The organism is Neorhizobium galegae bv. orientalis str. HAMBI 540 (genome assembly GCF_000731315.1).
Lineage (GTDB): Bacteria > Pseudomonadota > Alphaproteobacteria > Rhizobiales > Rhizobiaceae > Neorhizobium > Neorhizobium galegae.
This window is the reverse complement of the sequence record NZ_HG938353.1, coordinates 571800-626183: the sequence shown is the minus strand read 5'-3', so window position 1 is coordinate 626183 and position 54384 is coordinate 571800. Positions and strand designations below refer to the sequence as shown.

Genomic DNA, 54384 nt, shown 5'->3' with positions numbered 1-54384 from the left:
TCGAGCGGGTAATTTCACGGCTCTATGCCATCGACGCGCCGCTTCCGGGCTCGAAACCGGCGATGAAGGCGAGGGTTGCCGAACTGACACCGACTGAGCGGCCCGGCGACTTCGCGCAGGCGATGATGGACCTCGGCGCGACTATCTGCACCCCGAAACGGCCGGCCTGCTCGCTCTGTCCCTTCTGCGACGACTGTCTGGCCTTTGCAGAACACGACCCGGAGCGGTTTCCGGTAAAGGCGGCGAAGAAGGAAAAGCCGGTGCGGCTCGGCGCCGTCTTCGTCGCCGTGACGCCGGAGGGCGAAGTGCTGCTCAGGCGGCGGGTCGACAGCGGGTTACTCGGCGGCATGACCGAAGTGCCGACAACCGCCTGGACGTCGCGCATCGATGGCGGGACGACGACGGACCACGCGCCCTTCCCCGCCGCATGGGAAGCATTCGGCACCGTCACCCACGTCTTCACCCATTTCGAACTGAGGCTCTCGGTCTTCCGGGCGAAGACGGCGAGGATCTCTACCGCCGATGGATGGTGGGAACCGGTCACAAATCTCGAGGCCCAGGCCTTGCCGACGGTGATGAAAAAAGCCATCACCCAGGCTATTCCACGGGCCTTCGAAAAATCTCCGAACTGATATTCCCAGGACATATTCATGGCAGCCAAGATCGACCACATCGTCTTCGACATCGGCAAGGTGCTGATCCACTACGATCCGAACCTTCCCTATGCCCGCGTCATTCCGGACGGGAAGGAACGCAGATGGTTCTTTGAGAACGTCTGCACCCATGAATGGAACCTGGAACAGGACCGCGGCCGCAAGTGGGAAGATGCCGAGGCGCTGCTGGTCGAGCAATACCCGGAACGCGAGGAACAGATCCGCGCCTTCCGCAAATACTGGCACGAAATGGTGCCGCATGCCTATGATGGCTCGGTCGCGATCATGGGAGGCCTGATCGACAAGGGCCGCGACGTGACGATGCTGACCAATTTCGCCGCCGACACGTTCGTCCAGGCTAGGCAAATCTTTCCCTTTCTCAACAGACCGCGCGGCGTCACCGTGTCGGGCGAGATCGGCCTGATCAAGCCGGACGTGGCGATCTACGAAAAGCACGCCCGCGACTTCGGCCTGACGCCGGAAGCCTCGATCTTCATCGACGACAGCCAGGCGAATGTCGAAGGTGCCCGTGCGGCCGGCTGGCAGGCGGTGCATTTCAAGGATGCCGAGACGCTGCGGCAGGACCTGATCGCCCACGGCATCGAGGTATAGGGCCTTCCGGTTGCGGGGTCGGTTCCTAAAGGATCCGGCTCGCGGCGCAGACGCGCCCGACGACTTTCAGCTCCGCTAAACCGTCCTTAAGGACGTGCTGCGGGCGATAACGTTCCAGATTGTCCGGCAGCAGTTCGAGGCTGCCATCGGCAAGCCTCTGCACCCGCCGGGCGATCCGTTCCGCGCCGGTATCGAACAGGTAGACCCGGCCGTCCTCCAATTTGCGGTCGCTGGTATCGACGAACATCGGGTCGCCGTCAACGATCGTCGGCGACATGCTGTCGCCCTTGGCGGATACGACCCGCATGTTTTCCGGCTCGACCGAAAGTCTGGCCCAAAAACCTCGCGGTATGGCCGCCCATGTGGTGTCGTGCGGTTCGAGAGGGGGCTGCCTGGTCGCCTCGTTTTCATAAGCCGGGATGACGATACGATCGGCGAGATCCCAGGCCGGGCTCGGCTCGGAAAATCCGGCCGGCTGGTTTTCCAGCGCCGCGAAATGGATGACGCCTTCTTCCACCGACCAGTCGTTGCCGAGATATTCGATCGGCACGTCGGCCAGTTCCGCCATCATGTTGAGCGTGCTGTGGCGCGGCTCGGTCTTGCCGTGGCGGTAGTTGTCGAGGGTGTTGTCGTTCAAGCCCAGCGCACCCACCACCCGCAGGCGGCCGCCGGCGAGCTCGCAAAGGATCAGCATCTTCAGCGCCACGGCCCGGCGCGCAGCATCCCTGCCCTCCCAGCTTGGAGAGAACCGCGCCAACGCACGCTCGATCCGGTGGCGCAGCTCGCCATTGACAGGCATGGACATTCTAAAAAACGCTAAATTGGAAATTCGTTCAACCCGATACAACCTACGATATCAAGCGCAGGTGACGTCGGGAATACCTGAAATTTCGCAAAGTCGAATTTGGCCGAGCGGCAGAAGCGACGAGGGCGCCTGCAAAAGAAATGGCGCCCGGGATCAGCCTTCCCGGGCGCCAATTATCCTCGTCCGGGACTAGAGGTACGAAACCGGACGAGGCATTCGGTCGACGTGGCGGGACCGGTGGATCAGTCTATTTTCGCCATATCGTTTCGGATCACGGATCGCAGTTCGTCGATCGGCTTGAGGGATTTGCCATCGTCGAAATGCCAGAAAGTCCATCCGTTGCATGCATCAAGGCCCTGCACTTTCGCGCCGAGGCGATGAATGGAACCAGCCTCGCCACCTGCCGCGAGCGTGCCGTCGGCGCGGATGATCGCGCTGTGGCGGCGCTTCGCATCGGTCAGGACCTGACCGGGCTTGACGAGACCACTTTCGACCAGAGTGTTGAAGGCGACACGGGGTTCTGCCTTCTTGCCGGTCATGACCGTCAGTTCCGCCTTGCCGAGCGGCTCGACGGAGGCGATGCGCTCGGAAGCCGCATCGATATAATCCTGCTCGCGCTCGATGCCGACAAAATTGCGGCCGAGGCGTTTTGCGACGGCGCCGGTCGTGCCGGTGCCGAAGAAGGGATCGAGAATGATGTCGCCCGGCTTGGTCGAGGCCATGATCACGCGGGCAAGCAGCGCTTCCGGCTTCTGGGTCGGGTGGACCTTCTTGCCGTCGTCGCCCTTCAGGCGTTCGCCGCCGGAGCAGATCGGGAAGAGCCAGTCGGAGCGCATCTGAACGTCGTCGTTGGAGGCCTTCAGCGCATCGTAGTTGAAGGTATAGCCCTTCGACTTGGCGTCGCGGCTCGCCCAGATCATCGTTTCATGGGCGTTCTGGAACCGGCGGCCCTTGAAGTTCGGCATCGGGTTGACCTTGCGCCAGACGATGTCGTTCAGCAGCCAGAAGTTCAGGTCCTGCATGATCGCGCCGACGCGAAAGATATTATGGTAGGAGCCGATGACCCAGATCGTGCCATTCGGCTTGAGGACGCGGCGGCAGGCGAGCAGCCAGGCGCGGGTGAAGGCGTCATAGACTTCGAAGGAGGCGAACTGGTCCCATTCGTCGTCAACGGCATCGACCAGCGACTGATCGGGACGGTGAAGCGTGCCGCCGAGCTGGAGATTATATGGGGGATCGGCAAAGATCGCATCGACGGAATGATCCGGCAGAGCCTCCAGAGCGGCGACGCAATCGCCCTTGATGATGGAGTTTAGCCAAGTGTCCGGACGGACCTGACGCTTCAGGTCGGCCAGCGGAAGAACTGCTGCCATTTGCTACTCGCTACACTCTACTCGATACGAATTTTTACTGCCTGTTATGGTTACCCATTTTGGTTACTAAAGCCTGAAGCGGCTTGGTAAAAAACAAAATAATCCCGCGAGGACCCATTGGGTTTACATTCACAATTCCTGTTGCTGCGCCGCAGGGCCTATGACACCGTGGTCCCATAAACTTTCGGGGGATTTCCATGCGGGTTCTGGCAGTGGCGATGTTTGCAATCTCATGCCTGTTCATGGCTCCGGCGCAGGCGGCCGAACAATCGATCATCGTGCTCGATGCTTCCGGTTCGATGTGGGGCCAGATCGGCGGCAAGGCGAAGATGGAGATCGCCCGCGAAACGCTCAGCGCCGTGCTGCAATCGGTGCCTGCCGACAGCGCGCTCGGACTGATGGTCTACGGCCATCGCGACAAGGGATCGTGCGACGATATCGAACTCGCCATCCCGCCGGCGGTGGGAACCGCCGACAAGATCCGTGCCTTCGTCAAGGGCATCAACCCGAAGGGTAAGACGCCGCTTTCGCAGGCGGTGCGCGAGGCGGCAGAGGCACTGAAATATACCGAGGAGAAGGCGACCGTCATCCTCGTCACCGACGGCCTGGAGACCTGCGAGGCCGATCCCTGCGCGCTTGCCAACGAGCTTGAAAAGAACGGTGTCGACTTCACCGCCCATGTCGTCGGCTTCGGCCTGACCAAGGAGGAAGGCAAGCAGGTGGCCTGCCTTGCGGAAAACACCGGCGGCAAATACCTGCAGGCTTCCGACGCCAAGCAACTGGCCGAGGCGCTGAAGCAGACCGTCGTGGCGGCGCCGAAGCCGGTGGAAAAGCCTGCCCCTGCTCCAGCTCCTGCCGCCGTTCCGCAATTCAACGTCATCGCCACGTCCACGCTTTCCGAAGGCGGGCCGCCACTCGGCAAGGACAATAACGATGTGCAGTGGCTGTTCTACAAGGCCGATGCAAGCGGCCAGGCGGAGGGCGACTATCTCGACAACCAGTATGTCGGGACCTATTCGACGACGCTCGAACCCGGCAGTTACGTCGCGCAGGCAACCCTCAACAACTCGATCAAGAAGCTGGCTCCCTTCGAGGTGAAGCCCGGTGTGATCACCAAGGTAGCCGTCAACTTCGACGCGGCACATCTGACCGTACTGCCCAAGCGGACGCCGCAGGACAAGAAGGCGGATGACAACGCCCGCGTCGATGTCGCCTTCGGCGATTATGCGACGACGTTCTACGGCACCACCAAGGCCTATGTCGCGGCCGGCGACGTCAAACTCACCGGCTCGCTCGGCGCGGTCACGGTGGAGAAGACCGTCGCCGCCAAGGCCGGCGAAAAGATCGAGACGGATCTCGTCATCGGCGCCGGCATGGTCGTCAACAGGGCGACCTATGTGGCGGGCGGGCCGCCGATGGAATCCTCCGAGATCTTCTTCGAAGTGGTCTCGCCGACGATGGACATCAACGGCGCGCGCAAGAGCTTCAACTCCACATACGGCACCGGCACCACGCTCGAAGCGCCGGCCGGCGACCTGATCCTCACCGCCAGGCTGGGCTCGACACGCGCCGAAATTCCGTTCAGCATCAAGGCAGGCGAACGCAAGGACGTGACGATCAACATACAGGCAGGCGTTCTCGCGGTCGCCGCCCCCGACTCCGACCGCATCGTCGTCTTCGATGCGAAAAAGGACATCCAGGGGAATCAGAAGGAGATTTCCTATGGGTTCGGGCCGGAGCACAAGGATACCCTGCCGGCCGGCGACTACGTGGTGAAGCTGACGTTCAAGGGTGACAAGGCACCCGAGGATCGCCCGGTCACCATCAAGGCCGGCGAGCGCAGCGAGATGAAGGTCGACTGATGTGCAACAGCGTGCTTGCCGAGGGCCGCGAATATTCCTGGTGACCGCAGAACCTTGAGATCACGAGGGGCGCGCGTTCACGCCGCATGCACCTCGCGGCTGTCCCTCGGCGCCTCGTCGCGCTCGAACATGCCGTAATCTCTGACGACATGGCCGATGCGCAGGCGGTAATCGGCGAAGACGCCGCCGCGGCCGGCTTTCTGGGCGGCTCGGTGGCTTTCGAGGTTGCGCCATGCCTTGACCGCCTCCTCGTCCCGCCAGAAAGACAGGGAGAGGATTTTTCCGCGCAGGGTCAGACTTTCGAAACGCTCGATCGAGATGAAGCCGTCGATGGTTTCCAGTTCGGAGCGTAGCTCGCCGGCAAGGTCGAGATATTTGTGGCGCTCGCCCATATAGGGGATGACTTCGAAGATGACGGCGATCATGGCTTTACCAAAGCTCCGTGGGGCATGGAGACGTTCTTGAGGAAGATGCGATCCTCCTTCAGGATGAAACGTTCGCGCTTGGAAAACGCATAATTCTCCTGGCCAAGCGGATCGGCCATCAGCCGGGACCGGTAGGTCTCGTAGGCGGCGAGGCTGTCGATGTTGTAGACACCGTAGGCCGTTGTTGCCGAGCCCTCATGCGGGCCGAAATAACCGATCAGGTCGGCGCCGCAGCGCGGGATCGCCTGGCCCCAGTTGCGGGCATATTCGGCGAAGTCGTCCTTCTTGAACGGGTCGATCTCGTAGCGGATGAAACAGGTGATCATGACTTCGTCTCCTTCTGTTGTGGAGGTGTTTTGCCATATTGCCAGACGAAGATGCTTCGGTTACGGTCGAAGTATGAAAGAAGGTCCAGACATTGCCCGCATCGGGATGCTGTTCGGCGATCCCGCCCGCGCCAACATGCTGACCGCCCTAATGGGCGGCCAGGCGCTGACGGCAACCGAGCTTGCGCAGGCCGCCGGCGTGACGGTGCAGACGGCGAGTTCGCATCTCTCCAAGCTCGAGGAAGGCGGTATTCTCGCCCAGCGCAAGCAGGGCCGGCATCGCTATTTCACGCTTGCCGACGCGGCCGCCGGCACGCTGCTCGAAAACATCATGGGGTTTGCGGCAAGCAGGGGCCATCTGCGCCACCGGCCGGGGCCGAAGGACCCGGCACTGCGCAAGGCGCGCGTCTGCTACGATCATCTCGCCGGCGACTATGGGGTCAGGATGCTCGACAGTTTCGTCGCCCGCGGCGCGATCGAGAGCGATGGCGAGAACCTGGCGGTTACCGAGGACGGCCGCGCGGAACTCGGCGCGCTCGGCATCGATGTGGCATCGCTCACATCCAATCGCCGGCCGCTCTGCAAATCCTGCCTCGACTGGAGCGAGCGGCGCTCGCATCTGGCCGGCACGCTCGGCAAGGCGCTGCTTGCCCATTTCCTCGAAAACGGCTGGGCACTGCGCAGTAGCGAGAGCCGCGCGGTGCTGTTCACGCCAGATGGGGAGCGGAAGTTTCTTTCGCTGTTTCCGGCGGGCTGAACGTCATGACCAGCGCGCCTTTGTAATCTTCTCCTGCAATGCGATCGCAAAGGCTGCTCCATTCGCAGCCCGTGCAGGCGTGGCGGGTCACGCCGGCAGAGAAGGCGCGGCGCAGTTGCTCGAACAGCGCCGGATCTGACGCAATCACCGCCCCGATCCGAAGCTCCCGCCCAAGCAGGCGGGCAATATCCGCCAGCGCCGCGGCATCGCGACCGGCAACCGAAGCACCGAAACAATGAGCATCTTCATCCGAGAGAAGCGGGGCGCAGATATCGTCTGGGCCGGAGACGATCTCGATCGGCTCGCCGGCGGAAAGCCGGCCGGCGAGACGACGATAATTGGCGACGAAGGCTGGGCTATAGCCCTCGCCGACAAAGGTCAGCATGCAGAGAAGATGATGCGGCCGCAGCCTCACCGTCACTCTGCCGTGGCGCGCTTGCGGGAGGCGACCGCGGCAAGGACAGCCGCCGCCAGGCCCGATTTCAGTGCCGCACCGAGGATGAACGGACCAACACCTGCCCAAAACGCCTTTTCAGCACCGATCAGTCCCGCAAGCCAGGCCCAGCCGAGCGCAAGGCATAGAAGGTTTGCGATCAGATGTGCCGAGAAGCTGGCGAGGATGCGCCGCCCGGTCCAGCCGCGTTCGGCAAGCCAGCCGACAAGGGCGGCAATCACGGGAAAGGAAAAGAGATAACCGGCTGTCGGCCCCGCGAAGGCGGCAATGCTGCCTGCCCCACCCGCCAGCACGGGCGCTCCAAGTGCTGCTTCTCCAAGCCACGCAAGCACCGTCAAGGCGCCGAGCCGCCAGCCGTAAAGCGCACCGACCATGGTCACGGCGAAGGTCTGCATGGTGATCGGCACCGGAACCATCGGCACGGCGATCCGGGACGCGATCACCAGCACCAGCGTGCCCGCAAGCACGAAAAGGGCTTTGGCTGGCAGGGACCGGCCAACAAGTCGAAAGGGATCGAAAACAAACGGCTGGGGGGAATTAATCAGGGACATCAGGCTCTCCTTCAAATTATAGATAATTTTGATTCCCATCTATTTTATGAGGCGAATTTTCGACGGAGGCAAGGGGCGCAGTGTCGAGCCGACGACCTTACGCAAAACAAATCTGACATCATCTGCGCAAAATAGCCGAATAAGGCCGATTTTTCGGTTGAATAAATTATCTATAATTTTGAGAAATAGTCAGCCGACGATCGCGAAAGTCTCGCGCGCGGCACCGGTCTTGGCCGGTTGCGGGCCGCGGCCGATCCATTGCACGTGCTTCTGCAGGATGGCGGCGGCCTCGTCGATCTTGCCCTGCCGAAGTGCGGCCAGGATGGCGCGATGGTCGTGGTCGGTGCGCTTTTCCCAGCCGGACTGCCAGGCGGAAAACAGGAACCTGGCGCTTGCGGCATGCAGGTCGTCGATCGAGGCGAGCAGGCGCTTCATGCCGCAGGGGGTGAGAATCAGCCGATGAAAGCGGCGGTTCGCCTCTTCCCAGGCATGCACGTCGGCGGCGGCATCGCCTTGCCTCGCCGCCTCCTCCGCCGCGTCGAGAATGGCGGGGGTCAGGTGGCGGGCGGCGTGGCGGAGCGCCAGCACTTCCAGCACCGCGCGCATTTCCGCCACTTCGCGGACTTCAGCCAGATCGAAGGAGGCGACGCGCACGCCGCGGCGCGGCTCGCTGATTGCCAGGCCCTGCGCCTCCAGCCGGCGGAATGCCTCACGCACCGGTACATGGCTGGTCTCGAATTCCTCGGCGATGTGATCCTGGCGGAGACGGGCACCGGGGGCGAGTTCGCCGCGCACGATGCGATCGGCAAGCACCCGGCTGATGCGGCTGGCGATTGTGTCTTCCGGTTCCTTGCCCATCAGCGTTCCTTAGAGCGCCGTTTTCCGCTTGTCGAGAGCCGCCCGCTCCGCTTGTCCCAGCCATGCAAGGCGGTTGGTTGAGGTTTGTCCTGCCATCGTATAAAAGGCCGCCTCACCCTCCATGCAAGGCCCATAAAAGGCATTCCCCCATGAGCAGCTTCGACCTCATCATCTTCGATTGCGACGGCGTGCTCGTCGATTCAGAAATCATCGCGGCGCAGGTGGAATCCAGGCTGCTGACCGAAGCGGGTTATCCGATCAGCGTCGAGGAAATGGGCGAGCGCTTCGCCGGCATGACCTGGAAGAACATCCTGCTGGCCGTGGAAAAGGAAGCCGATATTCCGCTGTCCGCCTCGCTGCTCGACAAGTCCGAGACGCTGCTCGATGCGCGGCTTGCCCGCGACGTGAAGATCATCGACGGCGTGAAGTTCGCGCTGGCAAGGCTGACGACGCAACGCTGCATCTGCTCCAATTCAAGTACCCACCGCCTCGACGTGATGCTCGAAAAGGTCGGCCTGAAACCCTATTTCGCGCCACATATCTATTCGGCCAAGGATCTCGGGCCGGATCGGGTGAAGCCGAAGCCGGATATCTTCCTGCATGCGGCCGAGCAGTTCAAAGTCTCGCCGGAGAAGTGCCTGGTGATCGAGGATTCCACCCATGGCGTCCATGGCGCCAAGGCGGCCGGCATGCGCGTCGTCGGCTTTACCGGCGCATCGCATACCTATCCGAGCCACGCCGACCGGTTGACCGATGCGGGTGCTGAAACGGTGATCTCACGGATGATGGATCTGCCGGCCGTCATCGCCGCGCTCGGCGAATGGGCCGGCGCGTTCTGATCATCCCGATCAGTTCTTTCTAGATTAGTTCCGGCCTCGATTATTTCTGGCGGACCGGCTTCTTCGCCGGGCCGGCGTCGAAGCCGAGGCGGACGCGGGTGAAGCGCGAGGCGCCGCCTTGCGCGTTCGGGATCTGCACATCCGCCTTGTTGAAGATGAACTGGGTGCCGCCGGCCGGCATGTCGACCGGGAAAGCCACCTTCTGCGAATAAATGACGCTGTCGCCGTCCACGACTTCGACAAGGATCGGCAAGGTGACCTTGCCGGGAACGCCGACCGGGCCCTGGACGAGGCGCCCTTGCGCGACGACGTTGATGGTCAGCGTCGTCTCATTGGCGGTGCACTGGCGCGTCGCATCGGCGAGCGACGCCTGGTAGAGCAGTTTTTCCGGCTTGTTCTCGCCACCGCGCGCATAGGCGCGGTGAATAGCGGTCTGTTCCAGCATGACGACTGGCGGGCAGAATGCCTGCACGACGGCAGTTGCTGCCTCAGCGGCGGGGGCGGCAGTAGCGGTCGGGGTCAGCCCCTCTGTCGGCGCCGAGGAATTGCAGCTTGCGAGAACCGCCACGAGCGACACCGCCAGAAGACCACGCGAAATCTTTGCAAACACCGTACTCAACCCTCTTCCATCCCAATATCTGGGCCATTTACCTGGCGAACCGGAGCGTCACTTTCCGGTCTTTCACCGCCCATTTTCCTGGTCTATATCAGCGGCGCGAATAAAAATCGATTGGGGTTGATGGTCGTGGACTATATTTCTACCCGGGGCGAAGCCGCTCCGCTCGGATTCCGGGATGCGCTGATGGCGGGCCTTGCCCGCGACGGCGGCCTTTACGTGCCACGTCAATGGCCTTCGCTCTCCAAAAAGGAGATCCGCGCCCTGCGCGGCAAGACCTATCAGGAGGTCGCCTTCGAGATCCTCAAGCACTTCGTCGGCGACGAGATTCCCGCCGACAAGTTGAAGTCGATGATCGACGAAGCCTATGCCACGTTCCGGCATCCGGCCGTCGTGCCGCTGGTGCAGACGGGACCGAACGATTTCGTGCTCGAACTCTTCCACGGCACGACGCTCGCCTTCAAGGACGTTGCGATGCAGCTGCTCGCCCGGCTGATGGACTATGTGCTCGCCGAGCGCGGCGAGCGGGCGACCATCGTCGGCGCGACGTCGGGCGATACCGGCGGGGCAGCGATCGACGCATTCGCGGGCCGCGAGCGCACCGACATCTTCATCCTTTTCCCGCATGGCAAGGTCTCGTCCGTGCAGCAGCGGCAGATGACGACCTCCAGTGCCGCCAACGTGCATGCGCTGGCGCTGAAGGGCAATTTCGACGACTGCCAGAACATCGTCAAGGAGATGTTCAACGACGTCGCCTTCCGCGACCGGGTCAGGCTTTCGGGCGTCAATTCGATCAACTGGGCACGGATCATGGCGCAGGTGGTCTATTATTTCACCGCCGCGGTTTCGCTCGGCGGGCCGGACCGGAAAATCTCCTTCACCGTGCCGACCGGCAATTTCGGCGATATCTTCGCCGGCTATGTGGCCAAGAAGATGGGCTTGCCGATCGACCGGCTGGTGATCGCCACCAATGACAACGACATCCTCGCTCGGACGCTGAAGACCGGCCGCTACGAGATGCGCGATGTCAAGGCGACCACCTCGCCTTCGATGGACATCCAGATCTCGTCCAATTTCGAGCGGCTGCTGTTCGAGGCCTATGGCCGCGACGCCGCCTCGGTGCGCGCCGCCATGGCTGGCCTCAAGCAATCCGGCAGCTTCGAGATCAAGCCGGAGGCGCTGAAGGCGATCCGCCGCGAATTCCGCGCCGGGCGGGCGACGGAGCGGCAGGTTGCCGCGACGATCCGCGAGACGCTTGCCGAGACCGGTTACCTGCTTGACCCGCATACGGCGACCGGCGTTTTCGTCGCAAAAAAGAACGCAAAGCCGGCGAGCCCGATGGTGACGCTTGCGACCGCCCACCCGGCCAAATTCCCGGCCTCGGTAAAATCCGCTTGCGGAATTGATCCGGCGCTTCCATCATGGCTTGCTGATCTTATGCAAAGGGAGGAGCGCTTCGATATCTTGGAGCCTGAGCTTAAGTCCGTCGAAACTTTCATCGGCGAGCATGCCCGCGCTAAGTAAGTAAGGTATCGGCGGCGCCGGAAAGACGTAAACATGAATGTAGAAATCACCCGGCTCGCCTCCGGGTTGACGGTCGTCACCGAAACCATGCCGCATCTGGAGAGCGTCGCGCTGGGTGTCTGGATCAAGTCCGGATCGCGTAACGAGACCGAGGACGAACACGGCATCGCCCATCTCCTCGAGCACATGGCCTTCAAGGGTACCGCCCGCCGCAGCGCCCGCGACATCGCCGAGGAAATCGAGAATGTCGGCGGCGAGCTCAACGCCGCGACATCCACCGAAACCACCTCCTATTACGCCCGCGTGCTCAGGGACCATGTCCCTCTCGCGGTCGATATCCTTGCCGACATCCTGACGGAATCCGCCTTCGACGAGGAAGAACTGCGTCGCGAAAAGCACGTCATCCTGCAGGAGATCGGCGCTGCCAACGACACGCCCGACGACGTGGTGTTCGACAAGTTTTCCGAGGTCGCCTATCGCGGCCAGACGATCGGCCGGCCGATCCTCGGCACGCCGGATACGGTCAAGGGGTTCACCCCGGGGCAGATCCGCAACTATCTTTCGCGCAACTACACGACGGACCGGATGTTCGTGGTCGCCGCCGGCGCCGTCGATCATGCGACGTTCACCAAGCAGGTGGAGGAGCGCTTCGCCAGCCTGCCTATGACCCCGAGTTCGCCGCCCGTGCTCGAAACCGCCCGCTATATCGGCGGCGACGTGCGCGAAACACGCGACCTGATGGACGCGCAGGTTCTGCTCGGTTTCGAGGGCAAGGCCTATCACATGCGCGACTTCTATTGTTCGCAGATTCTGGCGAACATCCTCGGCGGCGGCATGTCCTCGCGCCTGTTCCAGGAAGTGCGCGAGCACCGCGGCCTCTGCTACTCGGTCTATGCCTTCCACTGGGGTTTTTCCGATACCGGCATCTTCGGCATCCACGCGGCAACCGGCGGCAACGAGCTGCCGACGCTGGTACCTGTCATCATCGACGAGCTGCGCAAGTCTTCGGAAACCATTCATCAGCAGGAAATCGACCGCGCCCGCGCCCAGATCCGCGCCCAGTTGCTGATGGGCCAGGAAAGCCCGGCGGCACGCGCCGGCCAGATCGCCCGCCAGATGATGCTCTACGGACGCCCGATCCCGAACCCGGAAATGATGGAACGGCTGGAAGGGATCACGACCGAGCGGCTCACCGATCTTGCCGGACGGCTGTTTTTCGATACAGTTCCGACATTGTCGGCGGTCGGCCCGATCGAACAGCTTGCACCGTTGAGCGACATCACCACGGCGCTTGCCACGCCGGGGATCCAGACCAAGAAGGCTGCCGGTTAAACCGGCCGCCCTGCCCGGAGCAGCACTAGCATGACCAAGTCGGTGTTTCGGTTCCTGTCGCGACAGCCGGACACACCAGAGCTTTATGGCGAAAACCACCTGCTCCGGCTCCCCCGTTATTCCGACTACAAGCAGTGGCAGCGGCTGCGCTCGGAAAGTCGTCCCTTTTTACAGCCCTGGGAGCCGGTCTGGCGGCCGGACGAACTGACCGAAGGATCGTTCCGCCTGCGTGTCGTCAGAAGCGGCCAGGAATATGCCTCGGGCCTTGCCGTGCCGCTACTTCTCTTCCGCCGCGACGACCAGGTGCTGCTCGGCGGCCTGACCATCGGCTATATCCGCCGGGGTGCGGCGCAGAGTTGCATGGTCGGCTACTGGATGGGCGAGAAACATTCCGGCCAAGGCCATATGTTGGCCGCATTGAAGGTGGCTATCCCGTATATCTACGGCGGACTTCAGTTGCACCGGATCGAGGCAGCCTGTATTCCGGAGAACTGGAAGAGTGTCCGGCTTTTGGAAAAGGCCGGTTTCGAGCAGGAAGGTCTTTTGCGCAAGTATCTCAAAATCAATGGCGAATGGCGCGACCACCTGATGTTTTCCCGGCTGCCGGAAGACGGTGAGTTCGGGAAGATGCTGAAGCCATGAGTGCCTCGTTCTTGCGTCTTGCGCCTTTGATCCGATTTATTCCGGCGATCATCGCCCTCCTTGCTGCCGCCATATTGCTGACGGCGGCGCCGACTGCGCGCGCCGCTGAGCCGGTCAAGATCTCGCGAGACGACACAGCGCTCGACCTTACGAGAACCACGGATATCTACGTCAACCAGGGCGAAGCCTTCCAGGTGTCGACGGCCGCCGGCTCGGACGGCATCCGTCGCCGCATCGAGGTGCGCGCCAGTTCCCCCGGCCACCAGGGCGACTGGGCTGTTTTTGCACTTTCCAACGTCTCCGAAGAACAGCTCGAACGGGTGATCGTCGCGCCGCATTTCCGGCTCGCCAATTCGAAAATGTTCTGGCCGGATCTCGGCTCGCAGCGCATCATCTCGATCACGCCTTCGGAAGGTTTTGCGCTCGACAGGATACCGAGCCCGGATGCCGACGTTTTCCGGATTACTCTGAACCCCGGCTCGACCATCACCTTCGTCGCGGAACTGGCGACGCCGTCGCTGCCGCAGATCTATCTCTGGCAGCCGGACGCCTACAAGGACACGGTCAACTCGTTCACCCTCTATCGCGGCATCGTGCTCGGCATTGCCGGCCTGCTGGCGGTGTTCCTGACCATTCTCTTCGTCGTCAAGGGCACGTCGATGTTGCCGGCGGCGGCAGCCCTTGCCTGGGCGGTGCTCGCCTATATCTGCGTCGATTTCGGCTTCCTCGACAAGTTGATCACCGTCACGTCGGGCGACCAGCGCATCTGGCGCGCGGCCGCGGAAGTGGCGCTCGCCTCCTCGCTCGTGATCTTCCTGTTCACCTATCTCAACCTCAACCGCTGGCACGTGCATCTCGGCTACGCGACGCTTGCCTGGGTGGTCGGCCTGGTGCTGCTCGGCGGCGTGGCGATTTACGATCCGTCAGTCGCGGCAGGTATCGCCCGCCTTTCCTTCGCGCTGACCGGCACCGTCGGCATCCTGTTGATCATCTATCTCGGCTTCAACCGCTACGACCGGGCGATCCTGCTGGTGCCGACCTGGGCGCTGATCCTCGTCTGGCTGTTCGGCGGCTGGCTGACGGTGACCGGCAAGCTCGACAACGACATTATCCAGCCGGCACTCGGCGGCGGCCTCGTGCTGATCGTTCTGTTGATCGGCTTCACGGTCATGCAGCACGCCTTTGCCGGCGGCGCCTATCAGCAGGGCCTGTTCTCCGACCTCGAGCGGCAATCGCTGGCGCTGACCGGCAGCGGCGACACCGTCTGGGACTGGGACGTGGCCCGCGACCGCGTCGTCACCACGCCCGACATATCGACCCGCCTCGGGCTCGATTCCGGCGCCATGCACGGGCCGGTGCGCAACTGGGTGCCGCGGCTGCATCCCGATGATCGCGACCGTTTTCGCGCGACACTGGACGTCTTGCTGGAACACCGCCGCGGCCGGCTGAACCACGAATTCCGCATCCGCGCCGAGGACGGGCATTTCCACTGGTTGCAAATCCGCGCCCGGCCGGTGCTGGGCTCGAACGGCGAAATCATCCGCTGCGTCGGCACGATCATCGACGTCACCGAACAGAAGAACTCCGTCGAGCGGCTGCTGCAGGACGCGATGCACGACAACCTGACCGGCCTGCCAAACCGCCAGGTCTTCCTCGACCGGCTGCAATCGGTGCTGACGCTGGCGCCCGGCGGCGACACCGTGCGTCCGACTGTGATGGCGATCGACATCGACCGTTACAAGCAGGTCAATGACTCACTCGGCATCGCGGCCGGCGACAATATCCTGATCGCGCTGACCCGGCGCCTGCGCCGCCTGCTGAAGCCGCAGGATACGCTGGCGCGGCTTGCCGGCGACCAGTTCGGACTGATCCTGGTTTCGGAGCGAGATCCCGCCAAGGTGGCGGATTTTGCCGATGCGGTTTCCAAGGCGATCATGGTGCCGATCAACTTCGCCAACCGCGAGATCATCCTCACCGCCTCGATCGGCCTCTCCTCCTGGGTCGACCAGCAGGAAAGCGCTTCGGGCATGCTGGCCGACGCGGAACTTGCCATGTATCGGGCGAAACGCGCCGGCGGCAACCGCGTCGAGCCATTCCGCCCGGCGTTCCGGGCCGCCGGCGCAGACAAGCTACAGATCGAAACAGACCTTCGCCGGGCCATCGAACGCAAGGAGCTGTTTCTTGCCTATCAGCCGATCATCCGTCTGAAGGACGGCGAGATTGCCGGGTTCGAAGCGCTGATGCGCTGGGATCATCCCAAGCGTGGTAGTATTCCGCCGTCGGAATTCATTCCGATTGCCGAGATGTCGGACCTGATCGGCCCGCTCGGCCTGTTCGCCATCGACCGTGCCGCCTCGGACCTGATGGTCTGGCAGCAGCAGACAGGCAACCTGCCGGTGTTCGTATCGGTCAACCTGTCGAGCGCGCAGCTACTCAACGCAGACCTTTATAACGACGTGCGGGCACTGCTGCAGAAGACCCAGGTCAACCCGGGCCAGCTGAAGCTCGAGCTTACCGAATCGCTGATGATGGAGAACCCGGAACAGGCGCGGCTGGTGCTCGGCAAGCTCAAGGAGACGGGCCTCAGCCTGGCGCTCGACGATTTCGGCACCGGCTATTCGTCGCTCGCCTACCTCACGCAATTCCCCTTTGACACGATCAAGCTCGACAAGGCGCTGGTCCGCAACGCAACGGAAAAGCGGGCCGTGCTGCTGCGCTCCGTGATCGCCATGGCCCGCGCGCTGGAGATGACCGTGGTGGCGGAAGGCGTGGAGACCGACGAGGATGCGGCGGAACTCGCCAAGATGGGCTGCCATTTCGGCCAGAGCTATCTGTTCGGTCCGCCTGCCCCAGCAGACGCCGTGCTCCGGCTTCTGAAAGAGCGCTTTCCGCTGACCAAGCGGGCCTAAAGCGTACTGCGCCGGGGTCCATCGCCCCTCGCGGACCGGTATCGGCATCATACGATGCATAGCCCCCAGGGCATGAGAAATCCACACGCAGCCACTCCGGGTCCAGCGAAACCGCTTTGAGGCCTCCTGTTCCCGCTTGACTTATTCATAGCTCCCTGGCTATACGTTAATCCATAGCCAACGAGGTATGAATTTAGTGTCGGACGCTCACGATGTGCTCTTCAGAACGCTCGCCGACCCCACGCGCCGAGCCATTTTCGAACGGCTGTGCCGGGAAGGCGAGAAGACGGTCGGGGTGCTCACGGCGCAGGCCGGGGTTTCGCAGCCGGTCGTCTCGAAACATCTCGGCTTGCTGAAGCGCGCCGGGCTGGTGCGCGATCGTCATGAAGGCCGCCAGACGCATTACAGCGCGCAGCTCGGCGCACTCGCCCCGCTGGTAGACTGGACAAGCGAGATGGCCGGATTCTGGCAAAACCGCTTCGACAAGCTCGAAGACCTACTCAAAAGGATGGACCAATGAACGAGACCTCGACCGAAACGCGCACCGTCGTCGTCGAACGCGATATTCCTCACCCGGCGGAAAAGGTCTGGCGCGCGCTCACGCAGCAGCACCTGATCGAGGAATGGCTGATGAAGAACGATTTCCAGCCGGCCGTCGGGCACCGCTTCAAGCTTCGCGGCGAATGGGGCGGCGTGCTGGACTGCGAAGTGCTGGCTGTGGAGGTTCATAAAAAGCTCTCCTACACCTGGGACCATGCACACGACGATGCGGCCTATAATCTGAAAAGCGTAGTGACCCTGACGCTCACCCCGACCCGCACCGGAACCCATCTGCGCATGGAGCAATCCGGCTTCAGGCCCGAGCAGAAACTCGCCTACAACGGTGCCCGCCATGGATGGCAGGGATTCCTCGGAGCGCTGGAGACGGTTTTGGCGGGGATCGACTGAGGTCTGGCGACAGGCCACGGCCGGATTTTTTTACAGGGCGGCAGGGCCGCTTGTTTTCAGAGGAGGTATTACCGTTGAACTGGAACACGCTTACTCGGCAGGTCCACCGCTGGCTGTCGATCGTCTTCACGATCACCGTGGTGGCCAATTTCGTCGCCATGGGCTTTGGGGAACCGCCCCTGTGGGTGGTCTATTCTCCCCTGCTCCCGCTCTTCCTGCTATTGTTCAGCGGCCTATATCTGTTTGCGCTGCCTTATGCCCGCCGTGGCGGGCAAGATGTTCGTGGATAGGAGTGAAGCGAATGGCCGGCAAGCCGTCCAAAACGCCCGTGAATATTGCCAAGGCATCCGCCGGTGATGTCGGTGCGGGGCCGGTGCTGCTCTCGGGCGGCAATCCGCAGATCGCCAAGGGTTATGGCGACGCCCCGGTGCAGGCCTATATCGCGGCCATGCCGGGCTGGAAAAGCGATGTCGGGCGCCGCCTCGACGCGCTCGTCACCAGCACCGTCCCCAACGTTTACAAGGCGGTCAAATGGAACTCGCCGCTCTATGGCATCGAGGGCGACGGCTGGTTCCTCGGCGTCCATTGCTTCGCGAAATACATCAAGCTGGCCTTCTTCCGCGGCGCCTCGCTCAGTCCAATCCCTCCCGGCACCTCCAAGACGCCGCAGATGCGCTACGTCCATATCCATGAGGGAGACGAACTCGACGAAGCGCAGCTAGCCGATTGGGTGAAGCAGGCCAGTCAGTTGCCCGGCGAACGAATGTAGCAACGGGCGAAACGCAACAGCATGAAGGAAGCGACGGCAACCATGGAAACGATAAAAAGCAGTTCGACGGACAAGCAAGCCTCTCCGGCACAGCTGATCGACGCGCGGATCAGCGAGCTTGGCGATTGGCGGGGCGAGACGCTCGCTCGTGTCCGGTCTCTGATCAAGCAGGCAGAGCCCGGCGTGGTCGAGGAATGGAAGTGGCGAGGGGTTCCGGTCTGGGAGCTCGGCGGGATCATCTGCACCGGCGAGACCTACAAGAATGCAGTGAAACTGACCTTTGCCAAAGGGGCTTCGCTGGAGGATCCGTCAGGCCTCTTCAACTCCAGCCTCGACGGCAATACCCGGCGCGCCATCGATCTCCACGAGAGCGACAAGATCGATGAAGAGGCGTTGAAGGCACTTATCCGCGCCGCCGTGGCATTGAATGCCGCCCGGTCCCAAAAGAAGCCGAAGAGCGCCTGATCAGGGGCTTAACTGTTAGACCAGCCCCGATCATTTCCCACGCCGCAGCCTTCTATCGGGACAGCACGTTCAAGAGCTATCGAGGGACAAAAAACTAGAGATAATAACGGGTAATAAATAATATACATCGTCGTTTGTCAGGAATGAGAGGCGAAAAGCGCTGTTTCAATACGGTGCAGCCTCCCCAAAAATATGAAAATGCATATTTCGAGTTGACGAAATCGTGATCTTGCCCCCTAATTCCCAGGGGTCTCTGAATGCGCCCCACAAACTACACCCCGCCTTTCGATCCACCGAAAGGCGGGTTTTCTTTTTTTCGCCTGAGTTCCCTACCCTCTCCGGGAATGGATCAGCCGGTGAATATATTCCAGTTTCACCATGACGGCCTGCGACAGCACGAACGGATAGAGATCCGGCTGGCCCATCGAGCGGTGGATGCTGTTGAGTGCCATGCTGAATGGCACCCAGGCGGAGACAAGCTGCTCCGCATCACGCGCCGCATAGGGGTTGAAGGCCACTTCCGCCGCCATTTCCGCATGGCCGCGCGGCTCGATCACCATGCCATAGGCACGGGCGGTCTCCAGCGTGTCGACGATGTGCAGATAGTGGGCGAAGCACTCGGCGAAATCCTCCCAGGGGTGGGTGCTGGCATAGGTGCTGATGTAGAAATCCTGCCAGCCGGACGGCGGGCCCTGCTCATAATTTCTCTGCAGCGCAGCGCCGTAGTCGAGGTTCTCGTCACCGAAGATGGCGCGGAATTCCCCCAGCCTGCCGCCGTCGCGCACCAGCTTGTCCCAGATATAATGACCGGTCTCATGGCGGAAATGTCCGAGCATGGTGCGATAGGGTTCGTTCATCGAGACGCGCACCTGCTCACGGGTCGCATCGTCGGCCTCGGCGGCGCGGATGGCGATCAGTCCGTCCTCGTGACCGGTCATGGCCGGCACGACGGTGCCGTCAGGCTGCACCGCGTCGATCAGGAAATCGAAGACGAGGCCACCCTGGGGATCCTCGTCGCGATTGGTGTGCGGCAGGTTCCAGCGCAGAAGCGAATAGAAGAGATGCCGTTGCGCCTGGCTGATGCGCCGCCACTGGCTGAGGCCGACCTCGGTCGAGGCATCCGGAACCAGTCGGTTATGCCGGCATGCGGGGCAGAACGGATGCGGATCGTCAGCGCTGACCGTCCAGTTGCAGATGTCCATCGCCGCATTGGCGCAGTGTCGCACCTTGTAGTCCGGCCGGGCGACAAGATGCCATGTTTCCTCCCCTTCATCCTGTACGAGAGCATGCATGGCCAGGTGCTCCGGGACGAAAGCCAGCCGGTGGCCGCAGTTGACGCAGGAGCGATTGTCGAAATGGATGGTCTGGCCGCAATGATCGCAGTCGTAGAGGCGCATGGAATGTCCGTCGGTTTCAAGGGGGCGGATACAGAAAACCTGCTCCGGCCGGAGCCGGAACAGGTTCGCATTCTAACCTTGTAGCGTAACCGTTACATGCGGTCGACAACGCCCTTTGCGGCATCCTTGACCTTGCCCTTGGCCTGCTGCGCATGGCCCTTGGCTTCCTGGCCAGCACCCTTTGCCTTGAGCTTCGGATTGTCGGTCATATCGCCGGCCGCCTGCTTGGCCTTGCCTGCCATTTCATTGGCCTTGCCGGCCATCTTGTCACTGGTGCTGCCCATCATGCTTCTCCTTCACGAGGACGTCCATCGTCCTGCTGGGAAAAGAACTCCGGGCTGGAGGCTTCGTTCCGCAAATCTTTTCAAATTGAACGATCAGGCGTGGCCGGCTTCGCTGGAGAGCATTTCCGGGCTGACACCGAGCAGCGCCAGGGCACGTTCGTATTTGCCCTCCAGCGCCCGGTCGAAGATCAGTTCGTCGCTGGCGGGGCAATTCAGCCAGCCGTTATTGGCAATCTCGAGTTCCAGCTGGCCGGCGCCCCAGCCGGCATAACCGAGCAGCATCGTGGCGCGCGCCGGTCCCCGCCCGTCGCAGATGGCGCGGATGATATCGAGCGTGGCGGTCAGCGAGATGTCGTCACTGACGGGAATGGAGGATTCGCTGACAAAGTCGTCCGAATGCAGCACGAAGCCGCGGCCGGTCTCGACCGGACCGCCTGACAGGATCGGGAAATCGCGGGTCTGCAGCGGCAGCATGATCGTGTCGGCCTGATCCATGATCTTCAGGTGGTGGAGGACGTCCGTGAAGGAAATCTGCTGGGCGCGATTGATGATGAAACCCATCGCGCCGGCCTGCGAATGGGCACATATATAAACGACGGCACGGGTGAAATTGCTGTCCTGCATGCTTGGCATGGCAATCAGGAACTGTCCGTCCAGGAAGCCCCGTTCGCTCTTGTCCCCGAGGGTCGAGAAAGACATGATGCCTCCAGCCTGCCTTCCGGCGCAGCCAACGGGCAGGAGAGCGTCGATTGCAATTCCATCAAGATGGGGCAGTCGGGCCGATCAATCAACCGAAAATGATCGGCTCGTGACTGGTTCGGACAGGGCCAATCAGTTAAACGCTTGGTCGATGAAGAGAATTTCGCTGAGCAGCATGCCCTCTCGCGCGCCGACCGTGGTCGCCGCGTGCATCACTGTGGGCGCTGTCCTGGGCATTGCCTCGATGAGCTGCGCCGAGACCACGCCATGGGCGAGCAACGAGGGCGGCCGCATGCGGATCGTGGCGATGCCGCCGGAGCCCGACGGCACGGTGCGCGGCGCGCTGCAGATCGAACCGAAAGCCGGCTGGATCACCTATTGGAAGGAGCCGGGCGATGCCGGCATTCCGCCGCAGATGGTGTTTTCCAAGGCAAGCGGCGTGACGCTGAGCAGCATGAGCTATCCCGTGCCGAAGCGGATCGACAATGGCAAACTGCGCGACATAGGCTACGACCATGCGGTCGCCCTGCCCTTCGAGCTGAAGATGGAAGATCCCGGCAAGCCCCTGAACCTCGGCGCCTCCGCCTTCGTCGGTCTTTGCCGCAATATCTGTATTCCCTTTCAGGCGGAATTCTCGTTGCAGCTCGGGGCCGTCAAAGGCACGCCGGTCGAAGAGGCGATGATCCTCAATGCCGCGACGTCAGAGCTCCCGGAAGCACCATCGGATGATTTCGCCGTCACCCATTATGCGATGACGCAGGGGCGCGACAACCTGAGCCTGAAGCTGAAGCTGCCGCCCGGCAGCGTGGTGCCGCCGCAGGTGATCGTCACCGGTCCGCAAGGCCATGTGCTCTTCGACGGCGTCAACGGCCGGCGCGACGGCGACGCCTACGCGCTCGACATGCCGGTCGGCAAGCTGCCGAAGAATTACGACATCAGGGGCAAGCGCTGGGGCATTCTCGTGATCGCCGGCAACCGGGCCATGGAAACCTCGCTCGCCTTCGAGTGACGTCACTTCCTGTTGATCGGATCTGCCGCCGGAGACCTGTTGCGTGCGGCCCTCTCCCTTGTCTTGACGCAAGTCCGCTCTATAGTGCGCCGCGAATGGCGGGCCTGAGACAGGCGCTCGCCCAACCGAGGAGAGCCCCATGACGATTGCCATCGGCGACAAACTTCCCACAGCCAAGTTCAAGGAAAAGACCGCGGACGGCCCGGTGGAGATCACCACCGAACAGCTTTTTGACGGCAAGAAGGTCGTGCTTTTCGCGGTGCCTGGCGCATTCACCCCCACCTGCACGCTGAACCACCTGCCGGGCTATCTCGAAAACCGCGACACGATCCTTTCCAAGGGCGTGGACGACATCGCCGTTCTCTCGGTCAACGACTGGCATGTGATGGGCGCCTGGGCGACCCAGACGGGCGGTCTCGGCAAGATCCACTTCCTGGCCGACTGGGACGGCGCATTCACCAAGGCGCTCGGCCTCGACGCCGACCTTTCCGCCGGCGGCCTCGGCGTGCGCTCCAAGCGTTATTCGATGCTGGTCGAAAACGGCGTCGTGAAGTCGCTCAACGTCGAGGAAAGCCCCGGCCAGGCCACCGTCTCCGGCGCTGCCGCGATGCTGGAACAGATCTAAGCCTGGGTTTGTATTTCGTTTGAGGAGGGCGCCTGCGGGCGTCCTTTTTGTTTTCGAGAGGGAGAGGATGGGGCCGGGCCCATCTTCATTCCTGTGCTTGTCACAGGAACCCCGCAGCGCAATGTCCGCGGGACGCACTTCCTCCTTCGCCATCCTTCCGCCACATTTGTTATAACATAACACGTAATGTTATTACATCAATGGCAACTGCAATGGCACGATTTTCTCCCTCCTCCAGCCTTATCGGCAGTTCCGCTCTCGGTCGCCTCGTCTATGTCGCGCTGCTCCTCGGCCTGCTCTGGCTGGCGATCGAGTGGGCTGTGATGCTGCCGTGAGCGCCCTCCTCACGCTCGATAATCTCACGGTCACCTACGACCGTCATCCCGCCGTCCATCACGTATCGGGTTTCTTCCGGGCCGGCAGCCTGACTGCGATTGCCGGGCCGAACGGCGCCGGCAAATCGACGTTGATGAAGGCGATCATGGGCGAGTTGAGGCCGGCGGAAGGGCGGCTGCGGCATCAGCTTGCGCGCAGCGATTTCGGCTATCTGCCGCAAGCGGCGGATATCAACCGGCGTTTTCCGATCTCGGTCCTCGATACGGTGCTGCTCGGCGCGTGGCGGCATACCGGGGCGTTCAAGGCGAACGGACCGAAGGAATACACCCAAGCGGCGGAGGCGCTCGCGGCCGTCGGCCTTAGCGGTTTCGACCGGCGGCCGATCGGCTCGCTCTCGGCCGGGCAATTCCAGCGGGTGTTGTTTGCGCGCCTCCTGCTTCAGGATGCCAAAGTCATCCTGCTCGACGAGCCTTTTACGGCGATCGATGCGCGCACGACCCAGGATCTGCTCGACATTGTCGCGCACTGGCATGGCGAGGGCCGCACCGTGATCGCCGTGCTGCACGACCTCGAGCAGGTGCGGACCCATTTTCCCGAGACCCTGCTGCTGGCGCGCGAATGCATCGCCTGGGGGCCGACGGCGGAGGTGATGTCGGCCGGCAATCTTCTGAAGGCGCGGATGATGGCCGAGCGATGGGACGACGGCGCCGGTATCTGCGAACCGCCGGTCGGTGGCGCTTCGACCAACGGGGTTGTCGCATGAGCACCTATGATCTGCTGATCGCGCCGTTTGCCGATTACGGCTTCATGCGCCGGGCGCTGGTCGCCTGCCTCTGCCTGGCGCTCGGCTCAGGACCTATCGGCGTTTTCCTGATGCTGCGGCGCATGAGCCTGATGGGTGATGCAATGAGCCATGCGGTGCTGCCGGGTGCGGCGATCGGCTACCTCGTCGCCGGTTCGCTGTCGCTGACCGCGATGGGGATCGGCGGACTTGTGGCGGGGCTTTCCGTGGCGCTGCTTTCCGGCTTGGTCAGCCGCGTCACGGTGCTGCAGGAAGACGCGAGTTTTGCGAGCTTCTACCTGACTTCGCTGGCCTTGGGCGTGCTGATCGTCTCGCTGCGCGGCTCCAACGTTGATCTCCTGCACGTGCTGTTCGGCACCATTCTCGCCATCGACGGCCCCGCGCTCGTCCTCATCGGCTCGATCACATCGGTGACGCTGGTCACCCTGGCGATCGTCTACCGGCCGCTGGTGGCGGAATGTTTCGATCCGGGTTTCCTGCGCACCGTTGGCGGCCGCGGGCCGGTCTATCACGCGCTGTTCCTGCTGCTCGTCGTGCTCAACATGGTGGCGAGCTTCCAGGCGCTCGGCACGCTGATGGCGGTCGGGCTGATGATGCTGCCGGCAGCGATCGCGCAGCTTTGGGCCCGCAGCCTGACCGCGATGATGGCGCTTGCCGCCGCCGCGGCCGCTGTCTCCGGTTATGTCGGGCTGATCGCCTCCTACCATCTCGAACTCGCCTCCGGCCCCACGATCATCATGACGGCAGCGGTGATCTACGGCTTTTCCATCCTCTTCGCACCGTCCGGCCTTGCTCGGCGGCTCTTTCCCCGCCCGCATCTCGCAGGCTGACTTCAAGGAGACTTCGATGATATCCCGCAGACTGCTTCTCTCCGCCGCCATTCCCGCCCTCATGGCCTTTTCCGCGGTGCCTGCCTTCGCTGACACGCTGAAAGTCGTCGCCTCCTTCACGGTGCTCGGCGATGTCGTCTCCCAGGTGGGTGGCAAACACGTGAAGGTGACGAACCTCGTCGGCCCGAACGGCGATCCCCATGAATTCGAGCCGTCGCCGGCGGATGCCAAGAACCTCAAGGCGGCGCAGGTGGCCTTTGTCAGCGGCGAAGGCCTGGAAGGCTGGATGGACCGGCTGATCACGGCATCGGGCTATAGGGGCAAGCCCATCGTCGTCTCGCAAGGCGTCAACACCCGCACCATGGACGAAGACGGCAAGACAGTGACCGATCCGCATGTCTGGAACAGCCCCGTCAACGTGAAGGTCTGGGTCGCCAATATCGAAAAGGCGCTGTCGGAGGCAGATCCGGCCGATGCGAGCGCCTTCAAGGCGAATGCCGAGGCCTATCTCCAGAAGCTCGACGCCATGAATGCCTACGCGCATTCCAAGTTCGACGCGGTACCGGCCGACCGCCGCAAGGTGCTGACCAGCCACGACGCCTTCGGTTATTTCGGCCGCGAATACAATGTGAGTTTTTTGGCGCCGCTCGGCCTCTCGACCGAAACGGAAGCCTCAGCCGCCGACGTCGCCAAGCTGATCGAGCAGATCAAGGCCGAGGGGGTGAAAACCTATTTCCTCGAAAACTCCAACGATCCGCGGCTGGTGAAGCAGATCGCCAAGGCGACCGCTGCCCAGCCGGGCGGCGAGCTTTATGTCGAATCGCTCTCGGATGCCAAAGGGCCAGCACCGACCTATGAAAAGATGTTCCGCTACAATGTCGACCAGATCGCCGCGGCGATGGCGAAATCGAGCTGATCCCACAAGGGGAGGCTGCGGACAAACGCCCGCGGCCTTTCTTCAGACTGCCATATCGAAGACCAGAAGCCCGGACAGACCGCCGTCCGCAGAACCGATGATCCGGTCGCCGACAGCTACGTGGTCCGGATGGACGAGATAGGCGTCGCGCGCCTCGGGGTTCTCGAAAGTCACGATGAACCCATCGAGGAAGCCGCCGTTCAGGCCTTCCGGGGAAACGTTCTGGCCGAATCTGACGTCGACAATTCCGGGCGTGACGTTCTTGAGCGCTGCAACAGCATCAAAGATCGACTGTTTTTCGGCCTGCTGGATGGCCGCCTTGAAGCGGATGAATACGCAATGCAGGATCATGGACCGGCCTCCCCGAGTTGTCTGCGGCAGAATAGTGACTGATGCTTCGAGCGCAACAGCGGCTCAGACGATTTCCAGAAGAAGGGCACGATGGTCGGAAACTTCCGGCTCCTCGACCACATCGAAATTCTCGACCTTCACATCCGGCGTCACCAGCAGATAGTCCGCATATCGCCCATCCTTCGGATACCAGGAGGTGCGGGTATCGGTGAAGCCGCGGGTGGTGACGAGATCGGTGAGGCCGAGTTTTCCGAGAATGGCGAAGGTCTCGCTGCCGGGCAGCAGATTGAAATCGCCGCAGACGACAAGCGGTTCACCCGGCTGCCAGACCTTTTCGATCAGCGCGACGAGAGCATGCGCCTGTGCCAATCGTGCCGGCGTATCGCCCTTGCCGGCAAGATCCCGCAGCCCGTGCATCTGCACGATCGTCACGCCCGAGCCAGTATCGTAGCGGTGGATGCGGACGGCATGGGCGTTGCGGGGACGCGGATGGTCGCCGAAGCCGGAAAGCGGGAAGTCACCGTGGATGAAACCCTGCACCTGGTCGATCACCGACAGGTCCTGTCGGACAAAGGTGGCCAGCCCCCATTCGGATATCACTTGGCGATCGCCATCGTAAAGCGGGCCACGCGCGGCAGGGGCGAAAAACGCGCGGTGCCCGGGCAGGATCTCCGTCACGTCCTCCAGCAGGCTGGCACGCTGGGGCAGCTCGAAATCGCCTTCGCGAAAGGTCAGCCAGCCGCCGTCATATGACGCGACATGGGTGACTTCCTGCAGGCAGAGCACATCCGGATCGGTGTCCTTGAGATATTGCATCAGCGGCGCATGGACGCGGCCGCCCCAGGCGTTGAGAGAGATCAGGCGCAAGGTCATTGTTCAGCGCTCCGCGGAGACCATGAGGATCATCGGGCGGTCCATCTCCTCGGCAAGTGCCGGATTGGCGGCAATCTGATCCGGCGAGGGATGCCATTCGATGACCCGGCGAATGGCAAAACCGCCATCGATCAGCGTATTCAGCGTCGTGCCGATGGTGCGGTGATACTTGACGACGCCCTTGGCGAGCCAGTCGGTCGCGCGCCGGCCCTCGACCGAATAACCATCCACCGGCCAGAATTTTTTGCCCGCCTCATCCGTCCGCCAGCCGGGATTCCGGGAGGCCATGTAGATCGGGTGCTCGATGGTGAAAACGAACTTTCCACCCGGCACGAGGGCGGAATGAACCTCAGCCACCAGCCGGCCGAAATCCTCCAGGTAATGGAAGGCGAGCGAACTGTAGGCGAGATCGAAAGCCCCTGCCGACAGTTCGACCCGCTCCAGATTGGCGATTTCATAAGTGATGGCCGGATGAGCGTTTTCCGTCCGAGCCTTGGCGATCATGTTTTCCGAGAGATCGAGGCCGAGCACGGAGGCGGCGCCCTCCGCCGCCGCAAAACGCGAGAACCAGCCGAAACCGCAACCGAGATCGACGACGCGCCGGCCGGTCATCTCAGGCAGCAGCGTCCTGATTGCCGGCCATTCGGCGGCGCCGGCCAGCCCATGGACCGAGCGCCCGAGCTGGCTGTAGCCTTCGAAGAATTCCGGCGTGTCATAGACGTTCTGGGCCATCGATCCTCTCCGAGGCTTTGGCAGGCTATCTCTTCTTGAACGGTGCCATGCCGAGGCGAGCAAGCTCGTCGGCGCGCTCGTTTTCCGGATGGCCGGCATGGCCCTTCACCCAGTGCAGCGTCACCTTGTGCTTGTTCCGCGCTTCCTCAAGCTGCTGCCAGAGTTCGGCGTTCTTCACCGGCTTCTTGTCGGCAGTCTTCCAGCCGTTCTTCTTCCAGCCGAAGATCCACTTGGAAATGCCGTCCATCACATATTTGCTGTCGGTGTGAAGGTTGACTTCGCACGGGGTTTTCAGCGCGTTCAGCGCGGAGATCGCCGCCATCAGTTCCATGCGGTTGTTGGTCGTATCGGCCTCGCCGCCGAACAGTTCCTTTTGCGTGTCGCCGTGACGCAGGATGGCGCCCCAGCCGCCCGGGCCGGGATTGCCGGAACAGGCGCCGTCGGTGAAAATCTCTACCTGCTTCATGATGCGGACAGTCTTTCCTCGACCAACCCGTATTCGGTGGCCGATGTGATTTGGCGGTGGAAGCGCAGCTTGCGCAGATATTCGAGCGGATCCTTCTTGACCACCAGCGCGCCGGCCGGCGTCGTCAGCCAGTCGTAGAGCCTCGTCAGGAAGAAGCGCAGCGCCGAACCGCGGGCCAGGATCGGCAGGGCTTCGATCTCGGCTTTATCAAGCGGGCGGACGCTCTGGTAACCCTCGATCAGCGCCTGGCCCTTGGTGAGGTTGTAGGCGCCGTCCTTTTCGAAACACCAGGCGTTCAGGCAGATCGAGACATCATAGGCGAGCAGGTCGTTGCAGGCGAAATAGAAGTCGATCAGGCCGGACAGCTCGTCGCCGAGAAAGAAGACATTGTCCTGGAAGAGATCCGCATGGATGACGCCGGCGGCCAGGTCCTTCGGCCAGTTCCTGCCCAGGTGATCGAGCTCCGATGAGATCTCCTCCTGCAGGCCGGTTTCGACCTCGTCGGCGCGCGCTGCGGACTTTTCCCAAAGCGTCTTCCAGCCCTCGACGGAGAGCGAGTTCGGACGCGTCAGCTCGAAATCCTGACCGGAGAGGTGCATCCGGGCGAGCGCCTTGCCGACCTCGCGGCAATGTTTCGCCTCGGGTTTACGCAGCCACATGCCTTCGAGGAAGGAGATGAGCGCAGCCGGCCGGCCGGACAGGGTGCCGTAGAGGCCCCCGTCATTGCGCGGCAGGGGCAGCGGGCAGGACAGGCCGCCGGCTGCCAGATGCTGCATCAGGCCGAGGAAAAACGGAAGATCGCGCTCATCCGTCCGCTTTTCGTAGAGCGTCAGGATCAGCGGATCACGGGTCGTGTGTAGCAGGAAATTCGAATTCTCGACGCCTTCTGCAATCCCCTTGTAGGAGGTCAGTTCGCCGACATCGTATTCGGTCAGGAACTGCTTCAGGTCGTCTTCGGTGATATCGGTATAAACGGCCAAGGTGGTCTCACGGTGCGTGGGAAAACGGAGTATTCAGTTCAAGGGCACACCCCCCTCTGTCACTTCGTGACATCTCCCCCTCAAGGGGGGAGAGATGCCCGGCCCTTGAGGGAGAGATGCCCGGCAGGGCAGAGGGGGGTGCTCCAGGCCACACTCGCTCACGCCCGCGCTCCATTCACCCAGGCCATATCGTCGACCGTCAAAGGCACGTTGCGCAGCTCGCGGTTGACGAGGAAGTTTTCGGTTTCTTCCGCGGTGATCGCCAGCTCGATCTCGGCGTCGAAACGATCCTTGAAGGCAGCGATGATCTCGTCGACGATGACTTCCGGAGCAGAGGCACCGGCGGAAAGGCCGAGCGTGCCGATGCGGCCGATTTCGTCCCAGTTCAGTTCGGAGGCGCGTTGCACCAGGAGGGACCGCTTGGCCCCTGCCCTTAGCGCCACTTCGACAAGCCGCTTGGAGTTCGACGAGTTCGGTGCGCCGACGACGATGAAGAGGTCACAGCCGGGGGCTGCTTCCTTCACCGCTTCCTGGCGGTTGGTGGTGGCGTAGCAGATGCTGTCGGCGGAAGGCGCGGTGAGGTTCGGGAAACGCTCCTGCAGCTTGGCGATGACGCCTGCGGTATCGTCGACCGAGAGCGTCGTCTGGGTGACATAGCCGAGATTGTCGGGGTCCTCGGGGACATAAGCTTCCGCATCGGCGATCGTATCGATCAGCGACACCGTGCCCGGCGGCAGCTGGCCCATCGTGCCGATCACTTCCGGGTGGCCGGCATGGCCGATCAGCACCACATGGCGGCCCAGGCGCTGGTGGCGCATCGCCTGCTTGTGGACTTTCGAAACCAAAGGGCAAGTGGCATCGAGATAAAAGAGATTGCGGGCCTCCGCATCCTCCGGCACCGATTTCGGCACGCCGTGGGCGGAGAAGACGACCGGCTGCTTGCGGTGTTCGACGGGGATCTCGTCCAGCTCCTCGACGAAAATTGCGCCCTTGGCTTCCAGCCCTTCGACCACATAACGATTGTGGACGATCTCGTGGCGGACATAGACCGGGGCGCCATACTCCTTCAGCGCCAGCACAACGATCTGGATCGCCCGATCGACGCCGGCGCAGAAACCGCGCGGGCCGCAGAGGCGGATCTTGAGCGGGCTTTTTTCTAGAATGGATGATGCCATCAAATCAGGACGCCAGGACTGTCAACACGAGAGCGAGAATGGCCGGGCCGCCCTGGATGAGCAGGATGCGCGGCTTGACCGACCACGCGCCATATATAGCGGCAATGATGACGCACACAAGAAAGAAGAGCTTCAATTGGAAGGCGAAGGCGGGATCGGCCTGTAGCAGCGACCAGAAAAGGCCGGCCGCCAGGAAGCCGTTGTAGAGCCCTTGATTGGCGGCGAGAACCTTCGTCGTCGCGGCCTGTTCCGGCGACATGCGGAACACTTTTCGGCCGGTCGGGCCGGTCCAGAGGAACATTTCGAGGACGAGAAACCCGACATGCAGAAGCGCGGTCAGCGCTACAAAAATATTCGCCAGAAGTGTCATAACGTCGCCCCGATTCCCTCGACCCTTCGACAAGGCTATCCCAATTGCGGATCTCAGGCCATGCGAGCTCAGACGCGCTTGCGGCGAAAAACCATGCCGATAACGACCGCGACCAGGGCCGCCGCCAAACCGTACCAGGTGACGGCATATTGCAGGTGGCTGTTCGGCAGGTCGAACTGAGTGACGCCGCCCTTCGGCCAGCCGCCGGGATTGGCGACCGACGCGTCGGCATCCACGAAGAACTGGAGGACCTTGCCCGCATCGATGCCGGTGGTCGAGGCCATCGCATCGAGATCCTTCCAGTAGAAGATGTTCTTGGCGAGATCGTTGTCCGGGACGATCGAGGACGGCTTTTCGCCGAGCCGCACGCGGGCGTAACCGGTGACGGTCTGCTGGCCGGCAACCTCTCCGGCGGGGCGGGTCTTCTGGTCCTTCATCTCGTAAGGCACGAAACCGCGGTTGGCGAACAGGACGCGGCCATCGGCAAGCGTCATCGGCGTATAGACATAGAACCCGGTCTGACCGTTGAAGGTCGCGAAGAAATGCCGTTCCTTCGGGTGATCGAACGTGCCGGTAACCGAGACGCGGCGATATTCGATATCGCCGCCGGATTTCCCGATTGCTTCGATATCGGAGAGCTGGACGGGTGCAGCCGCCCGCCGCTCGGCGATATCGGCGAGCAGCCCTTCCTTCCAATGCAGCCGCTCCACCTGCCAGGTGCCGAGCGACAAAAGGATGACCAACGCCGCCAGCACCGCGATCACAGTCGCGATCATCCGGCCGCGGGCCGGCGTGTCAGGCCTAGTCTTCGTCTGAATGTTCATGGATCAAACCAGTTCGATGCGAAGCGTTCTTCCGACAGCCGCGGCGGCGCGGCGAAGCGTGAGCAACGTGACGGACGGATAATGCGGATCGAGCAGCCGATCGAGTTGCTGGCGGCTGGAATGCATGCGTTCCGCCATGGCCTTCTTCGTCAGCCCCTTCTCAGCCATCGCCGCCCGAACCTGATCGGCGATCACCTGTTTCAGGGCAACCGCCTCGGTTTCCTCCAAGAGACCGTCGGCATCGAGGAAGTCATCGAAGCTTTCGGTTCTGTCGACATAGCCTTTCGCGTCGTTCATGCGTCTATCTCTCTTTTTCGTTTCAAGGCCAGATCGATGTCCTGCGCCGGCGTCTTTTGCGTTTTCTTTTCGAACCCGTGCGGCAGGATCATTTCTTCCTCATGAATGAAGAAGATCACTCTTACGATGCGGCCCGAAGACAGGTTGCTTCGAACTTCCCACAGACCATGACCGAGCGACCGGCAATAGGGCATTCCGAGCGGCCATCCGAATTCGACGCGCTGGATATCGATGCCGATCTGCCGTCGGTCTTCGCGGGAAAGCTCCATTAGCCAATCGCGGACGGGCTTACGGCCGCTTCCGGTCGCATAAAACCGCCCGATAATCTTCTTCAGCGCCCCAGCCATCCAACACCAATGTAACAAATTTGGGACATTCCGTAAACGAAAAAGGGCGGCTCGTCGCCGCCCTCTCCGAATTCATATCAACCCGATCAGTGGGCCAGCGGCGCGCCCCAGCCACCCCAGACGTAGATGGCGAAGAACAGGAACAGCCAGACCACGTCGACGAAGTGCCAGTACCAGGCGGCGGCTTCGAAGCCGAAATGCTTGGTGGGCGTGAAGCCGCCGGCAATCGCGCGCAGCAGGCAGACCAGCAGGAAGATCGTGCCGATCAGCACGTGGAACCCATGGAAGCCGGTCGCCATGAAGAAAGTTGCACCGTAGATCGAGTTCGAGAACGCGAACGGAGCGTGCATGTACTCGTAAGCCTGGACGCTGGAGAACAGGATGCCGAGCGCAACGGTGAGCGCCAGGCCGGTGACCAGGCCCTTGCGGTCGCCGTGCAGCAGCGCATGGTGAGCCCAGGTGACGCAGGTGCCCGACAAAAGCAGGATGACGGTGTTGTAGATCGGCAGGTGCCAGGGATCGAGAACCTCGACGCCCTTCGGCGGCCACTGACCGCCGAGGAATTCGACGCGGGTCGCCTGAATCGCCTCGTTGGCATAGAGGCTCGCATCGAAGAAGGCCCAGAACCAGGCGACGAAGAACATCACTTCGGAAGCGATGAACATGATCATGCCGTAGCGCAGGTGCAGCGAGACCACGCGGGTATGGGCGCCGGCATCGCCTTCCTTGATCGTGTCCGACCACCAGCCGATCATCGTATAGAGGATGATCGCAAGACCGACGAAGAAGAGCCACGGCGTGGCAAGATCCAGACCAAAGATGTGGAACTGGCCGCCATGCAGGTAGCGCATGTAACCGACACCACCAAAGGTGATGATAAAGGCGCCGATCGAAGCCAGGATCGGCCACGGGCTCGGATCGATGATGTGGTAGTCGTGATTTTTCTGATGCGCGTCGGCCATGTCAGAATCCCCGGATGAATGCCTGCTTCGCCGGAAAACCGGCGAACCCTCTTAAAGTTTCCCCACGCCTGTGTTCTGGGTGCCCGTCTTCTGGGCGCCCGCCTTCTGGCCTTCCGGCAGAGCGGCGACCGGTTTGCTCGGCTCGCTCGGATAGAAGGTGTAGGACAGTGTGATCGTCTTGATGTTCTTGGTCTCTGGCGCCGTGGCGAGCTCCGGGTCAACGAAGAACACCACCGGCATCTGGACCGACTGACCGGGCTGCAGCGTCTGCTCGGTGAAGCAGAAGCACTCGACCTTGTTGAAATAGGCGCCCGCTTCCATCGGCGTGACGTTGAAGACGGCGCTGCCTGTCGTCGGCTTCGACGATCGGTTGGTGGCGCTATATTCGATCTGCACGGTCTCGCCGATCTTCGGGCTGACTGCCTTGGCGGGCTTGAACTCCCAGTTCAGGCCCGGCGAAATGTTGGCGTCAAACGTCACCTGGATCGACTTGTTCAGGATCTTGTCGGAATACTGCTCGACGCGCTGGGTGGTGCCGTTATAGCCGGTGACCTGGCAGAACAGCCGGTAGAGCGGCACGGATGCATAGGCGGCGCCGACCATGCCGGCCACGAAAACAGCGCAGCCGGCGAAGATCGCGGCGTTGCTGACCCGTTTTGCCTGACCGTTCTGAATTCCGTCCGCCATCGGTTCCATCCTAGTTCCCGACCCCGCCGATTTTCACCAGCGTCATGATGTAGAAGAGGACCACGAGCCCGGCGAGAACCAGGCCGAGCGCGATATTGCGGTTGCGGCGCGACTTCTTCTGGGCTTCGCTGAGCTTGACTGTCTCGATCACAGCAAGCCTCCCAGGAGGTGCGGCACCCCCGCCAGCAGCCGGTCGGCCAGCAGGCCCGAGAAGATCGCAAAGAGATAGATGATCGAATAGGCGAACATCTTCTTCGCCGGCATCATCTTTTCGTCGCCGTCTGGCATGCGCCGGACGGCGATGGAACAGATGATGAAGATCGCGCCAAGCACGGCGGCGAAGATGCCGTAACCGAGGCCGGCAAGACCGGTGAAGGTGGGAGCGACCGCAATGACAGCGGTCAGCACAGCATAGACGATCATCTGGTTCTTGGTGGAGGCTTCGCCTGCAACATTCGGCATCATCGGCACGCCGACCGAGCCGTAGTCGCGCATCTTGAAGAGCGCGAGCGCCCAGAAATGCGCCGGCGTCCACAGGAAGATGATCAGGAACAGAAGAATGCTGTCGAGCGACACGCCGCCCGTCACGCAGGCCCAGCCGATCATCGGCGGGAAGGCGCCGGAAGCGCCGCCGATGACGATGTTCTGCGGCGTCGAGCGTTTCAGCCACATCGTGTAGACGACGGCGTAAAAGAAGATCGTGAAGGCGAGCAGGCCGGCTGAAAACCAGTTGACCGCGAGGCCAAGGATGACCACCGAGAAAACTGATAGCGTCAGGCCGAAGGCGAGCGCTTCCTGCGGCAGGATGCGGCCAGCGGGGATCGGGCGCTTGGCGGTGCGGGTCATAATGGCGTCGATATCGGCGTCATACCACATGTTGAGCGCGCCTGAGGCGCCGGCGCCGACCGCGATGCAGAGAATGGAAATCACGCCGAGGACCGGATTGATGTGGCCTGGCGCCAGAATGAGGCCGGCGAATGCGGTGAAGACCACGAGCGACATCACCCGGGGCTTCAGGAGCTCGAAGAAATCGCGCGCACTCGCTTCCGAGAGGCGTGAGCCTCCATCGGAGCCGAGAGCGTCGTGATTGTCCATAACCGTCATTGAACCGTCCTGTTTGGTATTTCAAGGCATCGCGCTGCCGCGATGCCCTTCTTCAAAGATGAACCGCTTACTTGACGCGCGGCAGCTGTTCCCACTGGTGGTACGGCGGCGGCGAAGAAAGCTGCCATTCCAGCGTGGTCGCACCTTCGCCCCACGGATTGTCGCCGGCAATGCGCTTCTTTGCGAAGGCTTCCCAGACGCCGAAGAGGAAGATCAGCACGCCGACGAAGGAGATGTAAGAGCCGACGGAGGAAACGTAGTTCCAACCGGCGAATGCATCCGGATAGTCGATGTAGCGGCGTGGCATGCCGGCAAGGCCGAGGAAGTGCTGCGGGAAGAACACCAGGTTCACGCCGATGAACATGATCCAGAAATGCGCTTTGCCGATCTTCTCGTTGTACATGTACCCGAACATCTTCGGGAACCAGTAATACCAGGCCGCGAAGATGGCGAAAACTGCGCCGAGCGACAGAACGTAGTGGAAGTGGGCCACGACGTAATAGGTATCATGCAGCGAACGGTCGAGGCCGGCATTGGCGAGCTGGACGCCCGTGACGCCGCCGACGGTGAACAGGAAGATGAAGCCGATCGCCCAGATCATCGGGGTGGAGAAGGTCAGCGAGCCGCCCCACATCGTTGCGATCCAGGAGAAGATCTTGATGCCGGTCGGAACCGCGATGACCATCGTCGCGAAGACGAAGTAACGCTGAGCATCGAGCGACATGCCAACCGTGTACATGTGGTGGGCCCAGACGATGAAGCCGACGGCGCCGATCGCGACCATGGCGTAGGCCATGCCGAGATAACCGAAGACGGGCTTCTTCGAGAAGGTCGAAACGATATGGCTGATGATGCCGAAGCCGGGCAGGATCAGGATGTAGACTTCCGGGTGACCGAAGAACCAGAACAGGTGCTGGAACAGGATCGGGTCGCCGCCGCCTTCCGGAGAAAAGAAGGTGGTGCCGAAGTTGCGGTCGGTCAGAAGCATGGTGATGGCGCCCGCCAGGACCGGCAGCGACAGCAGCAGCAGGAAGGCGGTGACCAGAACCGACCAGGCGAAGAGCGGCATCTTGTGCAGCGTCATGCCCGGAGCGCGCATGTTGAGGATCGTGGTGATGAAGTTGATCGCACCGAGGATCGAGGACGCGCCGGCGACATGCAGCGCGAAGATCGCCAGGTCGACTGCCGGGCCAGGGTTGCCCGTGGTCGAGAGCGGCGGATACATGGTCCAGCCGCCGCCGACGCCATAGGCGCCTGCCGGGCCTTCGACGAACATCGACAGTAGCAGCAGCAGGAAGGCCGGAACGATCAGCCAGAAGGAGATGTTGTTCAGGCGCGGGAAAGCCATGTCCGGCGCGCCGATCATGATCGGCACCATCCAGTTGGCGAAACCGCCGATCATCGCCGGCATGACCATGAAGAAGATCATGATCAGTGCGTGAGCGGTGGTGAACATGTTGAACATCTGCTTGCCGCCGTCGATCGCGGCGTCGCCTTCGTAGCCGTAGACTATCGCGGCCAGGCCGTGGAAGATCTGGATGCCAGGCTCCTGCAACTCCATGCGCATGGCAACAGAGAGAAGGCCGCCAATGATGCCCGCGATGATCGCGAAAATCAGATAGAGCGTGCCAATGTCCTTGTGGTTGGTCGAAAACAGCCAGCGGGCAGCAAAGCCCGGCTTATGCGAATGATCATGATGATCGTCGTGAGCATGCGCATCGTGAGAGGTGCGAGCCTGAGCGTGATCGTCGTGAGCGGAATGTCCAGCCATTGTCCTCACTCCCCTTGATTACTTGGATTCGTTTGCGGCGACGGCGAAGTTGCCGGCCGGCTTGTCGACGGCTGCCATCAGGCCCTTGTAGGCGCCCGGCAGGTCGGTCGCAGCAGCAGCGAGCCAAGCCTTGTACTTGTCTTCAGACACGACGCGGATGGCGATCGGCATGAAGGCATGGTCCTTGCCGCAAAGCTCGGAGCACTGGCCATAATAGAGGCCTTCATTCTCGGCCTTGAACCAGGTTTCGTTGAGGCGACCCGGAACGGCGTCGATCTTGATCCCGAAAGCCGGCATTGCGAAGGCATGGATAACGTCGGACGGAGCGGCCGTCACCAGCATGCGCACGGTCTTGTTGACCGGGATGATCAGTTCGTTATCGACAGCCAGCAGCTTCGGATAGACGGCGAGATCGGTCTTGCCGGCGCTCGCGCGATCGGGATCCTTCAGCAGGTACGAATCGAAGGCGACCGGGGTCTGCATACCTTCATATTCATAGTTCCACTGCCACTGGGTGGCAGTGGCCTTGACCGTCATGTCCGAGTCCGGAATTTCGAGCTGGGCATTCAACAGGTTGAAGGAGGGGATTGCGAGGAAGAAGAGAATGAGAACCGGGCCAAGCGTCCAGATGATCTCGATCGCCGTATTGTGGCTGACGCGCGACGGCACCGGATTGGCGCTCGCACGGAACTTCACCGCGACGACGACCAACAGCGCCAGGACCAGCAGCGTCACCGGCACGATGAACCACAAGGTGTAATGGTTGAACCAGCGGATCTGGTGCATGATCGGCGTTGCGGCCGCCTGGAAATCAATCTGCCACGGATGCGGCTGGTCCGCAAAACCTGCGGAAGCAAAGAGCAGACAGATGAGCGCCGTCATCACTGCAAAAGCCCTGTTCATCACTACATATCTCCCCATGCGTCTGATCTCGATCAAACCGAACGCAGAATCCAAGCTATATGGTCTGCTTCAATCACAGTTTGCCTGCCGCCGCAATATCTGGCGGGAAAAGCCCGTGCGGCATTTTTGCGCCTCCCGGAGAAGCCCGAAATCGTGCCATAATGATAGGCTATAGAGCTCCTTTTTTGGGGCGTTCGGCCCGTATTCCATAGGCCTTCCACACTTTCGGCGGCCTTACTATAGCCCCTGTGCCGACCAAAATCCGGCGATTTCTTTATAATAATGTCGGTGGCGCCACTGGCCCGGGCCGAGTCCCATTTTCGCCGTACTCCACTGGAAAGAGGTCAGGGCTTTTCATTTCGCCCGGCGAACGCCAAGAATAGCCGCACTGATTCGTCTTCCAGAGGTTTACATGGGTCGTCCCTCCCTGATCTGCGCCGGTCTAGCCGTGATGCTTGCAGCCGCCGTTTCGCTTCCCGCGTTCGCGCAGCAGCCGCAGCCCGGCCCGCGCCCCGCCGCGCCCCAGCCGGCCCCCCTGCCGGCTCAGGGCGCCAAACCGGGGCCGCAGGCGCCCCGGCCGGCGCCGAACGGCGCGCAGACCCAGCAGCCCCCGGGGCAGCAGGCGCAACCGCCCGGCAATGTGCGCGAGAACCACGGCGCATGGTCGATCATCTGCGACCGCCCGGCCGGCGCTTCCGCCGACCAATGCGCGCTGATGCAGAACGTCATCGCCGAGGACCGGCCGGAAGTCGGCCTGTCGGTGGTGGTGCTGAAGACCGCCGACCGCAAGGCGCGCATCCTGCGCATCCTCGCGCCGCTCGGCGTGCTCCTGAAGGACGGCATGGAACTCTATGTCGACAACAACAATATCGGCCGCGCCTATTTCACCCGCTGCTTCTCCGAGGGCTGCTATGTGGAAGTGGAGATCGACGAGGAACTGATGCGCATCCTGCGGGCCGGCAAGGCTGCCGTCTTTGCACTGCGCGAATCCGCCGATCAGGACCGGGTCGGCATTCCGATCGAGCTGACCGGCTTCGGCGAAGGTTACGACGCGCTTCCGTGATCACGTTATAATAAAGAAACGATCGTTCATGGAGCTTCGCGGCAACCATACCTTCCCCGTTCGCTTCGACGACGAGGTCGTGCGCGATGCAGTGCGCGTGTTTGTCATAGAGCGCACGATGCGCGAGCAGAAGGGGAAGTGGGCGGCGGCGGGACTGGTGGTCGTCGCCGGCGCCGTACTCCTGTTCCAGGCCAACTTCACCCTCGCGCTGCTGGCGTTCCTCGTCGCCTGTTTCCCGGCGATTTTCAGCGCCGTGGTCTGGCGCGCGCATTCCGCCAGCGCCTTTGGCCGCTACAGGCGCATGACCGATCGCAGCGCCGAAGTGACCATCGATCCGGAAGGGTTCGGCATCGCCTCCAACCTCGGCGACGGCCGGCTCAACTGGACCAATGTCACCGAGATCTGGGAACGGCCGCTTTCGTTCATGCTGTTCAGCGGCACATCGGCCTTCAATATCCTGCCGCGAAATGCCATGCCGCAGGAGGTGCAGGCCTTCCTCAGCGCAAAAGCCATCTGAAAGCAGGCTTGCTTCGGTCCCTCCCCGGACCTACATCGGTTGGAACAGAGCGCGTCTTCCAGTGGCAGCGCAGAAGGAGCATCCCATGAATACCGACCTTCTCAACCTTTTCGACTGCGACGAGACCAAGCTGCGCTCGATGCTTTCCGAGGCGCTTACCGGCGCCGATGACGGCGAGCTTTTCGTGGAACATGCCCAGGCGGAATCGCTGACCTTCGACAACGGCCGCCTGAAGGGCGGTTCGTTCAACACAGACCAGGGTTTCGGGCTGCGCTCCGTCGCCGGCGAAGCGGTCGGTTATGCCCATGCAGGCGAGCTTTCGGCGGCAGCGCTGTCCCGCGCCTCGGATGCGGTGCGGGCCGTCACCGCCGGTTATTCCGGCTCCTACGCCGCCGCCCCCCAGCGCACCAACAAGAAATATTACGGTGACGAGAACCCGATCGGCAGCCCCAGCTTCGAAGAGAAGGTCAAGCTGCTCACCGAGATCGACGCCTATCTGCGCTCCAAGGACGACAAGGTGCGGCAGGTGACGGCGACCGTTTCGGCAAGCTGGCAGGTGGTCGACATCCTGCGCGCCGACGGCCACCGGGTGCAGGACATCCGCCCGATGACCCGCATCAACATTTCCGTCGTCGTCGGTGACGGCGACCGGCAGGAATCGGGCTCGTTCGGCACCGGCGGTCGCATCGGCTTCGGCGATTTCGTCACGGAAGGCAACTGGCAGACCGGCGCCGACGAGGCGCTGCGCCAGGCGCTCGTCAACCTTTCCGCAATCGACGCGCCGGCCGGCACGATGGATGTCGTACTCGGCTCCGGCTGGCCGGGCGTGATGCTGCACGAAGCGGTCGGGCACGGGCTGGAAGGCGATTTCAACCGCAAGAAGACCTCGGCCTTTGCCGGTCTTTTGGGTGAGATGGTCGCGGCTCCTGGCGTCACCGTCGTCGACGACGGCACGATCGACAACCGCCGCGGCTCGATCACCATAGACGACGAAGGCACGCCATCGGCCTACAACGTGCTGATCGAGAACGGCAAGCTCGTCGGTTACATGCAGGATCGCCAGAACGCCCGGCTGATGGGCGTCGCGCCGACCGGCAATGGCCGCCGGCAGGGTTATGCCTATACGCCGATGCCTCGGATGACCAATACCTATATGCTCGGCGGCGACAAATCGCCCGAAGAGATCATCGCCTCGGTGAAGAAAGGCATCTACGCCGTCTCCTTCGGCGGCGGCCAGGTGGACATCACCTCCGGCAAGTTCGTGTTCGGCTGCACCGAGGCCTACATGATCGAAAACGGCAAAATCGGCCCGGCCATCAAGGGCGCCATGCTGATCGGCAACGGCCCGGATGCGATGCGCCGCGTCTCGATGGTCGGCAACGACATGAAGCTCGACACCGGCATCGGCAATTGTGGCAAGGGCGGCCAGTGGGTCCCCGTCGGCGTCGGCCAGCCGCATCTGCGGATGGACCAGGTGACGGTGGGCGGGACGAAGGCGTAAAGCGGAGCAGTTTGCCTGGCGATAGAAACGCTGAGGTTTCTATCGCCAAATCCCAATGCTGGCGTACGAGCCTCAAATTCAGCCCTCATCCGGCCTGAACAGCCATTTCCGCTCGATCGCCGATGCAAGATCGATCCGGTTGTTGCTGGCAAACAGCAGGATATGGCCGAGAAGATCGGCCGTCTCGTCGGCAAGGTCGCGGGCGAGATCCTCGTCGCTCCTGCCCTTTTTCCGTCCGCGGCCGGTAGCGCGGTTCCAGGCCTGGGTCAGCTCGCCCATCTCCTCCTGCAGCTTCAGGAGAAACCAATCGGCATCGCGGACCATTCCGTGGGTTTCGGCGTAATCCGCGGATGCAGCCTCGAATTGTTCGGTAAGTTTGCCCAGCATAATGTTCTCCTTTTGTATCCACAGGAGAATGCTGATTCCAGCGCCGTGTCCAGAGGGTTTGCTTGACACCCTCATCCAAATCCCGGCAGGTGCGGACCATCCGAAGCCCTTCATCACGGCATTTTTCATGGCATCCTCAAACCCGATTTCCGCCTTCCTGGATGCATGGATTCCGGGTCATGGGGCGGCGCAGCTCGTCTTTCTTTTCCTCTCGGCGCTGATCGCCGGACTGGCACGCGGGTTTTCCGGGTTCGGCGGAGCGCTGATCTTCGTTCCGCTTGCAGGTGCTGCCGTCGGCCCGAAGATCGCCCCTGCCCTGCTCCTGGTCATCGACGGCGTGACGACGCTCGGCATGCTGCCGGACGGCTGGAGGCGGGCGAACCGGCGAGAAGTGGGCACGATGCTGATCGGTACGCTGGTCGGCGTACCGGCGGGCACGACGCTGCTGGCGGTGATCGATCCAACAGCGCTCCGGTGGCTGATCTCGGTCGTGGTGCTCTGCCTGCTGATCTTCCTGATTTCCGGCTGGCGTTACCACGGCAAGCCAAAAACTCCGCTGACCATCGGCGTCGGGGCGCTTGCCGGCCTGTTCGGCGGCGCGGCGCAGCTTTCCGGTCCTCCGGTCGTCGCCTACTGGCTCGGCGGCGCCATTCCGCCGCTCACCGTGCGCGCCAATCTCATCCTTTATTTCGCGCTTTCGACGGTGATCTCGGCCACCGCCTATGTCATCGGCCACCTTTTGACCCTCGACGTCCTTGCCCTCGCACTGATCGCCGGCCCGGGTTACGGCCTCGGGGTGACTGCCGGTTCGAAACTGTTCGGATTTGCCTCCGAAGGCACCTTTCGGCGTATCTGCTTCCTGCTGATCGCCATGGCGGCGATCGTCAGCCTGCCGCTTTTCGATGCGCTGCGGCCCTGAGCAGGATTCAGCACGGCGTTATTCAGCAAGACTTAACCCGTCCGAGAGTAGGGTCGGCCTCACCGAAGTAACGTGGGCGTGATCGCGGTGGGGAACACGAAGGAGAGGTTTCAGGCGCTTTGGCGCCGGGATGTCAAACGCCGGCTTGTCGCCGGTGGCCTCGACATGGCTGCCGCACTTGCGCGTGCCGGGATGATGCCCAATGCCCGTGGCCACGGCGCCATCTTCACACTTCATCATGTGCGGCCGAAACAGAGCCGCCCGTTGCAGCCGAGCGGTCATCTCGAAGTCACACCGGATTTCCTCGGCGAAGCGATCGAACGGCTTTCGGCGGAGGGTTACGAGTTCATCCCCTTGAGCGACGTGCCGGCACGGCTTGCCGCGCCGACCAAACAGCCGTTCGCCGCCTTCACGCTGGATGACGGCTACCGAAACAATGCCGAATACGCCTTGCCGGTGTTTGCCCGCTACGGCGTGCCCTTCACCATTTTCGTCACCCGCGGATTTGCCGAGCGGACCCATTCGCTGTGGTGGGAAACGGTTGCCGAGCTGCTCGGTCGCGAACGCGAGGTGACGTTCGACTTCGGCGGCGGGTCCGACATCCTCGACCTCACCTCCGAGGCCCGAAAATTCGATGCCTTCGACCGGTTCTCCAGCTATGTCCTCGAAGTCGAGGAATCCACCGCCGTCTCGCGGGTCGATGCGCTGGCGAGAAAACATGGCATCGACCCTCTAAAAATCACTGCCGACCTGACCATGAATGCCGAGGAGCTCCGCTCGGTCGCCGTCCATCCGCTGGCCTCGCTCGGGGCCCATACAGTAAGCCACCGCGCCGTCGCCCGGCTTTCGGCGGAAGACGCCCGTGCGGAGATGAAGCAGTCATCCGACTGGATCGAGGCTTTGACCGGCGAACGGCCGCAAACAATCGCCTATCCCTATGGCAGCCGCGCCGCGGTTTCCGAACGCGACTACGCGATTGCCAAGGAGATCGGCTTTTCAGTCGCGGTGACGACGCAGCCCGGCACGCTCTGCGCCAAATACGTGAACAGGCTCACCGGCCTGCCGCGCATCTCGCTCAACGGCTATTACCAGCAGCCGCGCTACGTCTCGGCCCTCGCCTCGGGCATCCCCTTCGTGATCGGGCGCTGAAAGCCGCCCTTCCCTTTACGGATACATCCGCACCTTTTCCCACGGACCGTCGGCGACGGGGCGGCGGAATTCGATGCGGTCGTGCAGGCGGAACTGGCGGTCGTGCCAGAACTCGATCGATACCGGCTTGATGCGGAAACCGGACCAGTAGGGCGGGCGCGGAATGTCGCCGATCGCGTATCTCGCGGTGTATTCGGCAACCGATTTTTCGAGCGCGAAACGGGTTTCGAGCGGGCGGGACTGTTTCGACGCCCAGGCGCCGATGCGGCTGCCGCGGGCGCGAGAGGCATAATAGGCATCCGCCTCCGCATCGCTCACCACTTCCACCTCGCCGCGCAGGCGAACCTGGCGGCGCAGCGATTTCCAGTGGAAACACATCGCGGCCTTCTTCTGGCCGAGGATCTCGCGGCCCTTCTGGCTTTCGAAATTTGTGTAGAAAACGAAACCGTTCTCGTCATACCCCTTCAACAGGACCATGCGAACGTTCGGCATGCCGTTTTCGTCGACGGTCGCAACCGCAACGGCATTCGGATCGTTGGGTTCAGAGCTCTCGGCATCCTTCAGCCAAGCGCCAAAAAGCGCGAAAGGCTCGTTCTCGGCGGTGAAGTCACCAGTTGTTAACCCGCTGTCAGACATATTGACTAAAATACTCCCAATCTCATGAAAAATGCCCGAGTTTTTCAGTCGGACAGGACGCACGGTGGTAGTGATAGCAAAGTCGAAGAGCCGCACAAAGAGGTCGTTTCTCCTCGGCAGACGGGCAGCCGCCCTCTGCCTAGCCGGGTTTTCGCTTGCCGGTTGTACGAGCAGCCTCGATCTCTTCGGAAGTTCCCCGAAGGTCGACCGCTCGATCGCGACTGGCACCGTGCCGGGCACGCCGCCGCATACCGGCGCCACGCTTTCCGACGAAGCGACTGTGCGCAATGCGGTCTCCTCGGCCGATCTTGCAAAGGTCGGCGCAGCCTCGGTTCCGTGGGCGAATACCGCGACCGGCAGCGCCGGCGTCGTCTCGCAGATCCACGAGGCCCGCAACGGCGAGCAGATCTGCCGCGCCTTCACCACCACGCGGCATTCCTACGAGGGTATCGCGATGTTCTCCGGCCAGACCTGCCTCACCGGCAGCGGCGACTGGATGCTGACGGCTTTCGACCGCCAGTAGTCGCAGTCATCACTGCCCCACACCCGATGCGGCTGCAAGGAAACGGTTTTCGCGCGTTTCCGTAATTCGTGCTGGAAACGCTTCGTTTACCTTAACGAGTGCTGCCGGCGGCTGTGTAACCACTGATTCACAAGTCCTAACATAGGCTCTCCCGACGTAAGCAGTAATCTGTCCGGGACATGAGGAACCGGCGGACGACTGTCGGAGTTGTGACGAATAATGGGGGTCCAAGGATCAAGCGGGGACCCGCCGTTTCAGGTAACCGGTGGTCCCACAATGCGTGATCCCTATTCTCTTCTCGGCGTGCAGCGCAATGCCGAGCCCGACGAAATCAAGGCAGCCTGGCGCGCCAAGGCCAAGACCGTTCATCCCGACCAGAACCAGGACGATCCGTCTGCGACGAGCCGTTTCGCAGAGATCGGCCAGGCCTACGAGGTCCTGAAGGATCCCGAGCGCCGCAAGCGATACGACAGGGCCGCCGAGATGCACCAGACCATCATGCAGCAGCGCAATGCCGCCCGCGAAGCCGCCGAACGCGCCAAGGTCGCAAAGGCCAACGCCGAAAAGGTCATGGAAGAACTCGCCAAGACCAATGCGCAAAACGCCAAATCCCAGGCGCAACCGCAGGCACAGGCTCGCGGCCAATCACAGGCCCAGTCTCAGGCCCATCCCCAGAATCAGTCCGGCCCGGCAGGCGAAACGCCGGAGGACATGATCGAGCGCATATTCGGCGCCGCGGCGGCCGATCAGGCAAAAGCTCAGGCGGGCGGTTCGGCGCAACCAAACGGCGATACGGTCGAAACGGCCAAGGCAGATCCATCGGGGGGCGAACGACCGCCGCTGCCAGCCCTTGCCATCGACTTGATCGCCTCCATCGTGCGCCGTTTCCGCGGCACGACGCCGGCACCGGAAAAGGCGCCGGATATCTCCGTCGAAGCCACGGTCACCGTCGAGGATCTCCTGAAGCTCAACACGATCACGCTGAAAATGGCCGACGACCGCGAAGTGCGCCTTGCCCTGGAAAGGGGCATGACCGAAGGCCATGTGGCGCGCCTCAAGGGCCAGGGCCTCAAGCTCACCGGCATGAAATCCGGCGACCTGCTCGCCTCGATCAAGATTGCCCGCGACAGCCATTTCCGGGTCGAAGGTTTCGATCTCCACACGACCTTGTCGATCTCGCTCGAGGATGCGGTGCTCGGCGGCGACGCGTCGGTCGAGACGCCGGAAGGCAACCGCAGCATCAGCATTCCGGCCTGGTCCGGTTCCGACCAGACGATCCGGTTGGAGGGCCTCGGCCTCCATGACGATGCCGGCGGCCGTGGCGATCTCGTCGTCGAGCTGCGCGTCGTCCTGTGGGAAAAGCCGAACGAAAAGGTCACCGACCTGATGCGGCACATGCGCCACGGACTGTATGTCTGACAGGCCTTGCCCAGTATGACAGTTTTGCGTCGGTATTCACCGCTGCGCACCCTTTGTTACGGCCACTAACACGAGATGATCCAAGTCAGCTTGAACCCTTGAGCCGCCTATGTCATAGGCAGCGTTCATCTAGAGTATCAGGGGACTATGAATGGTTCAGGCTTCCGGCCTCATGGCAGGCAAACGCGGTCTCATCATGGGCGTTGCCAACAATCGTTCGATCGCGTGGGGCATTGCCAAGGCCATCCACCAGCATGGCGGGGAAGTTGCATTCACCTACCAGGGCGACGCACTCAAGAAGCGGGTTGAGCCGCTGGCCGCAGAACTGGGCGCCTACATGGCCGGCCATTGCGACGTCGGCGACGAATCGACCATCGACGAAGTCTTCGCCAATCTCGAAAAGCACTGGGGCAAGATCGACTTCCTCGTGCATGCGATTGGCTTTTCCGACAAGGACGAGTTGACCGGCCGTTACGTCGATACCTCGGCTGACAATTTCGCCAAGACGATGCAGATCTCGGTCTATTCCTTTACGTCGGTCGCAAGGCGGGCGGAAAAGCTGATGACCGACGGCGGCTCGATGCTGACCCTCACCTATTATGGTGCCGAAAAGGTCATGCCGAACTACAACGTCATGGGCGTCGCCAAGGCCGCGCTCGAAGCCAGCGTCAAATATCTCGCCGTCGATCTCGGCCCGAAGAACATCCGCGTCAACGCGATCTCGGCCGGGCCGATCAAGACGCTTGCCGCTTCCGGCATCGGCGACTTCCGCTACATCCTCAAGTGGAACGAGTACAATGCGCCGCTGCGCCGTACCGTCACCATCGAGGAAGTGGGCGATGTCGGTCTCTACATGCTGTCCGACCTCTCGCGCTCCGTCACCGGCGAAACCCATCACGCCGACAGCGGCTACCATGTCGTCGGCATGAAGGCCGTCGATGCGCCGGACATTTCGGTCATCAAGGACTGATGCTCTTCCAGGGACGTCTGCCGTGCTCATCTACATGATCCGCCACGGGCAGACGGACTGGAATGCCGAAGGCCGGCTCCAGGGCCAGCAGGATATTCCGCTCAATGCTCTCGGCCGCTCTCAGGCAACGCGGAACGGCGAGCGGCTGCGCGAGATGATCGGCGCGGCCGAAGGTTTCTCCTTCGTTGCCAGCCCGCTGTCGCGGACCCGCGAAACAATGGAACGGCTGCGCACCGCCATGGGGCTGGATCCCCTCGCCTACCGGACGGACGAACGGCTGGTCGAAGTTTCCTTCGGCGACTGGGAAGGCCATACGCTCGAGGAGATCCGCCGGATTTCTCCGGACCGCCTCGCCGCCCGGGCCGAGCAGAAGTGGAGCTTCATTCCGCCCGGCATCTCTGCCGAGAGCTATGAGATCCTTTGCTGGCGGATCGGCGCCTGGCTGCAGTCCGTTGATGGCCCGACCGTCTGCGTCAGCCACGGCGGGGTGATCCGCTCGCTCTTCCGGCTGATCGGTAACCTCGACGAAGACGAAGCGGCCACCGTTCCGACCCCGCAGGACCGCATCCTGATGATCGATACCGACCTCAACCGGATAACATGGCTCTGATTGAAATATACGCGGGGCAGCGGATATTCTAAATTATACTTCGCTAATTCTGCGATATTACTGAACGATCTGGAGATCGTCGACAACGCGGTTGCCATCGACGACCGTGTAGAAGACCAGCACTTTCACGCCGGCCTTCAAGCCCTCGAAATTGAATTCCTCGGGCACTTTATAGGTCTTTCCGTCGTCGAGCGTTAAGTTGAGCGCCTTCGCATCCACGGCCTTGATCGTGGCTTCGACGTCGGCACTTTGAGCCCAGCTGTTGAGGGGCGAAAAGATGCTGGCAGTGGCAAGCAGAGCAGCAATCAGGATGCGCATGGTCGGAAGCCTTGATGAGGTCGATGATGTCTTGTTCCGACGCACAGATAGCCTCCCGATTGTGGCGAAAATCGCCCCTTACCGTGACATTTTCCGTATAAGTAATGACCTGATTGTTAACGCTTTTCAAGGGCGGGATGCCTCCCTATGACGGGGTCTGGCAGCGTTTGCGAAACCAATCCCAAGTATTCCCTTACAATAAATTGGACCAAAGTTTGTAGGGTGCCGTGAAAGCGTAAATTAACCCCCGCCCCATAGGCTGACCCTTCGTGCCACAGGGGTTAATGAGAAGGTTCTCGCGCGTGAAATTCTGGCCGTCGTCCGGTTCCAAATCACTGCGCTTCGCACGCAGCACCAAGACCCCGACAACAATCGCGCTCGTTATCACCCTTGCGGTCATCTCGATCGGGGTCATCATCGACCAACGTTATACCGAAAGCTTTCGCAGCGACCTGCGGGCGACGACGGAGAAAGTTGCCGGCCTGTTGGCCCGGCGCCTCATCGTACGCGTAGAGACCGACATCGCCGCCACGGACCATCTGGTTCACGCGCTGAGGGACGATTTGAGCGGCTCGGCAGACACGTTCAAGCGCCACGTTGATAAGGAACTTGGCGAAGTCGCGCATTTTTCGGGCGTCGCGGTCGCACCCAATTTCGAGCTTGCCCAGGTCATCACGCGCGACGGCATTGTCGGCGGCGGGTCGGGCAAGATCGGCAAAATCGATCTGCTGCGCCTTGCAAACGACCTGAAGTCCGTGAGCGGCCGCAACCGCGTATCTCTGCTGAGCGGCACTCAGGAAGGACATCTGACTCTCGTCGTACCGGTATCGAAGGAAGAGGACGGTGGTGACCTTTGGGGGGCGCTCGCGGTGCTGATCGACAAGCAGGGCCTGATGGAGGCATCCGGCGTCACCTTCTCCCCCGCCACGGCGACGAAACCGAACCTGATCAATCTCGAGTGGCTGAACGTCGTTCTGCGGGACGTCGACAGGCCGCAATATTTCGCCTTCTTCGGCAATGATTCCATCGAAGACCAGTCTCCCATGAAATGGACGGTGCCCATCAACGGCGCCAACTGGACGCTGCTCGCCGCTCCTCGTTCCGGCTGGGACATCGTGCCGCCCAACCAGCTCGGGTTCCGCCTGGCCCTCGTGCTTGCGGCACTCGCGGTGATCGTGCCGATCTTCATCGCTACCTCACTGATTTCCGAACGCAACCGCAATATCGATGCACTGAAGGCCCGTGAGCTCAATCTCATCGAGCTGTCACAACGCTTCAACCTCGCCATGGAAGCCTCCAATATCGGCATCTGGGAGGTGACGGGCAACGGCAACAGTCTGTTCTGGGACAAGCGGGCAGCGGGGCTGCACGACAAGCCGGCGGCCAGCGAGGGCAACCGTCTCTACGACTGGCTCGGATCGATCTATCCGCCGGACCGGACGGCGGCGGAGACACATTTCGTCGACTGCGCCTCTAGCAACACACCCTGCAGCGAAACCTACCGCGTGCAATTGCCGGACGGCACGTTGCGATACCTGAAATCGGCAGGTGCGAACTACCGCAATGCCGACGGCACCCTGCGCACCACCGGCATTGTCTGGGACGTCACCGGCGACGTGGTGATGACGCAGACGCTGCGTAACGCCAAGGAAAATACCGACATCAAGAATGCCGAACTGGAACTGGCGCTCGATGAACTGTCGAACCGCGAACAGGACCTGGAAGAGCTGTCGAGCCGCCTCGATCTGGCGCTTGATTCCTACAATTGCGGCATATGGGAATCCAATCCGGTCACGCATATCGAGACCTGGGACGCCCGCATGTGCCAGTTGCACGGCGTTCCGTTCACCGACGGCCGCATCCTGGCCGCTGACTGGATCGAGCTCATCCATCCGGACGACCGGGAGCACGCCAAGCTCAGTTCCTACCATTTCACGGAAAACTTCCTGCCGGATCCGCTGGTCGTGCGCGTGCCCCAGCCGGATGGCTCGATCCGCTATATCCGCTCCATCGGCAAGGTGCATACGATGCGCGACGGATCCAAGAAGGTGGTGGGCATTGCCTTCGACGTCACCCAGGACGCTATCCTGACCCGGGAACTGAAGGCCGCCAAGGACGAGGCCGATGCGAAGAACGCCGAACTCGAACTCGCCAAGAGCCGCATCGAGCACAATTCGCTGCATGACCCGCTGACCCTGCTCGCCAACCGCCGCAAGCTCGACGTGGAACTCGACCGGCTGTCGCGCTCCAGCCACAACGAGCGCCAGAAGTTCTCGATCCTGCATCTCGATCTCGACCGCTTCAAGCAGATCAACGACACGCTCGGACATGCGGCGGGCGACGCGATGCTCGTGCACGCCTCACGCATCCTCTCGCGCAACGTCCGCAGCGGCGATATCGTCGCACGCATCGGCGGCGACGAATTCGTCATCCTCGCCACCGACAATTCGAGCGCCGAGGAGATAAGCCAGCTCGCTCAGCGCATCATCGCGGAATTCCACCAGCCGATCGACTTTGAAGGTTTCGCCTGCCGCTGCGGCGTATCCATCGGCATCGCCCAGGCAAGCGGCATGAATGTCGATGCACGTCGCACGCTCGTCAATGCCGATATCGCGCTCTACCGGGCGAAGGGCATGGGCCGCAACCGATACGAATTCTTCACGCAGAACCTGCAGGCCGAGATCGTCAGCCACAAGCGCACCGCCGACGAGGTCCTTACCGGTATCGACAATGACGAATTCATCGCCTTCTACCAGCCGCAATTCGATGCCCGCACCAACCAGCTGACCGGCGTCGAGGCGCTGATCCGCTGGAACCATCCGCATCACGGAATTCTTGCGCCCGACCGGTTCCTGAAGATTGCAGAGGATTTGAACGTGTCGGCAGCACTCGACCACATCGTGCTCCAGACGGTGCTGAAGGACAAGATGCGCTGGGCTGCACTCGGCGTCCGGGTGCCGAAGGTTTCCGTCAACGTCTCCTCAAAACGCCTCAATGACGAAGCCCTGATCGACACGCTGCAGACGCTGGCGATCGTGCCCGGCGAGATTTCCTTCGAACTGGTGGAATCGATCTTCCTCGACGAGAGCGAAGCGGCTGCGACCAGCAATCTCGAACGCATCAAGGAACTCGGCATCGACATCGAGATCGACGATTTCGGCACCGGCCATACCTCGATCGTCAGCCTTTTGAAGCTGAAGCCGAAACGGCTGAAGATCGACCGGCAGCTCGTCATGCCGATCCTGACCTCGCCGCAGGAGCGTGCGCTGGTGCGCTCCATCATCGACATTGCCCGTTCGCTCGGCGTCGAAACGGTGGCGGAAGGCGTCGAGACCATGCAGCATGCGAGCCTCCTGCGCGAACTCGGCTGCGACCTGCTGCAGGGTTATGCCTTCGCCAGGCCGCTTTCGTTCGACGATTTCACCGCAGCCGCGCATGCAGGCTGGCGCAGGGCCGCCGCCTAGAACCATCATTGTTCACCATTTCCGGCGCGACAGTTCTGCCAAGAAAGACTTGTCGCCCGGCAACCTTTTCCATATGACAACCGCGTCAGAAGTTGGCGAAAGGCCAGCTCCGCCACAGCTGGTCCTGTAACGCCATGTCGCACAACACTTTCGGTCACCTTTTCCGTGTCACCACCTGGGGCGAAAGCCATGGCCCGGCGCTCGGCTGCGTGGTCGACGGTTGCCCGCCCGGCATCCGCTTCACACTGGCGGAAATCCAGGCCTGGATGGACAAGCGCAAGCCCGGCCAGTCGCGCTTCGTGACGCAGCGGCGCGAGGACGACATCGTCAAGGTGCTCTCCGGCGTGATGCTGGACGCCGACGGCGAGACGATGATCTCGACCGGCACGCCGATCTCGATGCTGATCGAGAATACTGACCAGCGCTCCAAGGATTACGGCGAGATCGCCCGCCGCTACCGCCCCGGCCATGCGGACTATACCTATGACGTCAAATACGGCATCCGCGACTATCGCGGTGGCGGCCGTTCCTCCGCCCGCGAGACGGCTGCCCGCGTCGCCGCCGGGGCGCTTGCCCGCAAGGTCGTACCGAGCCTCAATGTCCGCGCCGCGCTGATCCAGATCGGCAAGCATAAAATAGACCGCGCCAACTGGGATTGGGACCAGGTCGGCCAGAACCCGTTCTTCTGCCCCGATGCGGCGATGGTGCCCGTCTGGGAAGAGTATCTCGACGACATCCGCAAGGCCGGTTCCTCGATCGGTGCCGTGGTCGAAGTTATCGCCGAAGGCGTGCCCGCCGGCCTCGGTGCACCGGTCTATGGCAAGCTCGATCAGGATATCGCCAGCCTTCTGATGTCGATCAATGCCGTCAAGGGCGTCGAGATCGGCGACGGTTTCGGCGTTGCAGAACTGTCCGGCGAGGAAGACGCCGACGAGATGCGCATGGGCAATGACGGCAAGCCCATCTTCCTCTCCAACCATGCAGGCGGCATTCTCGGCGGCATCTCGACCGGCGAGGCGGTGGTCGCCCGCTTCGCGATCAAGCCAACCTCCTCCATTCTTACCGAGCAGCGCTCGATCGACGTCGACGGCAACAATGTCGAGGTGCGCACCAAGGGCCGCCACGACCCCTGCGTCGGCATCCGCGCCGTGCCGATCGGCGAGGCGATGGTTGCATGCGCAATTGCCGATCACTATCTCCGCGACCGGGCCCAGACGGGGCGAAATCTCTAGGAAACGACATCCATGGCCTATGATCAGAAGCGCGTCGTCGACGCCCTCCGCGCCTTCGAGGCCGGCGAAATCGTCGTCGTCACCGATGACGACGACCGTGAGAACGAAGGCGACCTGATCGTCGCCGCTGTCCACTGTACGCCGGACAAAATGGCCTTCATCGTGCGCCACACGTCCGGCATCGTCTGCGCCCCGATGCCGCGCGAGGAGGCCAAGCGGCTAAACCTCAACGCCATGGTGGCGGAAAACGACAGTGCTCACACGACGGCCTTCACCGTCACCGTCGATTTCAAGCACGGCACGACGACCGGCATTTCCGCCGAGGACCGGACGCTCACCGTCCGCAACCTCGCCAATCCGAATGTCGGCCCAAGCGATTTTGTGCGGCCCGGCCATATCTTCCCGCTGATCGCCCGCGAAGGCGGCGTGCTGATGCGCTCCGGCCATACGGAAGCGGCCGTCGATCTCTGCAGGCTCGCCGGCCTTCCGCCGATCGGCGTCATCTGCGAACTCGTCAACGACGACGGCACCGTGACGCGCGGCCAGCAGGTCACCGACTTTGCCGCCAAACACGGATTGAAGCAGGTTTCCGTCGCCGACCTGATCGCCTATCGCCAGCGCAAGGAAACGCTGATCGAGCTGCAGACGGCGTTCGACGTCGAGACGCCGCACGGCAAGGCGAAGGCGCATGCCTATTCGCTGCCCTGGGACCCGATGCAGCACGTGGCGGTGATCTTCGGCGACATCCGCGACGGCGTCGACATTCCGGTCCGCCTGCATCTCGAAAACGTCACCCGTGACGTGTTCGGCACACAGCGCTCGGTCGATCGTTACATGGCGAAAATCGAGGAAGAGGGTCGCGGCGTGATCATCTACCTGCGCGAAGGCTCGGTCGGGGTCGGCCAGAAGGATCATGGCCGCAAGCTGCGTCAGGACCAGGAGGGCCATGCCGAAGCCCAGGCCCGCGAGAGCGAATGGCTGGAAATCGGCCTCGGCGCGCAGATCCTCAAGGATCTCGGCGTCACCTCGATCAAGCTGCTGACCCGCAGCGAGCGCCACTATGTCGGCCTCGAAGGTTTCGGCATCAAGATCGCCGAAACGGTGATCTGCTGATCGCCCTCAATCCTTAGGGTTGCAAAAGGTTTCGGACCGTTCCATCGTCGCTCGTTGTCGGGCGGCGATTTTTCGTGTACGGATAATAGTTGAAGATCATTTGGGACGAGACGAAGCGGATTGTGAATCTCGAGAAGCATGGTCTCGATTTCGCTGATCTTTATTTCGAATTCTTCGCAACGGCAGTGACCACACCCGCCAAGAAGGCGAGATCCAAAGCTGTCGGCCGCCTGAAGGATGGAACGATCGTCGTGATATTCCTGGTGCTCGGCTCGGAAGCAATCTCTGTCATTTCGATGCGCCCTGCCCGAAAAGATGAGAGGAGCATGATCGAATGAACATCAAGCACGAAAAACAGAAAGAATTTCGCCCTGGTCGCGGATATACCAAAGAGGATTGGGACGCGGTCGACAGCCCACCATTGACCGCCGAAGAGATGGCGAGCATGCGGCCGTTCCGGGAAGTCTTTCCCGAGATGGCCGCGAAGATGGAACAGGCCATCGCCGCCCGGGGCCGGCCGAAACTTGAGGCACCCAAGGTAGCTGTCACGCTCAGGCTCGATCCGGACGTGCTCGAAAAATTCAAGGCGTCCGGCAAGGACTGGCGGGCCAAAATGGCCGAGGAGCTGCGCAAGGCAGCCGGCCTCTGAGACGGTCTACCGGCCGGCAGCCAGGATTTCCGCGATGAAGCGGTGAGCCTTGAGCGCATCTTCGCCGGTGACGCGCAGCGGTGCACCGGTTCGAACCGCATCGATGAAATTCCCGATCAGGGCGCGGTGCATTTCATGGCCGAAGGCCATCGGGTTGGCCCCTGTCCCGCTGCCCGTTTTCTCGCCGCCTTCCGTGATGCTGGTGCCGTCCATGAATGCGGCTTTCAGCGTATCGCCGGTCAAGACTGCCGTACCGTGGGTGCCGAGCAGCTCGATGCGCTCCGGCAGGCCGGGATAGGCGCAGGTGGTGGCGTTGAGCGTCCCTATCGCCCCGTTTTCGAACGCGAAGGTCGCCGTCACCAGATCCTCGGTTTCCATCGCATGGATAGGGCTGGTGCGGACGAAGGAGCAGACGTCTTTCGGGGTACCGGCATAACTCAGCAGCAAGTCGATC

At 62.1% G+C, this 54384-nt stretch carries 65 protein-coding genes (2 of these 65 running past the window's edge); 34 read left to right on the top strand and 31 right to left on the bottom strand.

Annotated elements, in window-relative coordinates:
* Positions 1–632: the 3' portion of an A/G-specific adenine glycosylase gene (gene mutY / locus RG540_RS03005; protein WP_038584354.1), read on the top strand. Its footprint begins 454 nt before the window's first position; only the last 632 of its 1086 coding nucleotides appear in the window; its start codon lies off the left edge, out of view; it ends in the stop codon at positions 630–632.
* 18 nt (positions 633–650) lie between these two features.
* Positions 651–1265: an HAD family hydrolase gene (locus RG540_RS03000; protein ID WP_038584351.1), complete on the top strand. Its 615-nt coding sequence runs from the start codon at positions 651–653 to the stop codon at positions 1263–1265.
* Between the two features lie 25 nt (positions 1266–1290).
* Here RG540_RS03000 and RG540_RS31040 read toward each other — a convergent pair whose 3' ends face one another.
* Positions 1291–2070: a S24 family peptidase gene (locus RG540_RS31040; RefSeq protein WP_051909227.1), complete on the bottom strand. Its 780-nt coding sequence runs from the start codon at positions 2068–2070 to the stop codon at positions 1291–1293.
* A 242-nt stretch (positions 2071–2312) separates the two neighbouring features.
* Positions 2313–3443 carry a site-specific DNA-methyltransferase gene (locus RG540_RS02990; RefSeq protein WP_038584349.1) on the bottom strand — a complete coding sequence of 377 codons (1131 nt, stop codon included), beginning with the start codon at positions 3441–3443 and terminating at the stop codon, positions 2313–2315.
* A 197-nt stretch (positions 3444–3640) separates the two neighbouring features.
* Here RG540_RS02990 and RG540_RS02985 point away from each other — a divergent pair, with 197 nt between their 5' ends.
* Complete coding sequence (locus tag RG540_RS02985) at positions 3641–5305, top strand: vWA domain-containing protein (RefSeq protein WP_038584346.1); 1665 nt, start codon at positions 3641–3643, stop codon at positions 5303–5305.
* A 77-nt stretch (positions 5306–5382) separates the two neighbouring features.
* On the opposite strand, the gene RG540_RS02980 is transcribed toward RG540_RS02985, so the two are convergent.
* A complete protein-coding gene (locus RG540_RS02980; RefSeq protein ID WP_038584345.1) occupies positions 5383–5730 on the bottom strand; it encodes an antibiotic biosynthesis monooxygenase family protein in 348 nt (115 codons plus the stop codon).
* Positions 5727–6056: an NIPSNAP family protein gene (locus tag RG540_RS02975; RefSeq protein WP_038584343.1), complete on the bottom strand. Its 330-nt coding sequence runs from the start codon at positions 6054–6056 to the stop codon at positions 5727–5729. Before RG540_RS02975 ends, RG540_RS02980 begins: the two co-directional genes overlap by 4 nt.
* Before the next feature lie 73 nt (positions 6057–6129).
* Between RG540_RS02975 and RG540_RS02970 the strand changes: the two genes are divergently transcribed.
* Complete coding sequence (locus RG540_RS02970) at positions 6130–6813, top strand: ArsR/SmtB family transcription factor (protein WP_038584341.1); 684 nt, start codon at positions 6130–6132, stop codon at positions 6811–6813.
* On the opposite strand, the gene RG540_RS02965 is transcribed toward RG540_RS02970, so the two are convergent.
* From RG540_RS02965 to RG540_RS02955, 3 genes are all read right to left on the bottom strand, one after another.
* On the bottom strand, positions 6764–7234 hold the full coding sequence (locus RG540_RS02965) for a DUF1284 domain-containing protein (protein ID WP_244446613.1): 471 nt from the start codon (positions 7232–7234) through the stop codon (positions 6764–6766). The two genes, RG540_RS02970 and RG540_RS02965, sit on opposite strands and share 50 nt — an antisense overlap.
* Complete coding sequence (locus tag RG540_RS02960; protein ID WP_038592957.1) at positions 7231–7818, bottom strand: biotin transporter BioY; 588 nt, start codon at positions 7816–7818, stop codon at positions 7231–7233. Before RG540_RS02960 ends, RG540_RS02965 begins: the two co-directional genes overlap by 4 nt.
* Before the next feature lie 189 nt (positions 7819–8007).
* Complete coding sequence (locus tag RG540_RS02955) at positions 8008–8676, bottom strand: GntR family transcriptional regulator (protein WP_038540709.1); 669 nt, start codon at positions 8674–8676, stop codon at positions 8008–8010.
* A 149-nt stretch (positions 8677–8825) separates the two neighbouring features.
* Between RG540_RS02955 and RG540_RS02950 the strand changes: the two genes are divergently transcribed.
* Entirely contained in the window at positions 8826–9515 is a 690-nt protein-coding gene (locus RG540_RS02950) for an HAD family hydrolase (protein WP_038584338.1), read from the top strand.
* 40 nt (positions 9516–9555) lie between these two features.
* Here the strand turns inward: RG540_RS02950 and RG540_RS02945 are convergent, their stop codons facing one another.
* Complete coding sequence (locus tag RG540_RS02945) at positions 9556–10125, bottom strand: PilZ domain-containing protein (RefSeq protein ID WP_080724861.1); 570 nt, start codon at positions 10123–10125, stop codon at positions 9556–9558.
* A 126-nt stretch (positions 10126–10251) separates the two neighbouring features.
* On the opposite strand from RG540_RS02945, the gene thrC reads away from it, so the two are divergent.
* The 9 genes from thrC (at position 10252) to RG540_RS02900 (ending at position 18720) form a co-directional block, all read left to right on the top strand.
* A complete protein-coding gene (thrC, locus tag RG540_RS02940) occupies positions 10252–11655 on the top strand; it encodes a threonine synthase (RefSeq protein ID WP_174479291.1) in 1404 nt (467 codons plus the stop codon).
* A gap of 33 nt (positions 11656–11688) precedes the next feature.
* Positions 11689–12987, top strand: a complete 1299-nt coding sequence (locus tag RG540_RS02935; protein WP_038584335.1) for a M16 family metallopeptidase — start codon at positions 11689–11691, stop codon at positions 12985–12987.
* Positions 12988–13017: 30 nt separating this feature from the next.
* Positions 13018–13629 (top strand): GNAT family N-acetyltransferase, encoded by a 612-nt coding sequence (locus RG540_RS02930; RefSeq protein WP_038540698.1) that lies wholly within the window; start codon positions 13018–13020, stop codon positions 13627–13629.
* Entirely contained in the window at positions 13626–16538 is a 2913-nt protein-coding gene (locus RG540_RS02925) for an EAL domain-containing protein (RefSeq protein WP_038584333.1), read from the top strand. The genes RG540_RS02930 and RG540_RS02925 overlap by 4 nt, the downstream gene beginning before the upstream one ends.
* A 196-nt stretch (positions 16539–16734) precedes the next feature.
* On the top strand, positions 16735–17058 hold the full coding sequence (locus RG540_RS02920; RefSeq protein WP_038584330.1) for an ArsR/SmtB family transcription factor: 324 nt from the start codon (positions 16735–16737) through the stop codon (positions 17056–17058).
* Entirely contained in the window at positions 17055–17486 is a 432-nt protein-coding gene (locus RG540_RS02915; RefSeq protein ID WP_038584328.1) for an SRPBCC family protein, read from the top strand. Before RG540_RS02920 ends, RG540_RS02915 begins: the two co-directional genes overlap by 4 nt.
* Before the next feature lie 74 nt (positions 17487–17560).
* Positions 17561–17776 carry a hypothetical protein gene (locus tag RG540_RS02910; protein WP_038584325.1) on the top strand — a complete coding sequence of 72 codons (216 nt, stop codon included), beginning with the start codon at positions 17561–17563 and terminating at the stop codon, positions 17774–17776.
* 11 nt (positions 17777–17787) lie between these two features.
* Positions 17788–18255, top strand: coding sequence for a DUF1801 domain-containing protein (locus RG540_RS02905; protein ID WP_038584322.1), 468 nt, complete (start codon positions 17788–17790; stop codon positions 18253–18255).
* Positions 18256–18276: 21 nt separating this feature from the next.
* Entirely contained in the window at positions 18277–18720 is a 444-nt protein-coding gene (locus RG540_RS02900) for a DUF1801 domain-containing protein (RefSeq protein ID WP_038584319.1), read from the top strand.
* A 329-nt stretch (positions 18721–19049) separates the two neighbouring features.
* Here RG540_RS02900 and RG540_RS02895 read toward each other — a convergent pair whose 3' ends face one another.
* The 3 genes from RG540_RS02895 to RG540_RS02885 form a co-directional block, all read right to left on the bottom strand.
* Positions 19050–20117, bottom strand: coding sequence for a zinc-binding metallopeptidase family protein (locus tag RG540_RS02895; RefSeq protein ID WP_038584316.1), 1068 nt, complete (start codon positions 20115–20117; stop codon positions 19050–19052).
* A gap of 92 nt (positions 20118–20209) precedes the next feature.
* On the bottom strand, positions 20210–20401 hold the full coding sequence (locus RG540_RS02890; RefSeq protein ID WP_038584314.1) for a CsbD family protein: 192 nt from the start codon (positions 20399–20401) through the stop codon (positions 20210–20212).
* 93 nt (positions 20402–20494) lie between these two features.
* Entirely contained in the window at positions 20495–21100 is a 606-nt protein-coding gene (locus RG540_RS02885; protein WP_038584311.1) for a YqgE/AlgH family protein, read from the bottom strand.
* A gap of 151 nt (positions 21101–21251) precedes the next feature.
* Between RG540_RS02885 and RG540_RS02880 the strand changes: the two genes are divergently transcribed.
* The 6 genes from RG540_RS02880 (at position 21252) to RG540_RS02860 (ending at position 25618) form a co-directional block, all read left to right on the top strand.
* Positions 21252–22109, top strand: a complete 858-nt coding sequence (locus tag RG540_RS02880) for a protein-disulfide reductase DsbD domain-containing protein (protein ID WP_244446612.1) — start codon at positions 21252–21254, stop codon at positions 22107–22109.
* Positions 22110–22248: 139 nt separating this feature from the next.
* On the top strand, positions 22249–22734 hold the full coding sequence (locus tag RG540_RS02875) for a peroxiredoxin (RefSeq protein ID WP_038584305.1): 486 nt from the start codon (positions 22249–22251) through the stop codon (positions 22732–22734).
* Positions 22735–22946: 212 nt separating this feature from the next.
* Positions 22947–23069 (top strand): hypothetical protein, encoded by a 123-nt coding sequence (locus tag RG540_RS33440; protein ID WP_255759163.1) that lies wholly within the window; start codon positions 22947–22949, stop codon positions 23067–23069.
* Positions 23066–23833 (top strand): metal ABC transporter ATP-binding protein, encoded by a 768-nt coding sequence (locus RG540_RS02870; protein WP_038584302.1) that lies wholly within the window; start codon positions 23066–23068, stop codon positions 23831–23833. The genes RG540_RS33440 and RG540_RS02870 overlap by 4 nt, the downstream gene beginning before the upstream one ends.
* Complete coding sequence (locus RG540_RS02865) at positions 23830–24702, top strand: metal ABC transporter permease (protein WP_038584300.1); 873 nt, start codon at positions 23830–23832, stop codon at positions 24700–24702. The genes RG540_RS02870 and RG540_RS02865 overlap by 4 nt, the downstream gene beginning before the upstream one ends.
* 16 nt (positions 24703–24718) lie before the next feature.
* A complete protein-coding gene (locus RG540_RS02860; protein WP_038584298.1) occupies positions 24719–25618 on the top strand; it encodes a metal ABC transporter substrate-binding protein in 900 nt (299 codons plus the stop codon).
* Positions 25619–25660: 42 nt separating this feature from the next.
* On the opposite strand, the gene RG540_RS02855 is transcribed toward RG540_RS02860, so the two are convergent.
* The 16 genes from RG540_RS02855 to coxB form a co-directional block, all read right to left on the bottom strand.
* The gene (locus RG540_RS02855) at positions 25661–25969 is read right to left on the bottom strand and encodes a Dabb family protein (RefSeq protein ID WP_038584296.1); all 309 of its coding nucleotides are present in this window, start codon (positions 25967–25969) and stop codon (positions 25661–25663) included.
* Between the two features lie 63 nt (positions 25970–26032).
* Complete coding sequence (locus RG540_RS02850; protein WP_174479275.1) at positions 26033–26842, bottom strand: endonuclease/exonuclease/phosphatase family protein; 810 nt, start codon at positions 26840–26842, stop codon at positions 26033–26035.
* 3 nt (positions 26843–26845) lie between these two features.
* Positions 26846–27574 (bottom strand): class I SAM-dependent methyltransferase, encoded by a 729-nt coding sequence (locus RG540_RS02845; RefSeq protein ID WP_038584293.1) that lies wholly within the window; start codon positions 27572–27574, stop codon positions 26846–26848.
* A gap of 25 nt (positions 27575–27599) precedes the next feature.
* A complete protein-coding gene (gene rnhA / locus RG540_RS02840) occupies positions 27600–28040 on the bottom strand; it encodes a ribonuclease HI (protein ID WP_038584290.1) in 441 nt (146 codons plus the stop codon).
* Positions 28037–29020: a homoserine kinase gene (locus RG540_RS02835; protein ID WP_038584287.1), complete on the bottom strand. Its 984-nt coding sequence runs from the start codon at positions 29018–29020 to the stop codon at positions 28037–28039. The genes rnhA and RG540_RS02835 overlap by 4 nt, the downstream gene beginning before the upstream one ends.
* A gap of 158 nt (positions 29021–29178) precedes the next feature.
* Positions 29179–30195, bottom strand: coding sequence for a 4-hydroxy-3-methylbut-2-enyl diphosphate reductase (gene ispH / locus RG540_RS02830; RefSeq protein ID WP_038592944.1), 1017 nt, complete (start codon positions 30193–30195; stop codon positions 29179–29181).
* 4 nt (positions 30196–30199) lie between these two features.
* Positions 30200–30565, bottom strand: a complete 366-nt coding sequence (locus RG540_RS02825; RefSeq protein ID WP_038584284.1) for a DUF1304 domain-containing protein — start codon at positions 30563–30565, stop codon at positions 30200–30202.
* Between the two features lie 68 nt (positions 30566–30633).
* Positions 30634–31389 (bottom strand): SURF1 family protein, encoded by a 756-nt coding sequence (locus tag RG540_RS02820; protein ID WP_038584281.1) that lies wholly within the window; start codon positions 31387–31389, stop codon positions 30634–30636.
* A 3-nt stretch (positions 31390–31392) separates the two neighbouring features.
* Positions 31393–31686 carry an XRE family transcriptional regulator gene (locus RG540_RS02815; protein WP_038540641.1) on the bottom strand — a complete coding sequence of 98 codons (294 nt, stop codon included), beginning with the start codon at positions 31684–31686 and terminating at the stop codon, positions 31393–31395.
* Positions 31683–32033, bottom strand: a complete 351-nt coding sequence (locus RG540_RS02810; protein ID WP_038584279.1) for a type II toxin-antitoxin system RelE/ParE family toxin — start codon at positions 32031–32033, stop codon at positions 31683–31685. The genes RG540_RS02815 and RG540_RS02810 overlap by 4 nt, the downstream gene beginning before the upstream one ends.
* 86 nt (positions 32034–32119) lie before the next feature.
* Positions 32120–32995: a cytochrome c oxidase subunit 3 gene (locus tag RG540_RS02805; RefSeq protein ID WP_038584277.1), complete on the bottom strand. Its 876-nt coding sequence runs from the start codon at positions 32993–32995 to the stop codon at positions 32120–32122.
* A 51-nt stretch (positions 32996–33046) separates the two neighbouring features.
* On the bottom strand, positions 33047–33682 hold the full coding sequence (locus tag RG540_RS02800) for a cytochrome c oxidase assembly protein (RefSeq protein ID WP_038592941.1): 636 nt from the start codon (positions 33680–33682) through the stop codon (positions 33047–33049).
* Between the two features lie 10 nt (positions 33683–33692).
* On the bottom strand, positions 33693–33833 hold the full coding sequence (locus RG540_RS32225) for a hypothetical protein (protein ID WP_162182788.1): 141 nt from the start codon (positions 33831–33833) through the stop codon (positions 33693–33695).
* The gene (locus RG540_RS02790) at positions 33830–34786 is read right to left on the bottom strand and encodes a heme o synthase (RefSeq protein ID WP_038584276.1); all 957 of its coding nucleotides are present in this window, start codon (positions 34784–34786) and stop codon (positions 33830–33832) included. Before RG540_RS02790 ends, RG540_RS32225 begins: the two co-directional genes overlap by 4 nt.
* A 67-nt stretch (positions 34787–34853) precedes the next feature.
* Positions 34854–36557, bottom strand: a complete 1704-nt coding sequence (gene ctaD / locus RG540_RS02785; RefSeq protein WP_038584274.1) for a cytochrome c oxidase subunit I — start codon at positions 36555–36557, stop codon at positions 34854–34856.
* A gap of 18 nt (positions 36558–36575) precedes the next feature.
* Positions 36576–37460, bottom strand: a complete 885-nt coding sequence (coxB, locus tag RG540_RS02780) for a cytochrome c oxidase subunit II (protein ID WP_046601497.1) — start codon at positions 37458–37460, stop codon at positions 36576–36578.
* 412 nt (positions 37461–37872) lie between these two features.
* Here coxB and RG540_RS02775 point away from each other — a divergent pair, with 412 nt between their 5' ends.
* From RG540_RS02775 to tldD, 3 genes are all read left to right on the top strand, one after another.
* Entirely contained in the window at positions 37873–38523 is a 651-nt protein-coding gene (locus tag RG540_RS02775) for an invasion associated locus B family protein (RefSeq protein WP_038584272.1), read from the top strand.
* A 28-nt stretch (positions 38524–38551) separates the two neighbouring features.
* Positions 38552–39040 (top strand): YcxB family protein, encoded by a 489-nt coding sequence (locus tag RG540_RS02770; RefSeq protein ID WP_038584270.1) that lies wholly within the window; start codon positions 38552–38554, stop codon positions 39038–39040.
* 85 nt (positions 39041–39125) lie between these two features.
* The gene (tldD, locus tag RG540_RS02765) at positions 39126–40541 is read left to right on the top strand and encodes a metalloprotease TldD (protein WP_038584268.1); all 1416 of its coding nucleotides are present in this window, start codon (positions 39126–39128) and stop codon (positions 40539–40541) included.
* Positions 40542–40619: 78 nt separating this feature from the next.
* On the opposite strand, the gene RG540_RS02760 is transcribed toward tldD, so the two are convergent.
* Positions 40620–40928 carry a nucleoside triphosphate pyrophosphohydrolase family protein gene (locus RG540_RS02760; protein WP_038584266.1) on the bottom strand — a complete coding sequence of 103 codons (309 nt, stop codon included), beginning with the start codon at positions 40926–40928 and terminating at the stop codon, positions 40620–40622.
* Positions 40929–41055: 127 nt separating this feature from the next.
* Between RG540_RS02760 and RG540_RS02755 the strand changes: the two genes are divergently transcribed.
* Both RG540_RS02755 and RG540_RS02750 read left to right on the top strand, forming a co-directional pair.
* Positions 41056–41847: a sulfite exporter TauE/SafE family protein gene (locus tag RG540_RS02755; protein WP_038592934.1), complete on the top strand. Its 792-nt coding sequence runs from the start codon at positions 41056–41058 to the stop codon at positions 41845–41847.
* Between the two features lie 165 nt (positions 41848–42012).
* A complete protein-coding gene (locus RG540_RS02750) occupies positions 42013–42996 on the top strand; it encodes a polysaccharide deacetylase family protein (RefSeq protein WP_051909583.1) in 984 nt (327 codons plus the stop codon).
* Positions 42997–43011: 15 nt separating this feature from the next.
* Here the strand turns inward: RG540_RS02750 and pdxH are convergent, their stop codons facing one another.
* Entirely contained in the window at positions 43012–43632 is a 621-nt protein-coding gene (pdxH, locus tag RG540_RS02745) for a pyridoxamine 5'-phosphate oxidase (protein ID WP_038584264.1), read from the bottom strand.
* Positions 43633–43696: 64 nt separating this feature from the next.
* Between pdxH and RG540_RS02740 the strand changes: the two genes are divergently transcribed.
* From RG540_RS02740 to RG540_RS02725, 4 genes are all read left to right on the top strand, one after another.
* The gene (locus RG540_RS02740) at positions 43697–44155 is read left to right on the top strand and encodes an RT0821/Lpp0805 family surface protein (RefSeq protein WP_038584262.1); all 459 of its coding nucleotides are present in this window, start codon (positions 43697–43699) and stop codon (positions 44153–44155) included.
* A gap of 276 nt (positions 44156–44431) precedes the next feature.
* Entirely contained in the window at positions 44432–45574 is a 1143-nt protein-coding gene (locus tag RG540_RS02735; protein ID WP_038584260.1) for a DnaJ C-terminal domain-containing protein, read from the top strand.
* 151 nt (positions 45575–45725) lie between these two features.
* Positions 45726–46544, top strand: a complete 819-nt coding sequence (gene fabI, locus RG540_RS02730; RefSeq protein ID WP_038584258.1) for an enoyl-ACP reductase FabI — start codon at positions 45726–45728, stop codon at positions 46542–46544.
* 22 nt (positions 46545–46566) lie between these two features.
* A complete protein-coding gene (locus tag RG540_RS02725) occupies positions 46567–47154 on the top strand; it encodes a histidine phosphatase family protein (RefSeq protein ID WP_038584256.1) in 588 nt (195 codons plus the stop codon).
* Positions 47155–47211: 57 nt separating this feature from the next.
* On the opposite strand, the gene RG540_RS02720 is transcribed toward RG540_RS02725, so the two are convergent.
* On the bottom strand, positions 47212–47472 hold the full coding sequence (locus RG540_RS02720; RefSeq protein WP_038540593.1) for a DUF1344 domain-containing protein: 261 nt from the start codon (positions 47470–47472) through the stop codon (positions 47212–47214).
* Positions 47473–47774: 302 nt separating this feature from the next.
* On the opposite strand from RG540_RS02720, the gene RG540_RS02715 reads away from it, so the two are divergent.
* The 5 genes from RG540_RS02715 (at position 47775) to RG540_RS02695 (ending at position 53930) form a co-directional block, all read left to right on the top strand.
* Positions 47775–50936, top strand: coding sequence for a bifunctional diguanylate cyclase/phosphodiesterase (locus RG540_RS02715; RefSeq protein ID WP_051909226.1), 3162 nt, complete (start codon positions 47775–47777; stop codon positions 50934–50936).
* A 134-nt stretch (positions 50937–51070) separates the two neighbouring features.
* A complete protein-coding gene (aroC, locus tag RG540_RS02710) occupies positions 51071–52168 on the top strand; it encodes a chorismate synthase (protein ID WP_038584254.1) in 1098 nt (365 codons plus the stop codon).
* A 12-nt stretch (positions 52169–52180) separates the two neighbouring features.
* Positions 52181–53281 (top strand): 3,4-dihydroxy-2-butanone-4-phosphate synthase, encoded by a 1101-nt coding sequence (ribB, locus tag RG540_RS02705; protein ID WP_038584252.1) that lies wholly within the window; start codon positions 52181–52183, stop codon positions 53279–53281.
* Positions 53282–53370: 89 nt separating this feature from the next.
* Positions 53371–53619 carry a BrnT family toxin gene (locus RG540_RS02700; protein ID WP_038584250.1) on the top strand — a complete coding sequence of 83 codons (249 nt, stop codon included), beginning with the start codon at positions 53371–53373 and terminating at the stop codon, positions 53617–53619.
* A complete protein-coding gene (locus RG540_RS02695) occupies positions 53616–53930 on the top strand; it encodes a BrnA antitoxin family protein (protein WP_038584248.1) in 315 nt (104 codons plus the stop codon). Before RG540_RS02700 ends, RG540_RS02695 begins: the two co-directional genes overlap by 4 nt.
* Positions 53931–53936: 6 nt before the next feature.
* On the opposite strand, the gene RG540_RS02690 is transcribed toward RG540_RS02695, so the two are convergent.
* Positions 53937–54384, bottom strand: the 3' end of a protein-coding gene (locus RG540_RS02690) for a Gfo/Idh/MocA family protein (protein ID WP_038584247.1). Its footprint extends 554 nt past the window's final position; only the last 448 of its 1002 coding nucleotides appear in the window; its start codon lies beyond the right edge, outside the window — the gene reads right to left on this strand; its stop codon occupies positions 53937–53939.

Coding starts and splice junctions, on each gene's coding strand:
- RG540_RS03000 (WP_038584351.1), top strand. CDS start 651: ATGGCAGCCAAGATCGACCACATCGTCTTCGACATCGGCAAGGTGCTG.
- RG540_RS31040 (WP_051909227.1), bottom strand. CDS start 2,070: ATGTCCATGCCTGTCAATGGCGAGCTGCGCCACCGGATCGAGCGTGCG.
- RG540_RS02990 (WP_038584349.1), bottom strand. CDS start 3,443: ATGGCAGCAGTTCTTCCGCTGGCCGACCTGAAGCGTCAGGTCCGTCCG.
- RG540_RS02985 (WP_038584346.1), top strand. CDS start 3,641: ATGCGGGTTCTGGCAGTGGCGATGTTTGCAATCTCATGCCTGTTCATG.
- RG540_RS02980 (WP_038584345.1), bottom strand. CDS start 5,730: ATGATCGCCGTCATCTTCGAAGTCATCCCCTATATGGGCGAGCGCCAC.
- RG540_RS02975 (WP_038584343.1), bottom strand. CDS start 6,056: ATGATCACCTGTTTCATCCGCTACGAGATCGACCCGTTCAAGAAGGAC.
- RG540_RS02970 (WP_038584341.1), top strand. CDS start 6,130: ATGAAAGAAGGTCCAGACATTGCCCGCATCGGGATGCTGTTCGGCGAT.
- RG540_RS02960 (WP_038592957.1), bottom strand. CDS start 7,818: ATGTCCCTGATTAATTCCCCCCAGCCGTTTGTTTTCGATCCCTTTCGA.
- RG540_RS02955 (WP_038540709.1), bottom strand. CDS start 8,676: ATGGGCAAGGAACCGGAAGACACAATCGCCAGCCGCATCAGCCGGGTG.
- RG540_RS02950 (WP_038584338.1), top strand. CDS start 8,826: ATGAGCAGCTTCGACCTCATCATCTTCGATTGCGACGGCGTGCTCGTC.
- RG540_RS02935 (WP_038584335.1), top strand. CDS start 11,689: ATGAATGTAGAAATCACCCGGCTCGCCTCCGGGTTGACGGTCGTCACC.
- RG540_RS02930 (WP_038540698.1), top strand. CDS start 13,018: ATGACCAAGTCGGTGTTTCGGTTCCTGTCGCGACAGCCGGACACACCA.
- RG540_RS02925 (WP_038584333.1), top strand. CDS start 13,626: ATGAGTGCCTCGTTCTTGCGTCTTGCGCCTTTGATCCGATTTATTCCG.
- RG540_RS02915 (WP_038584328.1), top strand. CDS start 17,055: ATGAACGAGACCTCGACCGAAACGCGCACCGTCGTCGTCGAACGCGAT.
- RG540_RS02905 (WP_038584322.1), top strand. CDS start 17,788: ATGGCCGGCAAGCCGTCCAAAACGCCCGTGAATATTGCCAAGGCATCC.
- RG540_RS02900 (WP_038584319.1), top strand. CDS start 18,277: ATGAAGGAAGCGACGGCAACCATGGAAACGATAAAAAGCAGTTCGACG.
- RG540_RS02895 (WP_038584316.1), bottom strand. CDS start 20,117: ATGCGCCTCTACGACTGCGATCATTGCGGCCAGACCATCCATTTCGAC.
- RG540_RS02890 (WP_038584314.1), bottom strand. CDS start 20,401: ATGGGCAGCACCAGTGACAAGATGGCCGGCAAGGCCAATGAAATGGCA.
- RG540_RS02885 (WP_038584311.1), bottom strand. CDS start 21,100: ATGTCTTTCTCGACCCTCGGGGACAAGAGCGAACGGGGCTTCCTGGAC.
- RG540_RS02880 (WP_244446612.1), top strand. CDS start 21,252: ATGAAGAGAATTTCGCTGAGCAGCATGCCCTCTCGCGCGCCGACCGTG.
- RG540_RS02875 (WP_038584305.1), top strand. CDS start 22,249: ATGACGATTGCCATCGGCGACAAACTTCCCACAGCCAAGTTCAAGGAA.
- RG540_RS33440 (WP_255759163.1), top strand. CDS start 22,947: ATGGCACGATTTTCTCCCTCCTCCAGCCTTATCGGCAGTTCCGCTCTC.
- RG540_RS02865 (WP_038584300.1), top strand. CDS start 23,830: ATGAGCACCTATGATCTGCTGATCGCGCCGTTTGCCGATTACGGCTTC.
- RG540_RS02860 (WP_038584298.1), top strand. CDS start 24,719: ATGATATCCCGCAGACTGCTTCTCTCCGCCGCCATTCCCGCCCTCATG.
- RG540_RS02855 (WP_038584296.1), bottom strand. CDS start 25,969: ATGATCCTGCATTGCGTATTCATCCGCTTCAAGGCGGCCATCCAGCAG.
- RG540_RS02850 (WP_174479275.1), bottom strand. CDS start 26,842: ATGACCTTGCGCCTGATCTCTCTCAACGCCTGGGGCGGCCGCGTCCAT.
- RG540_RS02845 (WP_038584293.1), bottom strand. CDS start 27,574: ATGGCCCAGAACGTCTATGACACGCCGGAATTCTTCGAAGGCTACAGC.
- rnhA (WP_038584290.1), bottom strand. CDS start 28,040: ATGAAGCAGGTAGAGATTTTCACCGACGGCGCCTGTTCCGGCAATCCC.
- ispH (WP_038592944.1), bottom strand. CDS start 30,195: ATGGCATCATCCATTCTAGAAAAAAGCCCGCTCAAGATCCGCCTCTGC.
- RG540_RS02825 (WP_038584284.1), bottom strand. CDS start 30,565: ATGACACTTCTGGCGAATATTTTTGTAGCGCTGACCGCGCTTCTGCAT.
- RG540_RS02820 (WP_038584281.1), bottom strand. CDS start 31,389: ATGAACATTCAGACGAAGACTAGGCCTGACACGCCGGCCCGCGGCCGG.
- RG540_RS02815 (WP_038540641.1), bottom strand. CDS start 31,686: ATGAACGACGCGAAAGGCTATGTCGACAGAACCGAAAGCTTCGATGAC.
- RG540_RS02810 (WP_038584279.1), bottom strand. CDS start 32,033: ATGGCTGGGGCGCTGAAGAAGATTATCGGGCGGTTTTATGCGACCGGA.
- RG540_RS02805 (WP_038584277.1), bottom strand. CDS start 32,995: ATGGCCGACGCGCATCAGAAAAATCACGACTACCACATCATCGATCCG.
- RG540_RS02800 (WP_038592941.1), bottom strand. CDS start 33,682: ATGGCGGACGGAATTCAGAACGGTCAGGCAAAACGGGTCAGCAACGCC.
- RG540_RS02790 (WP_038584276.1), bottom strand. CDS start 34,786: ATGACGGTTATGGACAATCACGACGCTCTCGGCTCCGATGGAGGCTCA.
- ctaD (WP_038584274.1), bottom strand. CDS start 36,557: ATGGCTGGACATTCCGCTCACGACGATCACGCTCAGGCTCGCACCTCT.
- coxB (WP_046601497.1), bottom strand. CDS start 37,460: ATGAACAGGGCTTTTGCAGTGATGACGGCGCTCATCTGTCTGCTCTTT.
- RG540_RS02775 (WP_038584272.1), top strand. CDS start 37,873: ATGGGTCGTCCCTCCCTGATCTGCGCCGGTCTAGCCGTGATGCTTGCA.
- RG540_RS02770 (WP_038584270.1), top strand. CDS start 38,552: ATGGAGCTTCGCGGCAACCATACCTTCCCCGTTCGCTTCGACGACGAG.
- tldD (WP_038584268.1), top strand. CDS start 39,126: ATGAATACCGACCTTCTCAACCTTTTCGACTGCGACGAGACCAAGCTG.
- RG540_RS02760 (WP_038584266.1), bottom strand. CDS start 40,928: ATGCTGGGCAAACTTACCGAACAATTCGAGGCTGCATCCGCGGATTAC.
- RG540_RS02755 (WP_038592934.1), top strand. CDS start 41,056: ATGGCATCCTCAAACCCGATTTCCGCCTTCCTGGATGCATGGATTCCG.
- RG540_RS02750 (WP_051909583.1), top strand. CDS start 42,013: ATGGCTGCCGCACTTGCGCGTGCCGGGATGATGCCCAATGCCCGTGGC.
- pdxH (WP_038584264.1), bottom strand. CDS start 43,632: ATGTCTGACAGCGGGTTAACAACTGGTGACTTCACCGCCGAGAACGAG.
- RG540_RS02735 (WP_038584260.1), top strand. CDS start 44,432: ATGCGTGATCCCTATTCTCTTCTCGGCGTGCAGCGCAATGCCGAGCCC.
- fabI (WP_038584258.1), top strand. CDS start 45,726: ATGGTTCAGGCTTCCGGCCTCATGGCAGGCAAACGCGGTCTCATCATG.
- RG540_RS02720 (WP_038540593.1), bottom strand. CDS start 47,472: ATGCGCATCCTGATTGCTGCTCTGCTTGCCACTGCCAGCATCTTTTCG.
- aroC (WP_038584254.1), top strand. CDS start 51,071: ATGTCGCACAACACTTTCGGTCACCTTTTCCGTGTCACCACCTGGGGC.
- ribB (WP_038584252.1), top strand. CDS start 52,181: ATGGCCTATGATCAGAAGCGCGTCGTCGACGCCCTCCGCGCCTTCGAG.
- RG540_RS02695 (WP_038584248.1), top strand. CDS start 53,616: ATGAACATCAAGCACGAAAAACAGAAAGAATTTCGCCCTGGTCGCGGA.